Below are 46,356 nucleotides of genomic sequence, written 5' to 3'. Positions count from 1 at the left end.
GTTGAGGCAGTTGAGGCAGTTGAGGCAGTATCAAAATCTCTTAAAAGAAAAGCCGGGACAAGCCCGGCTTTTTCTTTATCACTCAGCAGCTGCTTCAGCAGCGGCCGGGCGGTCTACCAGCTCAATGTAAGCCATAGGGGCGTTGTCGCCTGCACGGAAACCGCATTTCAGAATGCGAGTATAACCGCCGGCGCGCTCCAGGTAGCGCGGGCCCAGTTCATTGAACAGCTTAGCCACGATCGCGTTATCGCGAGTGCGGGCAAATGCCAGACGACGATTAGCAACGCTATCAGTCTTGGCAAGGGTGATCAGCGGTTCAACTACACGACGCAGCTCTTTTGCCTTAGGCAGAGTCGTCTTGATGATCTCATGACGAACCAGGGAGCTGGCCATGTTGCGGAACATAGCCTGACGATGGCTGCTGTTCCGGTTCAGTTGACGACCACTCAAACGATGGCGCATGACCTTATCCTTCTAACTAAATCTGTGAAACCCGTAATCTGGATTACTCGTCAGCGATGCTGGCGGGCGGCCAGTTCTCAAGGCGCATGCCAAGAGACAGACCACGGGAGGCCAACACGTCCTTGATCTCAGTCAGGGACTTCTTACCGAGGTTAGGAGTCTTAAGCAACTCAACTTCGGTACGCTGTACCAGATCACCAATATAGTGGATAGCTTCTGCCTTCAGACAGTTCGCAGAACGAACTGTCAGCTCCAAATCATCGACAGGACGCAGCAGAATCGGATCAAACTCGGGTTTCTCTTCTTTCTTCTCGGGCACGCTGACATCGCGCAGATCCACGAAGGCTTCCAGTTGCTCAGCCAAGATAGTGGCAGAACGACGGATGGCTTCTTCAGGATCCAGAGTACCATTGGTCTCCATGTCGATAACCAGCTTGTCCAAGTCGGTACGCTGTTCCACACGTGCTGCCTCAACATTGTAGGCAATACGAACGATGGGGCTGAACGCGGAGTCCAGCAGCAGGCGACCAATCGGACGCTCTTCGTCATCGTTGTGAACACGAGCAGAAGCAGGCACATAACCACGACCACGCTGAACTTTCAGGCGCATGCTGATTTCAGCATTGGCACCAGTCAGGTGGCAGATTACGTGCTCCGGGTTTACGATCTCGACTTCATCACCGTGAGTGATATCACCTGCGGTAACGGGGCCTGTTCCAGACTTGGTCAGGGACAGAGTTACCTCGTCCTTGCCTTCCAGCTTCACAGCGATACCTTTCAGGTTGAGCAGGATTTCAAGAATGTCTTCCTGTACACCTTCTTTGCTGCTGTACTCATGCAGTACACCGTCAATTTCGACTTCAGTAACTGCACAACCGGGCATAGAAGACAGCAAAATACGACGCAGGGCGTTACCCAGCGTGTGACCAAAGCCACGCTCAAGTGGCTCAAGAGTCACTTTCGCATGAGTCGGGCTAACTTGCTCGATGTCAACTAGCCGCGGTTTAAGAAAATCTGTTACAGAACCCAGCATTGTGTCCTCTCTTTAGAAGCTAGCTTTACTTGGAGTAAAGCTCGACGATCAGCTGTTCGTTAATGTCGGCAGACAGGTCGGAACGCTCCGGCAGGCGCTTGAAGGCACCTTCCATTTTAGCGGCATCAACCTCTACCCAAGTCGGCTTCTCGCGCTGACCAGCAACCTCAAGGGCAGCTTTGATACGCGCTTGCTTCTTAGCCTTCTCACGAACGCAGATCACGTCCTCAGGGGAAACCTGGAAAGAAGGAATGTTCACAACGCGGCCGTTTACCATGATGGCCTTGTGGCTCACCAGCTGACGAGATTCAGCGCGGGTAGCACCGAAGCCCATGCGGTATACGACGTTGTCCAGACGACCTTCCAGCAGCTGCAACAGGTTTTCACCGGTGTTACCCTTTTGACGGGCAGCGTCGCGGTAGTAGTTGCGGAACTGTTTTTCCAATACGCCGTAGATACGACGAACTTTTTGTTTCTCGCGCAGTTGCACACCGTAGTCGGACAGACGCGGCTTACGAGCGCCGTGCTGACCAGGAGCGGTGTCAATCTTGCACTTAGAATCAATCGCGCGAACACCAGACTTCAGGAAGAGGTCTGTGCCCTCACGACGGCTAAGCTTAAGCTTAGGACCGATATATCTTGCCATCTTCTTTCTCCAACAATCCTAGACCAAGTAGCTACCAGCGTTACACGCGGCGCTTCTTGGGAGGACGACAACCGTTGTGCGGGATCGGAGTCACATCAGTAATGTTAGTGATGCGGAAACCAGCCGCGTTCAGGGCGCGGATGGAAGACTCACGACCGGGACCCGGACCTTTGACCATGACTTCCAGGTTCTTGACGCCATATTCTTTGGCCATCTCACCAGCGCGTTCAGCAGCTACCTGAGCAGCGAACGGGGTGGACTTACGAGAACCACGGAAACCGGAACCACCAGAAGTAGCCCAAGACAGAGCGTTGCCCTGACGGTCAGTAATGGTCACGATTGTGTTGTTGAAAGATGCATGAACGTGCGCAATACCGTCGCTCACTTGCTTTTTAACGCGCTTGCGAGCACGAGTCGGAGTTTTAGCCATTTTCTACCTTCCCGTTACTTCTTGATAGCCTTGCGCGGACCCTTACGGGTACGAGCGTTGGTCTTGGTACGTTGACCACGAACAGGCAGGCTACGACGGTGACGCAAACCACGGTAGCAACCCAGATCCATCAAACGCTTGATGTTCATGGAAATCTGACGACGCAGGTCACCTTCAACGGTGAATTTACCTACTTGTTCACGCAGACTCTCGATCTGAGCTTCGTCCAGGTCTTTAATTTTCACATTCTCAGCGATACCGGCTGCGGCACAGATGGCCTTGGAGCGGGTACGACCGACGCCATAAATAGCAGTCAAAGCGATGACTGCATGCTTATGGTCAGGAATGTTAATGCCAGCGATACGGGCCACTATTCACTCCTACATATAGTAGATTACGACCACCACAAAGCCCGTGAGCGGATACGTGGCGGTCAACCAATACACAACAAAAGTTGGCTGGCTATATTAGCCAGCACAACTATTTGTTGCAAGTACTAACCGTAAAAAATTAGCCTTGACGCTGTTTATGCTTAGGCTCGCTGCAAATCACACGCACCACACCGTGACGCTTGATGATTTTGCAGTTACGGCAGATTGCCTTAACGGAAGCACGAACTTTCATTGCTTAACTCCGTAACTACGCCGACCTTTAGCGGCCGTAGCCCTTCAGGTTGGCCTTCCTCAGGACATCACCATATTGATGAGACATCATATGGGTCTGAACCTGAGCCATGAAGTCCATGATAACCACCACGATAATCAGCAGCGAGGTGCCACCGAAGTAGAACTGTACGTTCCAGGCAGTCATCAAGAACTGGGGTACCAGACAGATAAAGGTTATATAGAGAGCACCTGCCAATGTCAGGCGAGTCATAACCTTATCGATATAACGTGCTGTCTGCTCGCCCGGGCGAATCCCCGGGATAAAGGCTCCACTCTTCTTCAGGTTATCTGCTGTCTCGCGGGGGTTGAACACCAGCGCGGTATAGAAGAAGCAGAAGAAGATAATGGCTGCTGCATAGAGCATCTCGTAAAGCGGCTGACCCGGCTGCAGGACCATAGAGACCTGTTGCAGGATGTCGGCTACTTTACCCTCGCCCTGACCAAACCAAGAGGTAATGGTCCCCGGGAAGAGGATGATGCTGGATGCGAAAATCGCAGGAATCACACCGGCCATGTTGACTTTCAACGGCAGGTGCGTGCTTTGCGCGGCGAATACCTGGCGGCCTTGTTGACGCTTGGCATAGTTAACGACGATACGACGCTGACCACGCTCCACGAACACCACAAAGTAAGTCACTGCGAAAACAATCAAGCCCAGCAACAACAACAGCAGGATGTGCAATTCCCCTTGACGTGCCTGTTCGGCCGTAGCGCCAATGGCATGCGGCAGACCGGCAACGATACCTGTGAAAATAATCAACGAGATACCATTACCAATCCCACGCTCGGTAATCTGCTCACCCAACCACATCAAGAACATGGTACCGGTGACCAGACTCACAACCGCTGTGAAATAGAAGCCCAGACCCGGATTAGTCACGAGTCCATGCATCATATTCGGCAGACCGGTTGCAATACCAATGGCCTGGAAAGTTCCCAAAACCAGCGTGCCCCAACGGGTATATTGGCTAATCTTGCGACGGCCGGATTCACCCTCTTTCTTGAGTTCAGCAAGAGCGGGATGAACCACAGTCAGCAGCTGGATAATGATCGACGCCGAAATGTACGGCATGATCCCCAACGCAAGAATAGAAGCACGCGAGAGTGCACCACCACTGAACATGTTGAACATCTCAATGATGGTGCCCTTCTGTTGCTGGAACAACTCGGCCAGTACGGCGGCGTCAATACCAGGAATCGGCACATAAGAGCCTGCACGGAAAACGATAATCGCCCCGAGAACGAAGAGCAGACGGCTCTTCAGTTCACTCAGACCACCCTGTGCTTTAACATCCAATCCTGGTTTCTTAGCCATTGTACTGATTATTCCTCGATTTTACCGCCAGCGGCCTCGATGGCTGCGCGTGCACCTTTGGTGACGGACAGACCACGAACGGTCACAGCACGGTCAATGTTGCCAGACAGAACAACTTTAGCGAACACGATGTTTTTAGTAATAACACCGGCTTGCTTCAGAGTGCTCACGTCGACCACATCACCTTCTACCAGGGCGATTTCGTTCAGGCGCACTTCGGCAGAAACCAAAGATTTGCGAGAGAAGAAACCGAACTTCGGCAGACGGATTTTCAAAGGCATCTGGCCGCCTTCGAAACCGTTGCGAACTTTGCCGCCACCGGAACGAGAGGTTTGGCCTTTAACACCACGACCACCAGTCTTGCCCAGGCCGGAGCCGATACCACGGCCACGACGATGTTTTTCAGGCTTGGAACCAGCGGCCGGAGACAGAGTGTTCAGACGCATGCTTAGCCCTCCACCTTAACCATGTAATAAACCTGGTTGATCATACCGCGTACGCAGGGAGTATCTTCCAGCTCAACGGTGTGACCAATGCGACGCAGACCCAGACCACGCAGAGTCGCCTTGTGCTTGGGCAGACGGCCGATAGAGCTGCGAGTTTGAGTTACTTTTACAGTGTTAGCCATGTCGCATTACCCCAGAATTTCTTCAACGCGCAGACCACGCTTGGCAGCGATCTGTTCCGGTGATTGACCGTGAACCAGAGCGTCTACAGTTGCGCGAACAACGTTGATTGGGTTGGTGGAACCGTAGGTCTTAGCCAGCACGTTGTGGATACCAGCAACTTCCAGAACAGCACGCATAGCGCCGCCTGCGATGATACCAGTACCTTGAGAGGCCGGCTTCATGAACACGGTGGAACCAGAGTGAACACCTTTCACCGGGTGGTGCAGGGTGCCGTTGTTCAGCTCAACCTTGTTCAGGTTACGCTTGGCCTGTTCCATTGCTTTTTGAATAGCAGCCGGAACTTCACGGGCTTTACCGTAACCGTAACCTACACGGCCGTTACCATCACCCACCACGGTCAACGCGGTGAAGGACATGATACGACCACCTTTAACAGTTTTCGAAACACGGTTTACTGCAATCAGCTTTTCTTGCAGTTCGCCGGCTTGAGATTCGACTTTAGCCATCTTCGACTCCTAGCTTAGAACTGAAGACCAGCGTCACGTGCAGCAGCTGCCAGAGCAGCGATACGGCCGTGATACTTGAAACCGGAACGATCGAAAGATACGTTCTGAACGCCTTTGGCAATAGCACGCTCAGCGATAGCTTTACCTACAGCGGTAGCAGCATCTGCGTTACCGGTGTATTTCAGAGCTTCACTGATGGCTTTCTCTACTGTGGAAGCAGAGGCCAGAACTTCGGAACCGTTGGCTGCAATAACCTGCGCATAGATATGACGCGGGGTACGGTGAACAACCAGACGGGTAGCTCCCAGTTCCTGCATCTTTTTCCGAGCACGAGTAGCACGACGGAGACGAGCTGCTTTCTTGTCCATAGTGTTACCTTACTTCTTCTTAGCTTCTTTAGTACGCACTTGCTCGTTGGCATAGCGTACACCCTTGCCCTTGTAGGGCTCCGGAGCGCGGTAAGCACGGATATCGGCGGCGACTTGGCCAACCAGCTGCTTGTCAACGCCACGCAGAACGATTTCGGTCTGGGACGGGCACTCAGCGGTTACACCAGCCGGCAGCTCATGCTCTACCGGGTGAGAGAAGCCCAGAGCCAGAGCGACAGCATTGCCCTTGATGGAGGCTTTGTAACCTACACCAACCAGCTGCAGCTTGCGCTCGAAGCCTTGGGTAACACCGATTACCATGTTGTTGACCAATGCACGGGCAGTACCGGCCTGAGCGTCAGCACCAGCGATGCCGTCGCGCGGGGCGAACTTCAGTACATTGTCTTCTTTGGTCACTTCTACACCGGCGTGAATAGAACGAACCAGGGAACCTTTACCACCTTTGATGGACAGTTCCTGACCGTTCAGAGTCACTTCTACGCCAGCAGGAATAGTGACGGGTGCCTTAGCAACGCGAGACATTTCCGACCTCCTATTAAGCGACGTAGCAGATGATCTCACCACCCATGCTTGCTTTGCGAGCAGCACGGTCGGTCATCACACCTTTAGACGTGGACACGATAGCAACACCGAGACCGCCCATAACTTTCGGCAGATCAGTAGTGCGCTTGTAAATACGCAGGCCGGGACGGCTCACGCGTTGGATCAGTTCTACAACCGGCTTGCCCTGGAAATATTTCAGTTCAATTTCCAGTTCCGGCTTCACGTCACCAGCTACGGTGTAGCCAGCGATGTAACCTTCTTCTTTCAGCACTTTGGCAATAGCCACTTTCAGCTTGGAAGAAGGCATGGAAACCGCAACTTTGCTCGCCGCCTGACCGTTACGGATGCGGGTCAGCATATCCGCGATCGGATCTTGCATGCTCATAGTCTAACTCCCGAGATTCTTTACCAAGAGGCCTTTTTCAGGCCCGGAATTTCGCCCTTCATGGCATGCTCACGCACCTTGATGCGAGACAGGCCAAACTTGCGCAGGAAACCGTGCGGACGACCAGTAATGTTGCAACGGTTACGCTGACGGGACGGACTGGAATCACGGGGCAGCTGTTGCAGTTGCAGAACAGCATCCCAACGCGCTTCTTCAGAAGCGTTCATATCAACGATGATAGCTTTGAGCTCGGCACGCTTGGTCGCGTACTTGGCTACCAGCTTGGCACGCTTTGCTTCGCGCGCTTTCATGGATGTTTTAGCCATAACCCTAACCTTACTTGCGGAATGGGAAGTTAAAGGCAGCCAGCAGAGCACGGCCTTCTTCATCGGTATTCGCGGAAGTGGTGATGGTGATATCCAGACCACGGACGCGATCGACTTTGTCATAGTCGATTTCCGGGAAGATGATCTGCTCACGCACGCCCATGGAGTAGTTACCACGACCGTCGAACGCTTTAGCGTTCAGGCCACGGAAGTCACGGATACGCGGTACGGAGATGCAGATCAGCCGTTCCAGGAACTCCCACATACGCTCGCCACGCAGGGTTACTTTACAACCTATCGGGTAGCCTTCACGAATCTTGAAGCCCGCAACAGATTTGCGAGCTTTGGTGATCAGCGGCTTCTGACCGGAAATGGCAGCCATATCGGCAGCAGCATTTTCCAGCAATTTCTTGTCAGAGATCGCTTCACCAACACCCATGTTCAGGGTGATTTTCTCGATCCGAGGGACTTGCATGATAGTCTTGTAACCGAACTGCTTGGTCAGTTCACTTACTACATCGGATTTGTAGTAATCATGCAGTTTCGCCATCGTTAAACTCCAATTACTTCACAAGTTCGCCGGTGGATTTGAAGAAACGAACTTTTTTGCCGTCTTCAATCCGGAAACCAACGCGGTCAGCTTTGCCAGTGGCAGAGTTGAACAGCGCTACGTTAGATACATCGATGGGGGCTTCTTTGGTGACGATACCGCCAGCCTGACCCAGTGCGGGTACCGGCTTCTGGTGTTTCTTCACCTGGTTGATGCCTTCCACGATTACCTTACCTTTAGCAATCAGAACTTGAGTGACTTTGCCACGCTTGCCCTTGTCTTTGCCGGTAAGAACAATCACTTCGTCTTCGCGACGGATTTTAGCTGCCATCGTTCGACTCCTTACAGTACTTCGGGTGCCAGGGACACAATCTTCATGAACTTCTCATTACGCAGTTCACGGGTCACCGGGCCAAAAATACGAGTACCGATCGGCTGTTGGTTGTTGTTAAGCAACACAGCCGCATTGTTGTCGAAACGGATGACTGAGCCGTCCGGACGACGAACGCCTTTACGGGTGCGTACGACCACCGCGTTATACACATCACCTTTCTTCACTTTACCGCGAGGAATAGCTTCCTTGATGGAAACTTTGATGATGTCGCCGATGCCGGCGTAACGGCGGTGCGAACCACCCAGAACCTTAATACACATTACACTGCGAGCGCCGGAGTTGTCGGCAACACCCAGCATACTTTGCATCTGGATCATCTTAGTGCTCCGCTTTGTTTACTTCTTATCCCTTTCGGGATCTGGCTGCCTTCAAAAGGCGCGAAACTATAACACAGGATTTTTAGAAAAGGTAGCCTAAAAAACAAACGGCCCCTGAAAGGGGCCGTTTGGGCTAAAAAGTACCGATTAGGCCTTTTCTACAACGGCAACCAGGGTCCAGGACTTGGTCTTGGACAGCGGGCGGCACTCGCGGATTTCCACGAGGTCACCAGCTTTGCACTCGTTGTTTTCATCATGTACGTGCAGCTTGGTAGTGCGCTTGATGATCTTACCGTAGATCGGGTGCTTTACCTTGCGCTCGATGGCAACAGTGATGGACTTGTCCATCTTGTCGCTGATTACACGACCCTGCAGAGTACGGATTTTGTCAGTCATTACGCACCTGCCTTCTCAGTCAGTACAGTCTTGATACGTGCGACGTCACGACGCACTTGTTTCAGAGTGTGAGTCTGAGCCAGTTGGCCGGTGGAAGCTTGCATGCGCATGTTGAATTGCTCACGCAGCAGGCCCAGCAGCTCCTGGTTCAGTTCTTCGACGCTCTTTTGACGCAGATCTTGGGCTTTCATCACATCACCGTCTTAATTACGAAAGTGGTCTGAACAGACAGCTTGGCTGCGGCCAGGGCGAACGCTTCACGCGCCAGAGCCTCAGGTACACCGTCCATCTCGTACAGAACCTTGCCAGGCTGGATCGGGCAAACCCAGTATTCCACGTTACCCTTACCTTTACCCATACGAACTTCGAGGGGCTTTTCGGTAATCGGCTTGTCCGGGAACACACGGATCCAGATCTTACCCTGACGCTTAACGTGACGGGTCATGGCACGACGGGCTGCTTCGATTTGACGAGCAGTCAGCTGACCACGAGATGTCGCCTTCAGGCCAAAGGTACCGAAGGATACTTCGTTACCAGAGGTGGCCAGACCGCGGTTACGACCTTTGTGGGTCTTGCGGAATTTAGTACGCTTTGGTTGCAACATTTACCGAATCTCCTTACTTGGCAGCGCGGCGCTTGTTGTCACGCTTGGGCTTCGCAGGAGCTTGCTCTTGAGCAGCGGCAGCGTTGACAGCAGCCAGACCGCCCAGAACTTCGCCCTTGAAGATCCAAACTTTAACGCCGATCACACCGTAAGTGGTGTGGGCTTCAGAAGTTGCGTAGTCGATGTCGGCACGCAGGGTGTGCAACGGCACACGACCTTCACGGTACCATTCGGTACGCGCGATTTCAGCGCCGCCCAGACGACCGGAAACTTCCACTTTGATGCCCTTGGCACCCAGGCGCATTGCGTTCTGTACGGCGCGCTTCATAGCACGACGGAACATTACACGACGCTCCAGCTGGGAAGTGATGCTGTCGGCAACCAGTTTGCCATCCAGCTCCGGCTTGCGGACTTCGGAAATGTTGATCTGAGCAGGCACGCCAGCAATAGTGGCTACAGCTTTGCGCAGCTTCTCAACGTCTTCGCCTTTCTTACCGATCACAACACCCGGACGAGCGGTGTGAATGGTCACACGGATGCTCTTGGCCGGACGCTCGATGGTGATCTTGGACAAGGACGCGTTTTTCAGTTCCTTGGTCAGGAACTGGCGTACTTGAAAATCGCTGTACAGGTTGTCAGCGAAGTCTTTGGTGTTCGCGAACCAGGTAGAATTCCAAGGCTTGGTAATACCCAGGCGAATGCCATTAGGATGTACTTTCTGACCCATTGCTTATCTCCCAGCCTTAGCGTCGGATACCACTACGGTGATGTGAGCGGTACGCTTGAGGATACGATCCGCGCGACCTTTGGCACGAGGACGGATGCGCTTCATGGAGGGACCTTCGTCGACCATGATAGTAGCAACACGCAGGGCGTCGATGTCGGCGCCTTCGTTGTGCTCAGCGTTTGCAATGGCAGATTCCAGCACTTTCTTCACCAGAACAGCAGCCTTTTTCGGGCTGAAGGTCAGGATGTTCAGAGCCTTGTCTACGGACAGACCACGTACTTGATCGGCTACCAGACGAGCTTTCTGGGCAGAAGTACGGGCATAACGGTGTTTAGCGATAGCTTCCATCATTTATCCCTTAGCGCTTCTTAGCCTTCTTATCAGCAGCATGGCCGCGATAAGTACGAGTCGGTGCGAATTCACCCAGTTTGTGACCGATCATTTCTTCGGTAACGAAAACCGGAACGTGCTGACGACCATTATGGACAGCGATGGTCAAACCGATCATGTTCGGGATGATCATTGAACGACGGGACCAGGTTTTAACCGGCTTTTTATCCCCGCTTTCCACCGCTTTCTCTACCTTCTTCAGCAAGTGCAGGTCAATAAATGGACCCTTCTTGAGAGAACGTGGCATGGTGATTCCTCTATGTTAACAATTACTTGTTACGACGACGTACGATGTACTTGTCGGTACGCTTGTTCTTACGGGTCTTGAAGCCTTTAGCCTTCTGGCCCCATGGGGACACAGGCTGCATGCCCTTGTTACGACCCTCACCACCACCGTGCGGGTGGTCAACCGGGTTCATCGCCATACCGCGAACGGTCGGACGAATACCACGCCAGCGGTTTGCACCGGCTTTACCCAGTTGACGCAGCATGTGCTCGGAGTTACCGACTTCGCCGATGGTAGCGCGGCATTCGGCCAGAACTTTACGTACTTCGCCGGAACGCAGACGCAGAGTTACATAGTTACCTTCACGAGCCAGGATCTGGATGAAAGTACCAGCGGAACGAGCCAGCTGGGCACCTTTACCAGGCTTCATCTCAACAGCGTGAACGGTAGAACCGACCGGGATGTTGCGCATCGGCAGGGTGTTACCTACCTTGATTGCGGCATCAGCACCAGAAGCGATTGCATCACCAGCTTTCAGGCCTTTCGGAGCCAGGATGTAACGACGCTCACCGTCTGCATACAGCACCAGGGCGATGTTTGCGGTACGGTTCGGATCGTATTCCAGGCGCTCAACTTTAGCCGGGATACCGTCTTTGTCGCGCTTGAAGTCGATCAGACGGTAGTGCTGCTTGTGACCACCGCCGATGTGGCGAGTGGTGATGCGGCCGTTGTTGTTACGACCACCGGTTTTGTCTTTCTTGTCCAGCAGAGCTGCAAAGGGCTTACCCTTGTACAGTTCCTGGTTGACGATCTTGACGACGTGGCGGCGGCCCGGAGAAGTAGGCTTGCACTTAACGATTGCCATTTTTCAGAACTCCTCTTACTCGGCTGCGCCCATGAAGTCGATGTCCTGACCAGCTTTCAGGGTCACATAAGCCTTTTTCCAATCGGAACGACGGCCTACGCGTGCACCTGCGCGCTTGGTCTTACCCTTCATGTTCAGGGTACGGACGGTCTCAACTTCGACCTCGAACAGTTTCGCAACTGCAGCTTTGACTTCCGCCTTGGTGGCATCAACAGCAACTTTGAACACGATAGTGTTCTGCTTTTCTGCAACCATGGTGCTCTTTTCAGAGATGTGCGGAGCCTTCAGAACTTTCAGCAGACGCTCTTCACGGATCATGCCAGCATCTCCTCGATTTGCTTAACTGCGTCAGCAGTCATCAGAACCTTGTCGAAAGCGATCAGGCTGACCGGGTCGATACCGGCAACGTCACGCACGTCAACTTTGTACAGGTTGCGAGCAGCCAGGAACAGGTTCTCATCGACTTCAGCAGTCACGATCAGAACGTCAGTCAGTTCCATTTCTTTCAGCTTGGCGATCAGTTCTTTGGTCTTCGGAGCTTCGATGCCGAACTTCTCAACAACGATCAGGCGCTCTTGACGTACCAGCTCGGACAGAATGCTACGGATAGCGCCGCGGTACATCTTCTTGTTTACTTTCTGGCTGTGATCTTGCGGCTTAGCAGCAAAAGTCACACCACCGGAACGCCAAATGGGCGAACGGATGGAGCCAGCACGGGCACGACCAGTACCCTTCTGACGCCACGGCTTTTTGCCGCCACCAGACACTTCAGAGCGAGTCAGCTGCGCACGAGTACCCTGACGGGCACCAGCGGCATAAGCAACGACAACCTGGTGAACCAGAGCTTCGTTGAATTCGCGCCCGAAGGTAGTCTCGGAAACTTCAAGAGCGCTCTTGGCGTCTTTCATTACCAATTCCATTACTATCTCCTCAGACGTTACGCTTTGACGGCAGGTTTAACGATCACGTTGCCGTTGGTTGCACCCGGTACTGCACCTTTGATGAGCAGCAGGTTGCGTTCAGCGTCAACACGAACCAGTTCCAGGTTCTGAGTCGTTACACGCTCAGCACCCATGTGACCAGCCATCTTTTTGCCCTTGAATACACGGCCCGGGGTCTGGTTTTGACCGATGGAGCCAGGTACACGGTGGGACAGAGAGTTACCGTGGGTCATATCCTGGGTACGGAAGTTCCAGCGCTTAACAGTACCGGCAAAACCTTTACCCTTGGATGTGCCGGTAACGTCTACCAGCTTAACGTCAGCGAGAAGATCTACTTTCAGCTCGCTACCAACAGTGAAAGTTTCACCGTTGTTCAGGCGGAATTCCCACAGACCGCGACCGGCTTCTACACCAGCTTTGGCGAAGTGGCCAGCTTCCGGCTTGGTTACGCGGCTAGCTTTCTTGGAGCCAGTGGTAACCTGAATAGCGTTGTAGCCGTCGGTTTCTACAGATTTGACCTGAGTTACACGGTTAGCTTCAACTTCGATAACAGTCACCGGGATAGAAACGCCATCTTCAGTGAAGATGCGAGTCATACCCACTTTGCGACCTACAAGACCGATTGTCATTGTTATCAACCTCTTTCCGTAATTAACCCAGGCTGATCTGGACGTCTACACCAGCTGCCAGATCCAGACGCATCAGGGCGTCTACGGTCTTGTCAGTCGGCTCAACGATGTCTACCAGACGCTTGTGAGTGCGGATCTCGTACTGATCACGCGCGTCTTTGTTGACGTGCGGGGAGATCAGAACGGTGAAACGCTCTTTGCGAGTCGGCAGCGGGATAGGACCGCGAACCTGCGCGCCAGTGCGCTTAGCAGTTTCAACGATTTCCGCAGTGGACTGATCAATCAGACGATGATCAAAAGCCTTCAGGCGGATACGGATTCTTTGGTTCTGCATTGACAGAGCTCCAATAGATAAAAGAACATAAATCAACACCGCCCGACCGAGATTTCTCCCGCCAGAGGTGTGATTTTTCACGTTTCTCCCCATATCGGGGAGACTGTATGGCTGGTTCCCACAAAGGGGACACTCAGCAAGCAGACATATCGTCTGGCTGGCCTCATGGGCAAGCGGAGGGGATTATACGGATTTTTCAAATTTGCGCAAGTGAAGGCGAACAGATTGTGCGCAATTTTATGTGACAGATGGATCTCGCACTCACCACCTCTCCTCCCCTGCCGGCAGCACTGACGACAAGCCGGCAAGCAGACTGATAGACTGGGCTCCGCCTTCGTCAATGGAACGACTTCCACATGCTCAAAGATCAAAAGAAAGCCTATCAATATGGCCTTTGTGCCGTTGCGCTCTGGTCGACGGTCGCCAGTGCCTTCAAGATATCGCTCACCTACTTTGAACCGGTGCAACTACTGCTGGTCGCGGCGTTTACCTCGACACTGACACTGACAGCCATCGTGGCCAAGCAGGGTAAACTGGGTCTGCTGGGCAGCTACATCAAGGCACGCCCGCTTTACTATCTGGCGCTGGGTGTACTCAATCCCTTCCTCTATTACCTGCTGCTGTTCAAGGCCTATGACCTGCTGCCTGCCCAGCAGGCGCAGACCCTCAACTACACCTGGGCCATCACCCTCAGTCTGCTGGCCGTTCCCTTCCTCGGTCAGAAACTGCGTCGTCGCGATGGCGTCGCCATCGTGCTTGGCTACTTTGGCGCGTTGGTGATCGCCACCAAGGGGGATATATTCGGCCTGCAGTTCGACAGCCCGCTCGGCGTAACGCTGGCACTGGTGTCGACTCTGATCTGGGCCAGCTACTGGATCCTCAATACCCGCAATCAGGGGGATCCCGTTGTCAGCTTGCTGCTTGGTTTCATCATCAGCCTACCCTTTATCGTCGTTGCGACCTGGCTGCTTTCCGATTTTGCCATGACAGCCTGGCAGGGATGGGCAGGTGCCATCTATGTAGGGCTGTTCGAGATGGGTTTCGGTTTCGTGCTCTGGTTGATGGCGCTGCGCCACGCTACCAACACAGCCCCCATCAGCAACCTTATCTTCATCTCGCCGTTTGCCTCGCTGGTGCTGCTCAACTTGCTGATCGGCGAAACCATTCACCCCGCCACCCCGATCGGGCTGGCCCTGATCGTCGCGGCCCTGCTTATCCAGCAGCTGAAATATGGCAAGCGCTATCGCAATACCGCCAAGCCACAAGCCTGACCAAGCAGAAGGGGCGTATCTCTCGATACGCCCCTTCTCTCAATCCATCCACTCCTGCGGCTGGTTCTTGGGTAACCGCAGCTCGACCAGCAAGCCACCCAGCTCGGATCGTCCCAACCTGATGGTGCCGTGATGCTGGGCCATGATCTTGGCTACGATGGCCAGTCCCAAGCCGCTCCCTCCCACGGTGCGAGCCACATTCCCCTGAGTAAAGGGCTTGAGTACCCGGGTGTAGTCCTGCTCCGGGATACCCGGGCCATCATCGGACAAGCGCAGGCGAACCCAGTGACCATCGTCTTTCAGCTCGGCATGCAGACTGCCTGCCCCATAGCGTAACGAGTTGCCAGCCAGATTGGTCAGCACCCGCCGCATGCTGATCGGGTTGCAGACGACTCGCACCGCATCCTTCGGCAGGGCGAGGTCAACTTCGAGCCCCTGCTCGGTGTGCATCAGCAAGGTGTCGTGCACCAGCTGGGTCAAATCGGCCGCTGAAAACTGCTGACCTTCATCGGGACGGATGTAGTCGATGAACTGGTCAATGATGGCATTCGATTCATCGATATCGGAGTTGATACTCTCCTTGAGGTACTCGTCCCCCGACGACATCATCTCGGTCGCGAGGCGAATGCGGGTCAGCGGGGTGCGCAGATCGTGGGAAACCCCCGCCATCATCATGTTGCGCTCCTCGATCAGGCTCTTGATGGAGTGCGACATATGGTTGAAGGTGCGGGTCAGACGGCGTACTTCACGGGACCCCTGCTCGCCCAGCGCCTCGGGGAACTCCCCTTTGGCCACCGCAACGGCCCCCTCCTCCAGATCCTCCAGCGGACGAACCAGCTGACGGGCAAAACGCCAGGCGGCAAAGAGGGTGATCACCAGCAGCACGCTCATATAGAGGATAAGCGGCTCGATATCGTCATCTTCAATCTCGGTCAGCGGGATCCTGACCCAGGTCTTGTTGGCCTGGGGAGGCTGGATCCAGATGATGTAGTGATCCTGGATCTCGACCCGCACCTTGGTCTTGCCACCAAGCTCGCGACTGATGTTCTCTTCCAGATAGGCATAGGGCTTGGAGTCGTTGAGTCCATGCTGCTCCGCTTCGCTCTGGGTGTAGATATCGCTGCCGGTCGCCACATAGACCAGCGCCTCGGCGTCATCGCTCAGCGCCAGCTGATTGCTCTCGACCGGAAAGATGAGTTTGACCTGATTGGCCAGCAGGTGACTGATCTGCTTGACCGTCGGGGCCAGCAGATAGTTGTAGAAGGTAACGTAGGAGACTGCTTGATAGACGATCAGCACGGCCGCCAAAAACCAGAGCATGCGTGAAAACATGCTCCCGACTTTTTTCATGCTCTTTCACCATCAGGCACAAAGACGTAGCCCAGACCCCAGACAGTCTGCAGATAACGCGGCTGGGTCGGATCCTGCTCCAGCAGACGGCGCAGGCGCGACACCTGCACATCGATGCTGCGCTCGGTGGCGGTGTATTCGCGGCCTCGGGCCAGATTCATCAGCTTGTCGCGGGAGAGCGGCTCGCGCGGGTGGCTCACCAGCACCTTGAGCACGGCAAATTCACCACTGGTCAGCGCCATCGGCTCGCCATCGCGGCTCAGCTCGCGGGTCGCGAGATTGAGCTGATAAACCCCGAAGTTGACCACCTTCTCGGCGGCGGAAGGAGCACCGGGCAACTCGACGGTATGACGGCGCAGCACGGCACGGATCCGGGCCAGCAGCTCGCGCGGATTGAACGGCTTGGGCAGGTAATCATCCGCCCCCATCTCGAGCCCGACGATGCGATCGACATCATCCCCTTTGGCAGTCAACATCAAGACTGGGATCTGGTTGCCCCCTTCGCGCAGACGACGGCAGATGGAGAGACCATCTTCGCCGGGCAACATCAGGTCGAGCACCATCAGGCTGAAGTTTTCACGGGTCAGCAGACGATCGGCCTGCTCGCCGTTGGCAACGCCACGCACCACGAACCCCTGTTCGGTGAGGTAGCGCTCCAGCAGGGAGCGTAATTTCAGATCGTCGTCCACCACCAGGACCTTGTATTGCTGCTGACTCATTGGATTGCCTCATCGCCTTAATCTGCCTCCAATACTAGGGCGGGGCACTGCGGGAGCAAAGCATAAATATGTTACCGGTTATTGCTTGATGGTTGCGGAAGCGGAAGTCAATCGAACGAAAATCGTATTGGCCATATCTTGTCGCAGCCACCCGGATACCATGATTTCACTCGACAGCAGAGGGACAAAAGCTAATATTCCCGTGCAGTTAGCACCACCTCTCTATCAGACCAGGTCAGAGATCATCATGAAGACAAAGCTGATCACCCGCGAAGGTTACAACAAACTGAAGGAAGAGCTCGATTTCCTGTGGCGTCAGGAGCGACCCGAGACCACCCGCAAGGTAGCTTGGGCGGCCAGCCTCGGTGATCGCAGCGAGAATGCCGACTACCAGTACAACAAGAAGCGGTTGCGGGAGATCGACCGGCGGGTTCGTTACCTGCGCAAGTGTCTGGAAGAGCTGGGGATTGTCGATTACGCCCCCGCTCAGGAGGGCAAGGTCTTCTTCGGTGCCTGGGTCGAGGTGGAGAACGACGAGGGCGAGACCAAGCGCTTTCGCATCGTCGGCTATGACGAGATCTTCGAGCGCAAGGATTACATCTCCATCGACTCCCCCATGGCCCGCGCCCTGCTCAAGAAAGAGGTGGGCGACGAAGCCATCGTGCGCACGCCAGTCGGTGACGTCTGCTGGTATGTCAACGACATCAGTTACCCGCGCTAGCCCGTCTCCGATGCCAGCCATGTGGTTGGCATCCCCTCCTGCGCGCCCTATAGTGCTGGCACTTGGCGCCATTGAGCCAGACCCGACCACAGAGGTTCTTAACAGAAACCATGACACAGACTATCGAACATCTGATCGCAGCCGAGCTCAATGCTCGCCCGCAACAAGTCGAAGCCGCTGTACGCCTGCTGGATGAAGGCGCGACCGTGCCCTTCATCGCCCGTTACCGCAAAGAGGTGACCGGCGGTCTGGACGACAGCCAGCTGCGTACCTTGGAGAGCCGCCTCGGCTACCTGCGCGAACTGGCGGATCGCCGCCAGGTGATCCTGCGCTCCATCGAGGAGCAGGGCAAACTGACCCCCGAGCTGACCCGCGAGCTGAACGAAGCCGACAGCAAGACCCGGCTGGAAGACCTCTATCTCCCCTACAAACCCAAACGCCGCACCAAGGGGCAGATGGCCATCGAGGCGGGGCTGGAACCGCTGGCAGACCTGCTGCTGAGCGATCCGATGAAAGAGCCCGAGCAGGAGGCGGTTCGCTTCCTCAACGCCGAGCAGGGGATCACCGACAGTAAAGCGGCTCTCGATGGCGCACGCTACATCCTGATGGAGCGCTTTGCCGAGCAGGCCGACCTGCTGGAGAAGCTGCGCGACTACCTGTGGCAAAACGCTACCCTGCGCGCCCGCGTGGTGGCTGGCAAGGAGCAGGAAGGGGCCAAGTTCAAGGACTACTTCGAGCACGACGAACCGCTGCACAAGGCCCCCTCCCACCGGGTGCTGGCCATGCTGCGCGGTCGCAACGAGGGTGTGCTCAATCTGGCGCTGGTCGCGGGTGACGATGAGGGTGCCAGCCCCTGCGAGGGGATTATTGCCCATCACCTCAAGCTCAACCTGCAAAATCGCCCGGCCGACAAGTGGCTGCAAGGGGTGGTGAGCTGGACCTGGAAGATCAAGCTATCTCTCCAGATGGAGACCGAACTGATCGGTCGCATCCGCGAGTCAGCAGAGGACGAGGCGATCAAGGTATTCGCCATGAACCTCAAGGATCTGCTGATGGCGGCTCCGGCCGGCATGCGTTGCACCATGGGGCTGGATCCCGGCATCCGTACCGGCGTCAAGGTGGCCGTGGTCGATGCTACCGGCAAGCTGGTCGACACCGCGACCATCTATCCGTTCGAACCCAAACGCCAGATCGACCAGAGCCTCAAGACCCTGAGCGAGCTGTGCCAGAAGCACAAGGTCGAACTCATCAGCATTGGCAACGGCACCGCCTCTCGGGAGACCGACCGCCTGGTAAGCGATCTGTTCGAACGCTATCCGGCCGCCAAGGCTCAGAAAATTGTAGTAAGCGAAGCGGGAGCCTCGGTCTATTCCGCCTCCGAACTAGCCTCTCTGGAGTTCCCGGATCTCGACGTCTCACTGCGCGGCGCCGTCTCCATCGCCCGCCGTCTGCAGGATCCGCTGGCCGAGCTGGTCAAGATCGATCCCAAGAGCATAGGTGTGGGTCAGTACCAGCACGATGTCGGTCAGAGCCAGTTAGCCCGCCGGCTCGATGCCGTGGTCGAGGATTGCGTAAACGCGGTCGGGGTGGATGTGAACACCGCTTCGGTCGCCCTGCTCAACCGGGTTTCCGGCCTCTCCCAGACCCTGGCCCAGAACATCGTCGCCTACCGCGACGAACACGGCGCCTTCCAGAATCGTCAGCAACTGCTGAAAGTGAGCCGGCTCGGCCCCAAGGCATTCGAACAGTGTGCCGGCTTCCTGCGCATTCGTGGCGGCAGCAACCCGCTGGACGGCTCGGCGGTACACCCGGAATCCTACCCTGTGGTAGAGCGGATCCTCGCCAGGCTGGAACAGACCGTGGATAGCCTGCTCGGTAACAGCAGCCTGCTGCGTACCCTCAAGCCTGCCGACTATACCGACGAGCAGTTCGGTGTGCCCACCGTCACCGACATCATAGGTGAACTGGACAAGCCGGGCCGCGACCCGCGACCTGAGTTCAAAACCGCGACCTTCAAGGAAGGGGTGGAGAAAATCAGCGATCTGGTGCCCGAGATGGTGCTGGAGGGGGTGGTCACCAACGTCACCAACTTTGGCGCCTTCGTCGATATCGGCGTCCATCAGGACGGCCTGGTGCACATCTCCTCTCTCACCGACCGCTTCGTCAAGGATCCCCGCGAGGTAGTCAAGGCCGGTGACATAGTGAGAGTGAAGGTGCTGGAGGTGGACGTGCCGCGCAAGCGGATCAGCCTGACCATGCGCCTTGACGAAAAGGCAGGTCAGCCGGCACGCAAACCGGCCGAGCCGCGCCACTCCGGCAACGCCAAGCCGAAACCGGCTCCCCGGCAGAGTGCTCCGACCGAGGGAGCCATGGGCAACGCCTTCGCGGCGGCCCTCTCCAAGCTGAAGAAATAAGCTCCCCAGAAATGCAAAAAGCCCCGCCAGGGGCTTTTTTGTCACTGTTACTCGGCGTTATTGGGCCAGTGCGGCAAGAATGGCGTCAGCCTCCTGATGGGCTGCCAATACCTCCCGCAGCCGGTTGAAGGCCTTGCAGGCCTCCTGCGGGTATTTGCCGTAGGAGACCACACCTGTGTGGCTCCAGCCTGCAGCAAGCATCACTTTCTTCTTGAAACTGGTGCCCTCGGTGCCACCACCACCCAGCTGCATCAGAAATTGCTCCATCTGCAGATGGGCCGGCGGTACACGGGAGAAGGTAGTGAAATCTTCCGGTTTGACTTCATCGAAATGCATGACAGCTCCTGTAAAAATAGGATGGGCCTGATCTTCAGGTTAGTTGCAAAAATGGGGTGTGCTGCCGAAAGTTGCTGGCACTGCGTCAGATGCGCAGACTAAGTGACTGGTTTGCAGCCGGGCTCACAGACTGCTGATAGCGGTTGGCGATCACCTGATTGCGCTTGTCCATGTAAGCGCTCAGCACCCCGTCCGCACTATTGCTGCGTTCGGCTATCAGCTCTTTGCGCGCTTTGGCTTCACTGGCAGCCGCACTGCGCGCAACCGACAGATCCTGAGCTGATGGCTCGGCAGGAGCCAGCGCTGCCGAACGGATTTGCTGCATCTTGGTGATGGTAGCGGCAGGATCACCGGGCACTGCGCTGGTATCGATCTCGACTTCACCACCGGTCGCATAGCGCTTGCCATCCGGCCCCTGAGTAAACTGGAAGGTTGGCATTCCCGCATAGCTACCGCCGGCAGAGTGGTGCGCCTGTTCATGGGTGCGCACCTCCTGATCCCGATCGGCCAGATCCTGAACCTGTTGCTCGTGCCGCCTTTGCTGTTCCTGCTCTTTATTATTTGGATTATTTGGGTCTTGTTGCTTGCGCTGACCGTCCTCCCCCGTCGCTTCGACAAAACGGTGGTCGAGGGGATTCTGCACGGTGGATTGATTGCCTTCCCGGCTGCTCTGGGTGGCAGGGTTGGTGTTGGTCGCCTGACCGGCTTTGGATTTTTCTTTCTGGGAGCCGACTTCAGATTCGGCAACGGAAGCCTGGCTCGAGCGAGCCTGCGGGATCAGTTCTGCCCGGCGATTATCCGTCCGAGCCGCTTCCACCTGAGGTTGCAGCTGCGTCGGAATAAGGGGGGGTAGACTGACATTGATGTTCATCTCACACCCGGATGTCGATCAGGGTTCCCATCATGTCGCTGGCAGTTTTCATCACCTTGGCGGAGGCCCCGGCTTGCAGCTCGGCAGACTTGAGGTTTATGAGCTCGTCCGGCACTTGCACCTGATCCCCGCTTGGCGTGTTGAGACGGGCAAGCTGGCCGGATGCCCGATCGGCAACCTGCTCGGCTCGCTGGAATCCCTGCAGGCCACTGTTAAAGGCGGATTCAATACGCATGGCGTTACTCCTCTGATCACAGCTTAATTATCCGCCAGACCAGAGGATTAATGAAGCTTTGCGGCTATTTTTTAGCCAACAAAATCTCGAAGGATTTCAATGAATTCGTCAGGATGAGAAATAAAAGGTGCATGTGAGGCCTTGCTGAAGGTGACACTTCGACTAGCAGGATAGCGTTCATCCAGCAGAGGAATGGCTGCTTTGGGCACAAGTGAATCCAGCCGACCATAGATGCGCAGCCAGGGCAACGCCAGGGATACCAGGTCATCGCGCAGATCAATATCAGCCAGCAAACCGAGCCCCGCCTCCAGTGCTGCGAACTCGGGAGCAGGTCGTTCCGCAAGCCAGTGCCGCAGCTGGCGGATATCATCCCGGGCATGTTCGCTGCCCATCGCCTGGATCGCCAGAAAGCGCTCTATGGTCTGGCGAAAATCCCCCGCCAGCATCTGGTTGAAACCGGTCAGCACCTTGGGGGCAATTCCGGGCCACTCGTCCCGTGCCATAAAGCAGGGAGAGCTGGCTACCGTGATCAGGGAGTGCAACCGCTCGGGATGAGTCAGCGCCAGCTGGCTCGCCACCAGACCTCCGAGTGACCACCCCACCAGATGACACTTCTCTGGCAACACGGTGGCGACCTGCTCCGCCAGCCATGGCAGGTTATAGTCGACCCCCTCGGCCAACGGGCTGTTGCCAAAGCCGGGCAGATCCACCAGATGAACCCGGTAATGTACCGCCAGCTGCTGGGCGATGCCGTGCCACACTGCGCCGTTCATACCCCATCCGTGCAACAGCACCAGATCGGGTCCCTGACCAAACTGCTCTACCGATACGCTCATCTAGACTCAAGATCCCTGTTCATGCTCTTGGGGTCAGCATGTTAAAGCGCCTGCTTGCCAAAGCAAGTCCACTGTTCGGCAGCCACGCCGACTGGCAGGGAAGCTGCCTGCTCTGTCGGCAGCCTTGTGATGAAGAACCTTTGCTATGCAGCTGGTGTCGGAACGCCCTGCACCAACCGCGACAGCGCTGTCGACTCTGCGCCGCCCCGCTGCCGGAAGAGATACAGACCGGGGTAGTATGCGGCCGCTGCCAGCGCAGGCCACCGCCGTGGGAGCGACTCCAGGTGATCGGTGACTATCAGCCACCCTACCCGGCCCTGATCCCGCGCCTGAAGTATTCGGGACAAATCCTGCTGGCCCCCCTGTTGGCCCGTTTGCTGGCAGATCATCTCGATTGCGATGACCTGCCGGAGGCGATTATTCCCGTCCCTCTACACTGGTGGCGTCAGTGGTGGCGCGGCTTCAACCAGGCGGAGGAGATCGCCAGTCACCTGAGCCAGCTAACCGGAATTCCTTGCGATAACCGGCTGCTGCGCAGGATCAGAGCGACGCCACAGCAGACCAAGCTCAGCGCAGGGCAGAGACGGCGCAATCTGCGCGGCGCATTTCACATTGCGCCACACCACTATCGCCATATCGCCCTGCTCGATGACGTGGTTACCACCGGCGCCACCGCCGGCCAGCTCACCCGCCTGCTTCATGAGAGCGGGGTCACAAAGGTGGAGGTCTGGGCCATCTGCCGCACCCAGAGGCATCTCAAGTAGCCATCGGCATGCTACCCAAGCCTTGCTAACCGCGTTATCATGAATACCCTAGTCGTACACTCAGGTTTATGAGGATAGTGATGATCAGCATTTCCGACGCCGCCCAGGCCCATTTCCGTAAACTGCTGGAAAAACAGCCTGATGGCACCAATATCCGGGTGTTTGTGGTCAATCCGGGAACCCAGAATGCCGAGTGTGGCGTATCGTATTGCCCACCCGATGCCGTGGATCCGGAAGATCAGCACCTGCCTTTCAGCGGTTTCGACTGCATGGTCGATCCCCTGAGCGCCCCCTTCCTGGTGGATGCCACCATCGATTTCGTGACCGATCAGATGGGCTCCCAGCTCACCCTGAAGGCGCCGAACGCCAAGATGCGCAAGGTTGCCGACGATGCACCGCTGATCGAGCGCATCGAGTACACTCTCATCTCCGAGGTGAACCCCATGCTGGCCGGTCACGGCGGCAAGGTGACCCTGACCGAGCTGACTGAAGATGGCTACGCCATTCTGCAGTTTGGCGGCGGTTGCAACGGCTGCTCCATGGTCGATTACACCCTGAAAGAGGGTATCGAGAAGCAGCTGCTGGAGAAATTCCCGGGCGAACTCAAGGGTGTCAAAGACGCCACCGAGCACCAGCGCGGCGACCACTCCTACTACTGATTTGTTGCCCTTGCGGCGCAAAGAAAAGGCCCCGCCATCCGGCGGGGCCTTTTGCATGGGCAATCGGCAGATTACTCGTCCTTCTTGTCGCGCGACAGCAGGGCGATGGCGGCCTCTTTCGGGTTTTTCCCCTCGTAGAGCACCTTGAAGATCTGTTCGCAGATGGGCATCTCGACGCCGCAGCGCGCCGCCAGCAGATGCACCTCCTTGGTGTTGCGATACCCTTCCACCACCTGACCGATCTCGGTCATGGCGGTATCGACATCTTTACCGGCGCCAAGCGCCAGTCCGAAGCGACGGTTGCGCGACTGGTTATCGGTACAGGTGAGCACCAGATCCCCGAGCCCGGCCATCCCCATAAAGGTTTTGGCATCGGCGCCGAGCGCGGCGCCCAGACGTTGCATCTCCACCAGACCCCGGGTGATGAGCGCGGTTCTGGCATTGGCGCCAAAACCCAACCCGTCGGAGAGACCGGCACCGATAGCGATGACGTTCTTCACTGCCCCACCCAGTTGCAGACCGACGAAATCCGGATTGGTATAGACCCGGAACGAGCGGCCACAGTGCAGCAGATGGGAGAGATCATCGGCGAAATCATCGTGAGTCGAGGCGACCGAGATGGCGGTCGGCATACCGGCAGCCAGCTCCTTGGCGAAGGTGGGGCCGGAGATGACCGCCAGCGGCATCTCGTCACCCAGCACCTCGCGGGCCACATCCTGCAGCAGGCGGCCGCTGTCAGGCTCCAGCCCCTTGGTGGCCCAGGCGATACGGGTATCGGGGCGCAGGAAGGGTTTTACCTGAGTCAGCACCTGGCCGAATACGTGGCTCGGCACAACCAGCAGCAGTACGGGGGCAGCCTGTACCGCACGTTGCAGATCCGCAGTCAGCTGCAGATCAGCAGGAAAAGGGACATCCGGCAAAAATGCCTTGTTGCAACGATCCTGTTCCAGCTCGGCGACATGGGCGGGGTCATGACCCCACAGCAGGGTCGGATGACCGTTGCGCGCCAGAGAAATGGCAAGGGCGGAGCCGTAAGACCCCGCCCCCAGGACCGAGATAGCGATCTGGTCAGCCATTATCAGGCTTCCGCAGTCGCCTGCTGGGCCTGAGCTTGCGCCATGTGCTGGGCAAACAGGGCATCGAAGTTGACCGGTGCCAGGTTCAGCTGCGGGAAGGAACCCTTGCTCACCATGTTGGCCACGGCTTCGCGGGCATACGGGAACAGGATGTTCGGGCAGAAGGCAGCCAGGCAGTGGGCCAGTTGCGGCTCCGGCAGGTTGCCGATGGTGAAGATACCGGCTTGCTGAACTTCGCACAGGAAGGCAGTTTCGGTTTCCAGCTTGCAGGTGACGGTCAGGGTCAGCACCACTTCGTAGACGCTGTCAGCCAGGATGTTGGTCTTGGTGTCCATATCCAGCTTGACGTCCGGCTGCCACTCTTTCTGGAAGATGTGCGGGGTGTTGGGCGCTTCGAAAGAGACATCCTTGGTGTAGACACGCTGGATGTGGAATTCCGGTTGTACTTCCTGGTTGTTGATCTCGTCAGCCATTTCGTTTGCTTCCTTTTATATGGATAAGTGGGCACAGGCCCTGCTTGAATCAGCGTTAATCAGCGCTTCTTGGTGACCGGCAGATTTTCTGCACGCCACTGGGCCATGCCACCGCCGAGCACATATACCTGCTGGAATCCGGCCTTGCTCAGTTGACGACCTGCGCCGCCCGCAGTCATTCCCGACTCGCACACCACTATGATGGGGGCATCTTTATGCTTTTCAACCGGGCCCAGGTTATTGCTCTGGATCTGGGTGAGGGGCAGGTGCTGGGCACCGGCCAGATGGCCCTTGGCGTACTCTTCCTGACTGCGAATATCCACCACGGTGGCGTTTTCACGGTTGATCAGCAGGGTCGCGGTGTGGTTGTTGACGGTTTTTACCGGAGAGAAACGGGCACGCACAGTGGTGTAAACCAGAGTGCCTGCCAGGCCGAACCAGGCTGCGGTCAGCAGCGGGTTGCGAGCCGCGAAATCCAAATACTCTTGCATCTTCTACTATCCAGGGATCAAGACAAGGGCCCGAGTATACATGGGGGAATAGCCAAGATCAGCCATCTTGGCGGGAAAGCGCGAGCAGGCTCCCATCACGATTCGGTATGTTGCGCCCCTGAAACGGCGCTGTGCGGAGCCGAGGGGGTCGCCCTTGGCTATCAGGTGACTATTTCGGCAGATGTAGTAATATTACGCTAGTTTCATTTCCCGCATTTTTTCCAATCCGAGAGGACATAGTCTTATGTCAACAGCTAAGAAACCTTTGGTTCTGGTCATCATGGACGGTTGGGGCTACAGCACCAAGCAGGAGTTCAACGCCGTCGCTGCCGCCAAGACTCCCAACCTCGATCGTCTGGCCCGTGACTACACCAGCACCCTGATCTCCGGCTCCGGCCTGGACGTAGGTCTGCCGGATGGCCAGATGGGCAACTCCGAAGTGGGCCACGTCAACATCGGTGCCGGTCGCATCGTCTATCAGGAGCTGACCCGCATCTCCAAAGACATTCAGGACGGCCCCTTCTTCGAGAACGTGGAGCTGGCCAAGGCTGTTGACGCTGCCGTGAGCAACGGCAAAGCCGTCCACATCATGGGTCTGATGTCTCCGGGTGGCGTACACAGCCACGAAGAGCACATCATGGGCATGATCGAGATGGCCGCCAAGCGTGGCGCCGAGAAGATCTACTTCCACGCCTTCCTGGATGGTCGTGACGTACCGCCGCGCTCCGCCCAGTCCTCCATCGAGCTGTTCGACGCCCTGTTTGCCAAGCTGGGCAAGGGCCGTTTCGCCTCCATGATCGGCCGTTACTACGCCATGGACCGCGACAACCGCTGGGATCGCGTGCAGCAAGCCTATGACCTGATGACCCAGGGCAAGGGCGAGTTCACCGCCGAAAGCGCCACCGAAGCACTGGCTGCCGCCTATGCTCGCGACGAGAACGACGAGTTCGTCAAAGCCACCCGTATCGGTGAAGCTGCCCCGATGGTTGACGGCGATGCGCTGATTTTCATGAACTTCCGTGCCGACCGCGCTCGTGAAATCACCCGTGCCTTCGTTGACACCGACTTCACCGGTTTCGCCCGTGCTGCCCAGCCGAAGCTGAACTTCGTGATGCTGACCGAATACGCGGCCGACATCAAAACCGCCTGCGCCTACCCGCCGACCGCTCTGGTCAACACCCTGGGTGAGTGGCTGGCCAAGCAGGGCAAGACACAGCTGCGCATCTCCGAAACCGAGAAGTACGCTCACGTCACCTTCTTCTTCAACGGTGGCGAAGAGGCCTGCTTCACTGGCGAAGATCGCGAAATCGTCGCCAGCCCGAAAGTGGCTACCTATGACCTGCAGCCAGAAATGAGCTCCGAAGAGCTGACCGACAAGCTGGTTGCTGCCATCAAGAGCGGCAAGTACGACGTCATCATCTGTAACTACCCGAATGGCGACATGGTTGGTCACACCGGTGTGTTCGATGCCGCAGTCAAAGCCTGTGAAGCCGTTGACCACTGCATCGGTCGCGTCACTGACGCCCTGGCCGAAGTGGGTGGCGAGTGCCTGATCACTGCCGACCACGGCAACGCCGAGAAGATGATGGACGAAGAGACTGGTCAGGCTCACACCGCCCACACCAATCTGCCAGTTCCGCTCATCTACTTCGGTCGTAAAGCCGAGGTTGCCGAGGGTGGCAAACTGTCCGATCTGGCCCCCACCATGCTGACCCTGATGGGTCTGCCGGTGCCGCCGGAAATGACTGGCAAGCCCCTGATGATTCTGAAATAATCCTTCCCCATGCGGGGATGCGAAGTTATTTCACCAAAAACCAGTCGCGTCGGCCTGTTGGCCGGCGCGCTGTTTTTTTGCCTGTCGTTTGGCGCCAGCAAACCGGTTTTGGCCGCCAATCAGCAGCTGGGCGCCATGCAGTCCCAGATCAAGGAACAACAGCAGACCATCAAGCTCAGCAAACAGGAGCTGGCCAAGCTCAACGCCCAGCTCAAAGCTGACGAGCAGGCCATCTCGGCCGCTGCCGCCAAGCTCGATGAAACCAGACAGCAACTCAAGCAAAACCAGCAGAAGCTGGCCAATCTGCAAAAAGACAAGCTGGCGCTGGAGCAACAAGCCAAACATCAGAAGCAGCTGCTGGCCAAGCAGGCGGAAAGCGCCTTCACCGCCGGCAGTCACGATTACCTCAAACTGCTGCTCAATCAGCAGGATCCGGCCAAACTGAGCCGCTCCCTCGACTACTACGACTACCTCAACAAGGCGCGCATCGAAGCCATCGAGGCGCTGCGTGCCACCCGTGACAAGCTGGCGAAAAACCAGCAAGCCACCAAAGAGACCGAAAGCAAGCTGCAAGCCCTGCTGAGTGAACAGCAGGAGCACCACCAGACCCTGCTGGCCAGCCAGCAGAGCCGGGCCAAGGTGCGCAACCAGCTGCAGCAGTCGGTCGAGGATGACGAACAGAAGCTGACCCAGCTGGTCAAGGCGGAGAAAGCGCTGAAGGCCCGACTGGAAGAGCTGCGTCGCAAACGGGAAGAGCAGGAGCGCCGCGAACGGGCCGAACGGGAGCGGCTGGCCAAGCTGAAGGCGGAACAGGAGCGTCAGCGCCGTCTGGCGGAACAGCGCCGTGCCGAACAGCAGCGTCAGGATCAGGCGAGCCAGCAGGAGGTCGCCAGCACCAAGCCGGAGCGCGGTTCCGGCATCAGCAGCGCCGGCCACTACACCGGGCTCAAAACCAACGGCAGCCTGCGCTGGCCGGTACAGGGGCCGATCCTCATCGCCTACGGCTCGCCGCGCACCGCCGAACTGAAGTGGAAAGGCACCCTGATCGGCGCCAGCGAAGGAACCCAGGTCAAGGCGGTCGCCCCGGGTCAGGTGGTTTACGCCGACTGGCTCGACGGCTTCGGTATGCTGCTGGTGATCGACCACGGCAGCGGCTACATGAGCCTCTACGGTCACAACCAGTCGCTGCTGCGTCAGGTGGGCCAGAATGTGGAACAGGGCGAACCGGTGGCGCTGGTCGGCGACAGCGGCGGACAGGACAGGCCCGGCCTCTACTTCGAGATCCGCTATCAGGGCGAGGCGATCAACCCGACCAAGTGGCTGGGCAAGCGCTCGTAACGCCGCGCACCAGCCCACATCAGCCAAAAGCCTGCCCTGCGCAGGCTTTTGTCAATCAAGGGGAAAAAGCTCCTCCCCTCTTTGGTGAAAAATTACATATTTTTCAGTCAGCTCAGGGGAAGACGATCAAACCGACCTGCTCCAGCAGTGTCTGCTGCTGATCCTCGTTAATCATCACCCCCTGCAGATCGATCCGGCGCAGATCCAGCCCCGGCAGATCGCACTGGCGCAGGTCGCAACCCTGCAGGCTGAAGCTGCTCCAGTCGATCTGGCCAAACTCGGAACCACTGAGGTCAGACCCTGCCAGCGAGGCGCCGAACAGGTTGGCCCCCTGCCAGCGGTTGCCACTGAGCTCGCACTTCTCCAGCAGGCAGCCTTCGAAACTGGCATAGCTGAAGTTGTTACCGGTCAGGTGCGCCTCGCAGAAGTAGCTTTTGGCGGTGATCCGGTTGGCAAAGCTGGCGTGGGCAAAGTTGATGCCTACCGCCTGACAGTCGCGCAGCTCCAGCCCCAGACACTGGCTGCGACTGCAATCGACCATGGTGAGATCGCAGCGCAGAAAGCTCGCCTCACGCAGATCGCAACCCTGCATCAGACAGCTCTGCTCGCTCTCCCGATCGTAGAAGCTGCAATCGACGAAGCGGCTCTCGCCAAGATCGAGCCAGGAGAAGTCACAGCCGATAAAACGACACTCCGAGAAGTGCTCCCCCTCCACCTCCTCCTGCGTGAAACGCACCTGTGCGAACTGCTTGCCTTTTACCATCGGAAATCTGCCTCTTTACGGTTTCATATGCTGACTTTCGCCGCCAAAAACGGTAATGTTACAAGTAACATTCATCCTGGATACCGTCATGAGCCCCACTCGCAAGCGCCGCCCCACCCTGCAGGATATCGCCGACCTGACCGGGGTCACCAAGATGACCGTCAGCCGCTATCTGCGCGATCCGCAGACCGTAGCCGAGGGCACCCGCGAGCGGATCGCCGCGGCGGTGGAGGAGCTGGGCTATATCCCCAACCGGGCGCCGGACATTCTCTCCAACGCGACCAGCAGGGCGATCGGTATCCTGATCCCTTCCCTCTCCAACCAGGTCTTCTCGGCGGTGATCCACGGCATCGAAGCGGTGACCCGACCGGCGGGCTACCAGACCCTGCTCGCCCACTACGGCTACAGCCCGGAGCGGGAGGAGGAGCAGATCGCCTCGCTGCTCTCCTACAACGTGGATGGCCTGATCCTCTCCGACAGCCGCCACACCGAGCGCACCCGCAAGATGATCGCCACTGCCGGCATTCCGGTGGTGGAGACCATGGATCTCCCCCCCGACCCCATCGACATGGTGGTCGGCATGGATCACAAGGCGGCCGCCCGGGCCATGGTATCAGAGATGCTGCGCCGGGGCCGACGTCAGGTGGTCTATCTCGGCGCCCGTCTCGACGTGCGGACCCAGCTGCGGATGGAGGGCTACTATCAGGCGATGCAGGACTTCGGCCTCACCGGCCAGCACCTGCTGACCGAGCAATCCTCCACCTTTACCCTCGGCGGAGAACTGCTCGATCAGGCGCTGGCGCGCTACCCCGACCTCGACGGCATCTTCTGCACCAACGATGACCTGGCCGTCGGCGCCCTGCTGCAGTGTCAGAGCCGCTGGATCCCGGTGCCGCAACAGATTGCCATCGCCGGTAGCAACGCCCTCGACATCGGTCATGCAATGACCCCCAAGCTGGCCAGTATCGTCACCCCCCGCGAAGAGATCGGCCGCGAAGCGGCCACCATGCTGCTCGCCCGCCTCGGCGGCAAACCGCCAGCCGAGAGCCGCAAGGATATGGGCTTCACCCTCTATGAGGGGGAAAGCCTCGGCTGATCCCTTGCCATCATGGCGCGTTGGCCCGTCATGATGGCGCATCCTGCCACCACTTCTCACCATCCTCTGCTCTATGCTGGCCCGGCATTCCAGCCACATGTCAGGAGCAGAAGATGAACAACACCGAACGATTGCAAGCCTGCCTGCAGCGCGTTGTCTGCGATCCCCGCTTTACCCTGGCCGAGCTCGACCAGTGGTTCACCCCGGATTACTGCCAGCAGGTGAACGGCGAGCAACTCGACTACGCCGCCTTTCGCCAGCACATTGCGACGCTCAGAGATCATCTGGCCGAAGCCACCATCGAGTTTGTCGCCACCATCGCGCAAGGGGACAGGGTGCACTCGACCCATGTGGTACGAGCCACCCGCCACGATGGCGCCCCGCTGGTCTGCAAGGTGAGCGGTCTCTTCACCTTTCGCGACGGCAAGATCTGCCAGACCGACGAGGTGACCTGCCTGCTGAGCGGCTGCGAGCAGGATGCCGACATAGGTTCACGACGCTGAGTCGCGCCCGGCGAAACGCTGGAGCGCGCGGGAGAAGGCGGCGGGGTCTTCGTAACCGAGCAGGTCGGCGATCTGCACCGATGTGACCCCCTGATACTGCAACTGGCGGGCCCGCCCCATCACCACCTGCTCGCGCCACTGGCGGAAGGTACAACCCAGCTGCTGGAAGAAAAGCCGGTTGAGAGTGCGCAGCGAAGCGCCGCAATCCACGGCCAGCTCGGCAAGCGTGGTGTTGATGGAGGGAGCCTGACAGAAGCGCTCCAGCACCCGCAGCAGGCGCGGGTCGAGGTTGGCCGCCAGCGCAGGCTGGGCCGCTTGCGGGGCAGCTCGCGCCAACTCGTGGCCAATCACCGTCAGATAGGCCTCCCGCTCGGCCCCCTCCTCCAGCTCGCTGAGGCGGGCAAAGAGGCCGGCCAGCAGCGGTGTCACCTGGCGCAGGCCAAAAGGGGCTGATGCGGACGATAGGGTGTAGATAAGCGAGAGGCGAGAGTGGCGCAGTACGCGAAACTCGTGCTCCCAGCCCGCCGGAATAAAGCAGAGCTGGCCGGCAACCAGCAGCTCGCTGGCAGCACCGCCGGTGATAACGCCGCCACCGTCGTGCATGTAGCAATACTGGGCCTGCGGATGGCAGTGCAGCGGAGTGAAGTGCCCTTGCGGGCAGGAGCGATGGAGAAAAGACATGTCGGCCAGCCGGATAAGAAACCGACCACGACCATAAGGGAGCAGACGGCACCCTGTAAATGGCTTTTCCGCCGTCAGAATGGCCAAAAGAAGCAGGCCACCCGAGGGTGACCTGCTCGATTTATCTACACGACTTGCGCTTAGCGTTTAACCAATTCAACCGCTTCGCGGGAGAGGCGAGTCACCTCTTCCCAGTTACCGCTCTTGACCGCATCGGCCGGCAGCATCCAGGAGCCGCCGACGGTGGCCACGCACTTGAGTGCCAGATAGTCGGCCACGTTTTTCGGGCCGATACCGCCGGTCGGGCAGAACTTCACCTGGGGCAGCGGCGCGGCAATGGCAGAGAGCGCCTTGGTGCCGCCGTTCGCTTCGGCCGGGAAGAACTTCAGATGGTCGTAGCCCGCTTCCAGCGCCTGCATCACTTCAGACGGAGTAGCCACACCCGGGATCAGCGGTGCGGTGCTCTTGGCCGCGTGGGCCAGCAGGGCCGGGGTCATCCCCGGGGAGATGACGAAGCGGGCACCGGCGGCAACGGCGGCGTCAAACTGCTCGCAGTTGAGCACGGTACCGGCACCGACCATGGCATCCGGCATCGCCTTGGCGATAAGGGCAATGGCATCGAGCGCCACCGGGGTGCGCAGGGTGATTTCGAAGACAGAGATGCCGCCATCGAGCAGCGCCTTGGCCATCGGCAGGGCCTGATCCAGCTCGTTGATAACCATCACGGGTACCAGCGGGGAGGCGGCAAACACCTCGGCCGGGGTCACTTTCCAGTTCTGCATAGCTCTTCCTTAGTCAAAGATGGTGGCGCCACACTCGGCGCTCGATACCGCGCGACGCATCACGCTGAACAGTTCACGGCCCCACCCCTCTTGTTCCGGAGTGAGGTCAATCTCGGCCTGGGTACGGCCACTCAAATCGGTCAGGCAGTCGAGGCTGCCGTTTACCGCGTCAACCCGCAGCAGATCGCCATCGGCAAGCAGGCCAATGGCCCCGCCGTGCAGCGCTTCCGGGGTGACGTGGATGGCGGCCGGGATCTTGCCGGAGGCACCGGAGAGACGGCCATCGGTGACCAGCGCCACCTTGTAACCCGCCTTCTGCAGGTTGCCGAGCACCGGCATCAGCTTGTGCAGCTCCGGCATGCCGTTGGCGGCCGGGCCATTGTGGCGCACCACGATCACGGCGTCCTGATTGAGATCGCCCGCCTTGTAGGCCGCTTCCACCGCATGCTGGGAGGAGAAGACCCGCGCTGGCGCCTCGATGACGCGATACTCGGGAGCCACGGCGGAGACCTTGACCACGGCGCGGCCCAGATTGCCTGCCAGCAGCTTGGTGCCGCCGGTGGCCTGGAATACGCTGCCGGAAGGCGACAGCACGCTCGCATCGCCGCTCTCACCGACCGGCTGCCATACCAGCTGGCCATCAACCAGTGCCGGACGGCTGAGGTAATCCTGCATCTCGCCAAAGACCGGAGTGGCATCCATGTGGATCAGCCCCTCTTCGGCCAGACGGCGCATCAGGCCGGGCACGCCGCCCGCCTGTTCGAAGGCGTTGACGTCGGCCGGGCCGTTCGGGTACATGCGAACCAAGAGCGGCACCACGTCGGAGAGATCGCTGATGTCATCCCAGGTCAGTACCAGACCGGCTGCGCGGGCCAGCGCCACCATATGGATGCTGTGGTTGGTGCTGCCGCCGGAGGCGAGCAGGGCCACCAGACCGTTGACCAGCGAGCGCTCATCCAGCACTTCGCTCAGCGAGCGATAGGCGGGGGAGCCCGGGATCATGGCGCTGATGCGGCGTGCCGCCTCAACGGTCAGGGCATGGCGCAGCTCGCTGTGCGGGTGGACAAAGGCGGAGCCCGGCAGCATCAGGCCCATGGCCTCAAACACCAGCTGATTGGTGTTGGCGGTACCGTAGAAGGTGCAGGTGCCCGCCGCATGGTAGGCGCCGCACTCCATCTGCAGCAGGGCGTCGCGGCCCACTTCACCGGCGGCGTACTGCTGGCGAACCTTCACCTTCTCGTCGTTGCTGATACCGCTCGCCATCGGGCCGGCAGGAACAAACGCCGTCGGCAGGTGGGCGTGGGAGAGGGCCCCCATGATCTGGCCCGGGGCGATCTTGTCGCAGATGCCGAGCAGCAGGGTAGCATCGAAAGTGTTGTGAGAGAGCGACAGCGCGGTTGCCTGAGCGATCAGGTCGCGGGAGAAGAGGGACATGTCCATCCCCGGCTGACCCTGAGTCACGCCGTCGCACATGGCGGGCACGCCGCCAGCAACCTGAGCACTGTGGCCAAGTTCGGCCAGCGCGCCCTTGATGATGTCCGGATAGCCCTGATAGGGCTGATGGGCACTCAGCATGTCGTTGTAGGCGGTGACGATGCCGACGTTGGCACGGGTCATGTCGAGGATGCGACCCTTCTCGTCACTGCTGCAGGCGGCCACGGCGTGGGCCAGGTTGCCGCAGGCCAGTGCGGCGCGGGTCTTGCCCTGCTCGGCCTGACGCTGGATGCGGGCCATAAAGGCCTGACGGCGGGTGGCACTGCGCTCGCGGATGCGGGCAGTGACGTCGGAAATTACCTTATGAATCATTGGGCTTGCTCCAATGCTGTGACGGCGCGGTCAACCACCTGTTCGAAGGTGCCGTCTATATCGATGTGGAATACACCAGCTTCGCCATCCGGGCGCTCCAGAGTATCGAACTGACTTTGTACCATGCTTTCACGCATGAAATGGCCCTTGCGGGCACGCATCCGCTCGAGGATCAGCGGCTGGCTGCCATCGAGGAAGATGAAGCTGACCGACTCGTTGCCTTCGCGGATCTGGTCGCGGTACTTCTTTTTGAGGGCGGAACAGACGATGATACCGGTCTCGTTCTTCTGCTCGAGACTGTAGGCGGCGTCGCGGATCCGCTCCAGCCAGGGGGCGCGATCCTCATCGTTGAGGGGGTTGCCGCCAGCCATCTTCTGAATGTTGGCCTTGGGGTGGAGATCATCACCATCGATGAACTTGGCGCCCAGCGCTTCTGCCACCTTGAGGCCCACGCTGGATTTACCGCTGCCACATACACCCATCACGATAATGCACTTACCCGCCATAATTTGACCTCTGTCCCACTTTTCAAAAAACCAGCTGTTGATGGGTTCTAATCTAGCACGTTACCGGTAACATGTTACCGGTAACGATTAAAAATGTGAAGTCTGCCACAGACTGAGCAAACCCATAGTCACCTGGGCATATGATGTTGAGCCCTTGCCATAAATCTAAATAAATCATAAAGATATGGTTTGTCGACGGATCGACAGGGTGTCACTACCGTACTTGGATTAAGGAACGCATAACAATGTCTGACCTCTCCCTGATCATGACGGCCGCCGGCTCGATTGTGCTGCTGCTCTTCCTGGTGATGAAGGCTCGTCTGCACGCCGTCGTCTCCCTCATTCTGGTCTCCATGGTGGCCGGTCTTGCCGCCGGCATGAACCCGGCCGACATCGCCGCCACCATCCAGAAAGGGATGGGCGGCACCCTCGGCTTCGTTGCCGTGGTGGTGGCGCTGGGTGCCATGTTTGGCAAGGTGATGGAAGTGACCGGCGCTCTCGACCGGGTGGCTCACACCCTGCTCGGCAAGTTCGGCGTCAAGCGCGCCAACTGGGCCATGGCCCTGACCGGCTTTGTCTGCGCCCTGCCGCTCTTCTTTGACGTGGCCGTGGTGCTGCTGATCGGTGTCGCCTTCGCCATCGTCCGTCGTGGCGGCGGCAGTGTGGTGAAGATCGGTATCGCCCTGCTGGCGGGTATCGCCACCTGTCAGGCCTTCCTTATTCCGGCGCCGGGCCCGATCCTGGTCGCTTCCCAGCTGGGTGCCGACTTCGGCTACATGATCCTGTTCGGCCTGATCGCCGCCGTACCGGCGCTGATCCTGGCTGGCCCGCTGTTCGGTGACTTCATCAGCAAGATCGTCGATGTGCCGCTGCCCGCCGATGCCCAGAACAGCGTCCACGATGACAGCAAATCTCTGCCCTCCTTCGGGCTGGCCATGGGCCTCATCGGCCTGCCGCTGCTGCTGATCGGCCTCAAGACCATCGTCGGTCGCTTCGTCGAGGCGGGCTCCACCCTGCACAACTGGCTGGAGTTCATCGGTCACCCCTTCACCGCCATCATGGTCGCCTGTCTGGCCGCCTTCTATCTGCTGGGTATTCGCCGCGGCATGTCCCGTGACGAGGTGATGAGCGTCTGCAACAGCGCCATCCAGCCGGCCGGCGTCATCATTCTGGTTACCGGTGCCGGTGGCGTGTTCAAGCAGGTGCTGGTTGATTCCGGCGTGGGTGCCGCCCTTGGCAACATGCTGGCCGACTCCGGTCTGCCCATCGTCGCACTGGCCTTCATTCTGGCCGCCGCGGTACGGGTGATTCAGGGCTCCGCCACCGTCGCCATGCTGACCGCCTGCGGTCTGGTGCTGCCGATGCTGGAGCCGCTCGGCCTGAACGGTGCCCAGCTGGCTGCCGTCACCATCGCCATCGGCGGCGGTGCCATCGTGCTCTCCCACGTCAACGACTCCGGTTTCTGGCTGGCCAACCGCTACCTCGGCCTCTCCGAGAAGCAGACCCTGCAGACCTGGACCGTGATGGAGACCATCATCGGCACCACCGGCGGCGTGATGGCGATGATCATTTACAGCTTCCTCTGATCACCGTCGATACGCACAAAAAAGGCCTCACTTGTGAGGCCTTTTTCATCTTTCTGACGATTCTTTCTTTGGCTGAGAGGGCGAGATTGCTAGAATCGCCTATTCATCGCTCCGAGTGGAACGCTTAACCCCGTGATTTCAGGTCTCTCTATGCATTCATCGGCCCATTATCGACAACTGCTGACACGCCTGCCCCAGATCGCCGTCGCGGCAGACCAGTTTGAAGTGCTCTACAGCGCCAAGGATTTCAAGCGCCGCATTCTTGCACTCATCGCCAGTGCTACCCAGCGCATCTATCTGGTCGCGCTCTATCTGCAGGATGACGACGCGGGTCGCGAGATCCTCACCGCCCTCTACGAGGCCAAGCAGCGCAACCCGGCTCTCGACGTCAAGGTGTTCGTCGACTTCCACCGTGCCCAGCGCGGCCTGATTGGCAAGGGCAAGCAGGGTGGCAACCACCTGATGTATCAGGAGATGGCTGCCCGCTACGAGCACAAGATCGAAATCTACGGCGTACCGGTGAAGGGGCGCGAGCTGCTCGGCGTGCTGCACCTCAAGGGCTTCATCTTTGACGATGCGGTGCTCTACTCCGGTGCCAGCCTCAACGACATCTACCTGCACCAGCAGGATCGCTACCGCTTCGACCGCTATCACCAGATCATCAGCCCGGAGCTGGCCCGCAGCATGGTCAACTACGTGGATGACCTGTTCGTGAAGAGCGACGCCGTGCAGCGGCTGGATCGCAGCGACGTGCCCAGCGCCAAACAGCTGAAAGGGCCGATCCGCCGCTTCAAGCTGAGCCTGCGTCAGGGGCAGTACCGCTTCGCCACCATGCCGGTCAACACCCAGGAGGTGGCCATTACCCCGATGGCGGGTCTGGGCAAGCGCAACAACCAGCTCAACCAGATGATCCGCAATCTGGTGCGCTCCACCGAGCGGGAGATCTTCATCTGTACCCCTTACTTCAACCCGCCCAAGGAGTTGAGCAAGGATATCGAGGATCTGCTGCAGCGCGGCTGCAAGGTAACGATTGTGGTGGGCGACAAGACCGCCAACGACTTCTTCATCCCGCCGGAGGAGAAGTTCTCCACCATCGGCGGCCTGCCCTATCTCTACGAGACCAACCTGCGCAAGTTTGCCGAGCGCAACCAGCATCACATCGATGATGGCCGCCTCAACCTGATGCTCTGGTGTTGCGAGCGCAACTCCTACCATCTCAAGGGGATCTTCGTGGATGACGAGTGGGCCCTGCTCACCGGCAACAACCTCAACCCGCGCGCCTGGGCGCTGGATCTGGAGAACGGCCTGCTGGTGCACGATCGTCGCCACCACCTGCGTCCCCAGTTCAATGCCGAGCGGGAGAACATTCTGGCCAACACCAAGCGGATCAGCCACTTCGATCAGGTAGAGCAGATCCACGACTACCCGGAGCAGGTGCGCAAGCTGCTGGGACGGATCCACCGGGTCAAGGCCCATCTGCTGCTCAAGCGGATCATCTGACCCAGGGGCGCGCAGCGCCCACCCAGCCCAACGGCAATCAGACCAAGGCCTCCCGTTTTCGGCAGGCCTTTGTTATATCCGCCATCTCCCCCGCGTTGGCGACCCAGCCAGCAGCAACTCGGCTTGCATCGGCCCCTCAACAACCCCTATCATCTGGACATATTTACAGTGTTTTCGGGCATCTAATTGATGAAATTGGATAAAATTCCTCTCGACAGCCTCAAGGGTGTCGGCAGCAAGATGCAGGAGAAGCTCGAGCGGCTGGGTCTGGCCACGGTACAGGACCTGCTGTTCCACCTCCCCCTGCGCTACGAGGACCGCACCCAGGTGTGGCCCATCGGCGATCTGCCGCCCGGCCTGCACGGCGCCGTTGAGGGGGAGATCCAGGACACTCAGCTGGTGATGGGGCGCCGTCGCATGCTGGTCTGCCGTATCAGCGATGGCACCGGCACCCTCACCCTGCGCTTCTTCAACTTCACCGCCGCCCAGAAGAACAGTCTGGCGACGGGCCGCCTGATCCGCTGCTTTGGCGAGGTGCGCCCCGGCAAATACGGGCTGGAGATGGCCCACCCCGAGTACAAGCTGCTCGGCGAGGAGCAAGCCGGCCAGACCGAAGAGGCGCTCACCCCCGTCTACCCGACTACCGAAGGGCTGCGCCAGCTCACCCTGCGCAACCTCACCGATCAGGCGCTGGCCCAGCTCGACCTTTATGGCGTCGAGGAGCTGCTGCCCGCCGGCCTCTATCCCCACCAGATTGAGCTGGCCGCTGCTCTGAAGCTGCTGCATCGTCCACCCCCCTCGGTGGCGCTGCCGCTGCTCGAAAGCGGTCAACATCCGGCCCAGCAGCGGCTGGTGCTGGAGGAGCTGCTGGCTCACAACCTCTCGGTACTCAAGGTGCGCGCTCAGGCACAAACCCAGCTGGCCCGCGCCCTCAAACCGGCTCCCGAGCTGGTTGAACAGCTGCTCGGCGCCCTGCCGTTCAAGCCCACCGGCGCCCAGAGCCGGGTGGTGGCCGAGATAAGCAAGGATCTGCAACAGAGTCACCCCATGATGCGGCTGGTGCAGGGTGACGTAGGCTCCGGCAAGACCCTGGTCGCAGCGCTGGCCGCCCTGCAGGCCATCGGCAACGGCTGTCAGGTGGGCTTGATGGCGCCGACCGAGCTGCTGGCGGAACAGCACGCCATCAACTTCGCCAAGTGGCTGGAGCCGCTCGGCATCGGAGTCGGCTGGCTGGCCGGCAAGCAGAAAGGCAAGGCGCGGGAAGAGGCGCTGGCCGCCATCGCCGATGGCAGCGTCAAGATGGTGGTGGGCACCCACGCCATCTTTCAGGAGCAGGTGGTGTTCCAGCGTCTGGCGCTGGTCATCATCGATGAACAGCACAGATTCGGGGTTCATCAGCGCCTCGCCCTGCGCGAGAAAGGGGAGCGGGAGGGGGTGCATCCCCATCAGCTCATCATGACCGCTACCCCCATCCCCCGCACCCTGGCGATGACCGCCTATGCCGACCTCGACACCTCGGTCATCGACGAGCTGCCGCCAGGCCGAACCCCCATCACCACGGTAGCGCTGCCCGACAGCCGTCGCGGCGACGTGATCGAGCGGGTCAAACTCGCCTGCACCGAGGGCAAGCAGGCCTACTGGGTATGCACCCTGATCGAGGAGTCGGAGGTGCTGGAGTGTCAGGCCGCCGAGGATACCGCCGCCGAGCTGCAGAACCTGCTGCCCGGCCTGCACATCGGGCTGGTACATGGCCGGATGCGCCCGGTCGAGAAACAGCGGGTGATGGAGGAGTTCAAGGCAGGCATACTGCAACTGCTGGTCGCCACCACCGTCATCGAGGTGGGGGTGGATGTGCCCAACGCCAGCCTGATGATCATCGAGAACCCGGAACGGCTCGGGCTGGCGCAGCTGCACCAGCTGCGCGGCCGGGTCGGACGCGGAGCGGTAGCCTCGCACTGCGTGCTGCTCTATCATGCCCCCTTGTCCAAAACGGCCCAGAGCCGGCTCGGGGTGCTGCGTGAGACCAACGATGGCTTCCTCATCGCTCAGCGCGATCTGGAACTGCGCGGCCCGGGGGAACTGCTCGGCACCCGCCAGACCGGTCTGGCCGATCTCAAGATCGCCGATCTGGTGCGGGATCAGCCGCTTATTCCACAGGTACAGAAGATGGCGCGCTTCCTCATGGATAGGCATCCGAGTCATGTCGAACCCTTGATACGGCGCTGGCTTGGCTTACGGGATCACTATTCCAATGCCTGACCTGCGGAATCACGCTGCCAACACCTGATCACTCAACCAATACAGGAGGAAAGCACTTATGAATTCCTGGCTACGCGGCCTGCTCTACACCTTTGCCTTCCTGCTGCTCTTTGTCTGGGTTGCCCTCGGTCTGTTCGACGCCGAGCGAGCCAAAGGCCCCATCGCCAGCTGGATCAGCCAGCAGACCGGCGTACCGGTCACCATAGGGCGACTGGTATTCAACCCGCTCCACCCCTACACCCTGCTGGCGGATCAGGTGCGCTACGGCGATGCCGTCTCCCTCGACAAGATCTATCTGGAGATAGAGAGCATCGACTGGCTGAGCCGCGATGTGCGGATCGCCCATCTCGACCTCATTCGCCCCGCCATCAAGCTGCCGCTGCCCAACCAGCTGCCCAGCCTGCCGGTGCACTCCCTCTCCATCGGTGACAGCACCATAGACAGGCTAAGCCTTGAGAGCGACGGGCTGACCCTGCGCGGCCTCAACGCCACCCTGAGCGACTGGGATCTGATCGATCCGAAACGCCAGCCACAAGCCAACCTGACCCTCAACATCGGCCAGCTGGAGACACCACAGTTCACCTTCGCCCGTCTCAGCCTGAAAGGGCGGCTGGAGGGAGAGGTACTGCGCAGCGACAAGCTGGTGACCAACCTGTTTGACGGCCTGCTGGAGAGCGGCATGGTGCTCGACTGGCCGGCACGAACCCTAGAACTGCACGATCTCAAGGCGCGCGGCATGCGGGTCGAGCTGGGGGATCTGGCACAGCACCAATTCCCGCTGCGGCAGGTGTCGCTGGATCGCGGCCAGTTCGACCAGGTGAGCATCAACTCCATCGAGCAGGAGCTCTCCTTCAACAACTTCAGTGGCCAGCTCACCGCCTTCAACTGGCAGGCGGGCAACCAGCCCACCGGCTATCTGAGCGGCACCCTGGGCGACATGGGCCGCGGCCTGTTCCAGCTGGAGGGGATCAAGGGCAAGCTCGCCTTCTCACCCCAGCAGCTCGACGGCGAACTGCAGGGCAAAGCCTATGAAGGGGAGTTCAATGTCGAGCTCTCCCTCGATACCCAGCAGCAGAAGCTGACCCTGAAAGACGTGGCGCTGAGCGGCATGGATATCAGCCTGCCGCAGGGTTGGTGGCAGGATTGGCAGGGCTGGCGCCCGCAGCAGGTGGATATCCGCAAGCTGGCGTTCGACAAGCTCAAGGTGCTCTCCTTCGACGATTCAATCCCTCTGTCGCTGACCGGCTGGCAGCTCTACCTGAGCGATCTCGCCCTGCGTGGCAATCAGCCCGGCCCGCTGCTGGGCCGTGCCCGTATCGAGAGCAAGTGGTTCGAGCTGGTATGGGATGGCCTCAGCGCCCGCAACGGTGAACTGGATGGCGAGCTGACCCCCAGCTCCTGGCAACTGGGCAAGCTCACCAGCTCGCTGCCGGATGAGGGCAGCCTCAGCATGAGTGGCCAATGGGCGCGCGAACCGGGCCAGAGCAGCACCCTGCAGTTGAAGGCGACCAAGCTCGATCTGGAGCAGTGGGGCAAGATGTTCGGCTCTCCTGTCTCCTTCTCCGGCAAGGCAGATCTGAGTGCCGACCTGCAGGCGGAGCACGGCAGCGCACCGGGTGAGTGGCGCAGCACCCTGCAGGGCAGTTTCGCCCTCGACGCCAACGAGCCCTTCTGGGACAAGGTGAAGATAGACCCGCTGCTGGATCAGTGGTTCAAGCAGGCAACGGCGCCGGCGCTCAATCCGGATCAGCTGTGGCAGGCGATGCAGGGTGGCGATACCCCCTTCTACCGCGTCAGGGTGCAGGGCAAGATCGACAAGGGACAGCTGCAGCTCGACCAAGCTGGCGCCTCCACCATCACTCACCTGCTGGGTGCACAGGGCGGCATCGATCTGGTCAAGGAGCAGTGGCAACTCGATCTGGGAGTGCTCAACGGCAACCGCTGCGCCGAGCTTATCGGCCAGTGGCGCGGCCCGCTCACCGCGCCCACTCTGAGCTGGGACTTCAAACAGAAGCCGGATGGCTGCGGCTGGGAGACCGGGGTGCGCTACCCGCCGCAGGGTAACAGTGCGCCACTCTGGCGACCGGCTCCGGCGCCAAAAGCCCAAGCCCAAGCCCAAGCCCAAACCGAGCAGACGACCAACAGTCAGCAAGAGTAAAAACAGACAAGGCCTCATAATGAGGCCTTGTTTGTTTTGTGGCGGAGCGCGCTGCCGTTAATGGCCCGGCCGCTTGACCGGCTGCACCACGTAATGACCGAGGAACTCCGCCGCCAGCTTGCTGCCACTGAACAGCTGGATCTTGAGGCTGAAAGTCGCAGGCTCGCCCCGTTTGAGCGGCTGCAGCACGGCAGGCATCCCCTCGCGGGCAACCCGCGCCTCCGGCTCCTCATCGACCGAGCCATGATATTTGATGGTGCTCTCGGCCAGCACCGGTTCGCCCACCAGCCCCTCTTCTTTAAGTTGCAGCCAGATCAGCCCCCAACCCGCCAGCACACACTGGCTGTAGACACTGCCGGCAAACATGCTGCCGTGCACGTTGAGGTTGGCCGCCAGATTGGCCTTGAGGTGGAAGGTCTGGCCATCGTAGTGGCTGATGTGCATTCCCATCTTCTCGCTGATGGGCACCCCGCGCGACCAGCGGGTGGTGAGATCCTGACACCACTCCGGCCGATACTGGATAGTCTGCAACGGGCTCAGGGATTTGATCATCTGGCGATGGGGAATGCGGCCAAAGGAGACGGGGCCGCCCCCCACTTCGAGAAAACCGCACTTGCGATAGAACTCCACCGCCTCCTGACGGGCGTTCATCACCAGCCGTTTCACCTTCTCGCTGCGGGCCAGCTGCTCGAGATCCTCCACCATCTTGGCGCCCAGCCCCTGGCCGCGATATTCGGGACGCAGCGCCATAAAGCGGATCTGCGCCTCGTCACCGCCGATAAAGAGGCGCCCCACTGCGATGGGGGTGCCGTCGGGCGCCAGCATCAGCCGGTGAATGGCAACGGTGTCGTATTCGTCCCGCTCGGAACCGACGGGCAGATTGAAGGGTTTACGCAGAAGTTCCCAGCGCAACTGGTAATAGGCATCCAGCTCGGCGGCTGTCTGAGGGGTGACTACCCGATACATAGTTTCATCCTTGAGTTTGCGCCGACTGGCAGATGGAAGGGCTTACACAGACGTTTCCAGCGCAGCTTGCAGTAAGTACCCGGCTCGGCTGCCGTTTGGGGGGTGACCACCCGGTACATAGATCGATCCTTGAGTTACACTGGTCGGAAACCATCTTGCCGTGCAAATTCATGGACTTCAATCTGCAAGCGTACCAAGCCGATCACTTGTTGCACCTCAGCGTCAAACCCCAGCGCCGCCTCACCGTGCAGGAGAATGACCAGCACCGCTGGCTGGAGATAGACGGTGTGGTGCAATCCGCCATGTCGCTCGCCGACCCCGCAGCCCTCTGTCTGCCCCATCAGCGGGTCATCGCCTGCCTGCTGCCGGAACAGGCCGGGCAGATCCTCGAACTGGGGTTGGGTGGCGGTGATCTCACCCGCCATCTGAGTCAACGCTGGCCCTCGGCTCACCACGAATGCGTCGATCTCGACGAAGAGGTGCTGACCGTTTATCAGCAGTTTTTCCAGCATCAGGAGAGCGATGAACGCGCCGCTCCGGCACTCCATCAGGCCGATGCCCTCGCCTTTCTGGAGCAGAGCGAGCAGCAGTACGACCTCATCCTGCTCGATCTCTTCAGTCAGGATGGCAACCCGCTGCTGCTGTTTCAGGAGCGGCTCTACCGGGCGCTGGCTCCCCGCCTCTGCGGCACTCTGGTCATCAACCTGTTGCCGCGCACCGAACTGGAGCTAACCCACGCCCTGACGCTGATCGAGCAGTGGATTGGCCCGGCTACCCCCTATCCGGTCGCAGGGCTCATCAACGTGATCGTCCACGTCATACCGCGGGATCAGGCATCCTCAGACCTGTAGCCAGAAGGTAACCGGGCCGTCGTTGACCAGCGCCACCTTCATGTCGGCGGCAAAACGCCCGGTTTCGGTCGGGATGCCGCTGGCAGCAGCCTTCGCCACGAAGTAGTCATAGAGGCGTTCGGCCTCGCTCGGGTGGGCACCGCAGGAGAAGCTGGGGCGCATCCCGCTCTTGGTATCGGCCGCCAGGGTAAACTGGGAGACCACCAGCAGGCGGCCACCGATCTGGCTGACATTGAGGTTCATCTTGCCATTCTCGTCGGAGAAGACCCGATAGCCGCTCACCTTGTGCAGCAGTTTGTCGGCCTTGGCCTCGTCATCCCCCTGCTCCACCCCGAGCAGCACCAACAACCCCTGACCGATGGCGCCGGTCACCTCCCCCTCGACAGTCACGCTGGCCTCGGAGACCCGCTGAATCAGTGCAATCACATCCCTCTCCTCTCAAAACAGAACGACCGCCCCGGCTCGATTGCAGGGGCGGTCGTCGATGCTACCAATAAACCGGTGGCCAAGGCGATGGCTTAGCCAAGCTCCTCGCTCGCCGGTTTCTCGTACTCGCCGAGGCAGGCGGTGGTCTCCGCACCAAGCAGCACCACCAGCCAACTCAAATAGACCCAGACAAACAGGATCGGGATGGTGGCCAGCGCGCCGTAGATGGCCTGATAGGAGGGGAAGCTGGTGATGTAGATGGCAAAACCGCGCTTGGCCAGCTCGAACAGGGTCGCCGCCACCAGCGCGCCGATAAAGGCGTGGGCCAGCCGCACCTTGCAGTTCGGCACCACGGTATAGACCAGCAGGAAGGTGAGCACCGAGAAGAGGAACGGCAAGCCTCGCAGCAGCAGATAGCCGATGCCGAACAGGCTCTCGGCGCCAAACAGCCGCAGCGAGAAGATGTAGGAGGAGATGGCGATACTGGCCCCGATAAGCACGGGCCCCAGGGTGAGGATCATCCAGTACATGGCGAAGGCCTGCGCCAGCGGGCGGCCCTGGGTCGAACGCCAGATGTAGTTGAGGTTCTTGTCGATGGCGGAGATCAGCATCAGCGCCACCACCACCAGCGCCCCGATCCCCACCGCAGTGGTGTTGGTGGCATTGGCGACGAAGCCGTCGATGTACTCCTTGAGCACCTCTCCCGCCGTCGGCACGAAGTTGTGGTAGACGAACTGCTCCATCGCCTGTTTGAGGCTCTGGAACACCGGGAAGGCGGACATCATGCCAAAGACCACGGCGATCATCGGCACCAGCGAAAGCAGGGTGACATAGGCCAGATAGCCGGCGGTCACCGTCAATCTGTCCTGCTGGAAACGGCCCCAGACAAACTGGGCAAAGTGGCGACCATCATGGCGCAAGAAGGAGAGGGCGTGGGCCAAACGGCCGCTGACAGGCTGCTGCATCTTGATTCTCGTTAGCGTCATAGTGGCAATATTGTGTCAGAGGAGAGCGCTGTTTGACCACCTTTGAACCCGATTTGCCCCCATCTCCCCCAACCTGTCACCCGTATGGCGTCTCTGGCTGTCGCCAGAAGCAGAGATAAAAACGGCCCCGCCATGGGGGCCGTTTGCAACGCCGGATTACAGCATGTAGTCCGCAGGCAGCTCGATGCGGGCGACGCCGGAGGCCACCGCCGCCAGCGCCACGGCGCGGGCAACCCGCGGCAGCAGACGGGCATCCATCGGCTTGGGAATGACGTAATCCTTGCCGAAGGCGAGCTCGCTCACCCCGGCGGCGGTCAGCACCTCGGCCGGCACCGGCTCCTTGGCCAGCGCACGGATCGCCTCGACCGCGGCAATCTTCATGGCATCGTTGATACGGCTGGCACGGGCATCGAGGGCGCCGCGGAAGATGAAGGGGAAGCAGAGCACGTTGTTGATC

The 46,356-nt window shown here is 59.1% G+C and carries 60 protein-coding genes (1 of these 60 cut by a window edge); 14 read left to right on the top strand and 46 right to left on the bottom strand.

The features are described from left to right. Positions 1–78 precede the first annotated feature (78 nt). The 28 genes from rplQ to rpsJ all read right to left on the bottom strand — a co-directional run bounded on the left by rplQ (position 79) and on the right by rpsJ (position 13,702). Entirely contained in the window at positions 79–462 is a 384-nt protein-coding gene (gene rplQ / locus BS300_RS16485; protein WP_005307999.1) for a 50S ribosomal protein L17, read from the bottom strand. A gap of 43 nt (positions 463–505) precedes the next feature. After that, entirely contained in the window at positions 506–1,495 is a 990-nt protein-coding gene (rpoA, locus tag BS300_RS16480; RefSeq protein WP_005307997.1) for a DNA-directed RNA polymerase subunit alpha, read from the bottom strand. A 25-nt stretch (positions 1,496–1,520) separates the two neighbouring features. Then, the gene (gene rpsD / locus BS300_RS16475; RefSeq protein ID WP_005342696.1) at positions 1,521–2,141 is read right to left on the bottom strand and encodes a 30S ribosomal protein S4; all 621 of its coding nucleotides are present in this window, start codon (positions 2,139–2,141) and stop codon (positions 1,521–1,523) included. Positions 2,142–2,181: 40 nt separating this feature from the next. Next, positions 2,182–2,571 carry a 30S ribosomal protein S11 gene (gene rpsK, locus BS300_RS16470; RefSeq protein WP_005307993.1) on the bottom strand — a complete coding sequence of 130 codons (390 nt, stop codon included), beginning with the start codon at positions 2,569–2,571 and terminating at the stop codon, positions 2,182–2,184. A gap of 14 nt (positions 2,572–2,585) precedes the next feature. Beyond that, a complete protein-coding gene (gene rpsM, locus BS300_RS16465; RefSeq protein ID WP_005307991.1) occupies positions 2,586–2,942 on the bottom strand; it encodes a 30S ribosomal protein S13 in 357 nt (118 codons plus the stop codon). A gap of 139 nt (positions 2,943–3,081) precedes the next feature. After that, entirely contained in the window at positions 3,082–3,195 is a 114-nt protein-coding gene (gene rpmJ, locus BS300_RS16460; RefSeq protein ID WP_005319705.1) for a 50S ribosomal protein L36, read from the bottom strand. A 27-nt stretch (positions 3,196–3,222) separates the two neighbouring features. Next, entirely contained in the window at positions 3,223–4,551 is a 1,329-nt protein-coding gene (secY, locus tag BS300_RS16455; protein ID WP_005340602.1) for a preprotein translocase subunit SecY, read from the bottom strand. 8 nt (positions 4,552–4,559) lie between these two features. Then, positions 4,560–4,997 carry a 50S ribosomal protein L15 gene (gene rplO / locus BS300_RS16450; RefSeq protein ID WP_033115582.1) on the bottom strand — a complete coding sequence of 146 codons (438 nt, stop codon included), beginning with the start codon at positions 4,995–4,997 and terminating at the stop codon, positions 4,560–4,562. Between the two features lie 2 nt (positions 4,998–4,999). Further along, positions 5,000–5,179 (bottom strand): 50S ribosomal protein L30, encoded by a 180-nt coding sequence (gene rpmD / locus BS300_RS16445; protein WP_005307985.1) that lies wholly within the window; start codon positions 5,177–5,179, stop codon positions 5,000–5,002. 6 nt (positions 5,180–5,185) lie between these two features. Next, positions 5,186–5,686, bottom strand: coding sequence for a 30S ribosomal protein S5 (rpsE, locus tag BS300_RS16440; RefSeq protein WP_005342686.1), 501 nt, complete (start codon positions 5,684–5,686; stop codon positions 5,186–5,188). 14 nt (positions 5,687–5,700) lie between these two features. Then, a complete protein-coding gene (gene rplR / locus BS300_RS16435) occupies positions 5,701–6,054 on the bottom strand; it encodes a 50S ribosomal protein L18 (RefSeq protein WP_005340606.1) in 354 nt (117 codons plus the stop codon). Positions 6,055–6,063: 9 nt separating this feature from the next. Beyond that, the gene (gene rplF / locus BS300_RS16430; protein WP_033115583.1) at positions 6,064–6,597 is read right to left on the bottom strand and encodes a 50S ribosomal protein L6; all 534 of its coding nucleotides are present in this window, start codon (positions 6,595–6,597) and stop codon (positions 6,064–6,066) included. 13 nt (positions 6,598–6,610) lie between these two features. After that, complete coding sequence (rpsH, locus tag BS300_RS16425; RefSeq protein WP_033115584.1) at positions 6,611–7,003, bottom strand: 30S ribosomal protein S8; 393 nt, start codon at positions 7,001–7,003, stop codon at positions 6,611–6,613. Positions 7,004–7,023: 20 nt separating this feature from the next. Then, entirely contained in the window at positions 7,024–7,329 is a 306-nt protein-coding gene (gene rpsN / locus BS300_RS16420; RefSeq protein WP_005340609.1) for a 30S ribosomal protein S14, read from the bottom strand. Between the two features lie 10 nt (positions 7,330–7,339). Continuing rightward, entirely contained in the window at positions 7,340–7,879 is a 540-nt protein-coding gene (rplE, locus tag BS300_RS16415) for a 50S ribosomal protein L5 (RefSeq protein ID WP_033115585.1), read from the bottom strand. 13 nt (positions 7,880–7,892) lie between these two features. Beyond that, on the bottom strand, positions 7,893–8,210 hold the full coding sequence (gene rplX, locus BS300_RS16410) for a 50S ribosomal protein L24 (RefSeq protein WP_005307977.1): 318 nt from the start codon (positions 8,208–8,210) through the stop codon (positions 7,893–7,895). 11 nt (positions 8,211–8,221) lie between these two features. Beyond that, complete coding sequence (gene rplN / locus BS300_RS16405) at positions 8,222–8,590, bottom strand: 50S ribosomal protein L14 (RefSeq protein WP_005307975.1); 369 nt, start codon at positions 8,588–8,590, stop codon at positions 8,222–8,224. Between the two features lie 147 nt (positions 8,591–8,737). Next, the gene (gene rpsQ, locus BS300_RS16400) at positions 8,738–8,986 is read right to left on the bottom strand and encodes a 30S ribosomal protein S17 (protein ID WP_005307966.1); all 249 of its coding nucleotides are present in this window, start codon (positions 8,984–8,986) and stop codon (positions 8,738–8,740) included. Beyond that, positions 8,986–9,177: a 50S ribosomal protein L29 gene (gene rpmC / locus BS300_RS16395; RefSeq protein WP_005307965.1), complete on the bottom strand. Its 192-nt coding sequence runs from the start codon at positions 9,175–9,177 to the stop codon at positions 8,986–8,988. The genes rpsQ and rpmC overlap by 1 nt, the downstream gene beginning before the upstream one ends. Further along, positions 9,177–9,590, bottom strand: coding sequence for a 50S ribosomal protein L16 (rplP, locus tag BS300_RS16390; protein ID WP_005340612.1), 414 nt, complete (start codon positions 9,588–9,590; stop codon positions 9,177–9,179). The genes rpmC and rplP overlap by 1 nt, the downstream gene beginning before the upstream one ends. A gap of 13 nt (positions 9,591–9,603) precedes the next feature. Further along, positions 9,604–10,317 carry a 30S ribosomal protein S3 gene (gene rpsC, locus BS300_RS16385; RefSeq protein WP_005307962.1) on the bottom strand — a complete coding sequence of 238 codons (714 nt, stop codon included), beginning with the start codon at positions 10,315–10,317 and terminating at the stop codon, positions 9,604–9,606. A gap of 3 nt (positions 10,318–10,320) precedes the next feature. Continuing rightward, positions 10,321–10,665 carry a 50S ribosomal protein L22 gene (gene rplV, locus BS300_RS16380; RefSeq protein WP_005319741.1) on the bottom strand — a complete coding sequence of 115 codons (345 nt, stop codon included), beginning with the start codon at positions 10,663–10,665 and terminating at the stop codon, positions 10,321–10,323. Positions 10,666–10,675: 10 nt separating this feature from the next. Beyond that, positions 10,676–10,954 (bottom strand): 30S ribosomal protein S19, encoded by a 279-nt coding sequence (rpsS, locus tag BS300_RS16375; protein ID WP_005307960.1) that lies wholly within the window; start codon positions 10,952–10,954, stop codon positions 10,676–10,678. 22 nt (positions 10,955–10,976) lie between these two features. Continuing rightward, entirely contained in the window at positions 10,977–11,798 is an 822-nt protein-coding gene (gene rplB / locus BS300_RS16370; protein ID WP_041209710.1) for a 50S ribosomal protein L2, read from the bottom strand. 15 nt (positions 11,799–11,813) lie between these two features. Continuing rightward, positions 11,814–12,113, bottom strand: a complete 300-nt coding sequence (gene rplW / locus BS300_RS16365) for a 50S ribosomal protein L23 (RefSeq protein WP_342690021.1) — start codon at positions 12,111–12,113, stop codon at positions 11,814–11,816. After that, positions 12,113–12,718, bottom strand: coding sequence for a 50S ribosomal protein L4 (gene rplD, locus BS300_RS16360; RefSeq protein ID WP_005340616.1), 606 nt, complete (start codon positions 12,716–12,718; stop codon positions 12,113–12,115). The genes rplW and rplD overlap by 1 nt, the downstream gene beginning before the upstream one ends. A 17-nt stretch (positions 12,719–12,735) precedes the next feature. After that, positions 12,736–13,368, bottom strand: coding sequence for a 50S ribosomal protein L3 (gene rplC, locus BS300_RS16355; protein ID WP_005307947.1), 633 nt, complete (start codon positions 13,366–13,368; stop codon positions 12,736–12,738). Between the two features lie 22 nt (positions 13,369–13,390). Then, the gene (gene rpsJ, locus BS300_RS16350; RefSeq protein WP_005307944.1) at positions 13,391–13,702 is read right to left on the bottom strand and encodes a 30S ribosomal protein S10; all 312 of its coding nucleotides are present in this window, start codon (positions 13,700–13,702) and stop codon (positions 13,391–13,393) included. A 356-nt stretch (positions 13,703–14,058) separates the two neighbouring features. Between rpsJ and BS300_RS16345 the strand changes: the two genes are divergently transcribed. Next, entirely contained in the window at positions 14,059–14,973 is a 915-nt protein-coding gene (locus BS300_RS16345) for a DMT family transporter (protein WP_071914031.1), read from the top strand. Positions 14,974–15,012: 39 nt separating this feature from the next. Here BS300_RS16345 and envZ read toward each other — a convergent pair whose 3' ends face one another. Continuing rightward, a complete protein-coding gene (gene envZ / locus BS300_RS16340; protein WP_071914029.1) occupies positions 15,013–16,323 on the bottom strand; it encodes a two-component system sensor histidine kinase EnvZ in 1,311 nt (436 codons plus the stop codon). Then, positions 16,320–17,042: a two-component system response regulator OmpR gene (ompR, locus tag BS300_RS16335; RefSeq protein WP_033115589.1), complete on the bottom strand. Its 723-nt coding sequence runs from the start codon at positions 17,040–17,042 to the stop codon at positions 16,320–16,322. Before ompR ends, envZ begins: the two co-directional genes overlap by 4 nt. A gap of 247 nt (positions 17,043–17,289) precedes the next feature. Here ompR and greB point away from each other — a divergent pair, with 247 nt between their 5' ends. Together greB and BS300_RS16325 are read left to right on the top strand one after the other, a co-directional pair. Beyond that, positions 17,290–17,763, top strand: coding sequence for a transcription elongation factor GreB (gene greB / locus BS300_RS16330; RefSeq protein ID WP_033115590.1), 474 nt, complete (start codon positions 17,290–17,292; stop codon positions 17,761–17,763). A gap of 110 nt (positions 17,764–17,873) precedes the next feature. After that, complete coding sequence (locus tag BS300_RS16325; RefSeq protein ID WP_071914027.1) at positions 17,874–20,177, top strand: Tex family protein; 2,304 nt, start codon at positions 17,874–17,876, stop codon at positions 20,175–20,177. Positions 20,178–20,234: 57 nt separating this feature from the next. Here BS300_RS16325 and BS300_RS16320 read toward each other — a convergent pair whose 3' ends face one another. The 4 genes from BS300_RS16320 to bioH all read right to left on the bottom strand — a co-directional run bounded on the left by BS300_RS16320 (position 20,235) and on the right by bioH (position 22,455). Beyond that, complete coding sequence (locus BS300_RS16320; protein WP_033115592.1) at positions 20,235–20,513, bottom strand: hypothetical protein; 279 nt, start codon at positions 20,511–20,513, stop codon at positions 20,235–20,237. A gap of 85 nt (positions 20,514–20,598) precedes the next feature. Continuing rightward, complete coding sequence (locus BS300_RS16315; protein ID WP_071914025.1) at positions 20,599–21,384, bottom strand: putative metalloprotease CJM1_0395 family protein; 786 nt, start codon at positions 21,382–21,384, stop codon at positions 20,599–20,601. Between the two features lies 1 nt (position 21,385). Next, complete coding sequence (locus tag BS300_RS16310) at positions 21,386–21,619, bottom strand: flagellar hook protein FlgE (protein WP_041209715.1); 234 nt, start codon at positions 21,617–21,619, stop codon at positions 21,386–21,388. A gap of 71 nt (positions 21,620–21,690) precedes the next feature. Then, positions 21,691–22,455, bottom strand: a complete 765-nt coding sequence (gene bioH / locus BS300_RS16305; protein ID WP_071914023.1) for a pimeloyl-ACP methyl ester esterase BioH — start codon at positions 22,453–22,455, stop codon at positions 21,691–21,693. 38 nt (positions 22,456–22,493) lie between these two features. On the opposite strand from bioH, the gene BS300_RS16300 reads away from it, so the two are divergent. Both BS300_RS16300 and nfuA read left to right on the top strand, forming a co-directional pair. Then, on the top strand, positions 22,494–23,219 hold the full coding sequence (locus tag BS300_RS16300; RefSeq protein ID WP_071914021.1) for a ComF family protein: 726 nt from the start codon (positions 22,494–22,496) through the stop codon (positions 23,217–23,219). Positions 23,220–23,299: 80 nt separating this feature from the next. Beyond that, on the top strand, positions 23,300–23,878 hold the full coding sequence (nfuA, locus tag BS300_RS16295) for a Fe-S biogenesis protein NfuA (RefSeq protein ID WP_033115597.1): 579 nt from the start codon (positions 23,300–23,302) through the stop codon (positions 23,876–23,878). A gap of 71 nt (positions 23,879–23,949) precedes the next feature. Here the strand turns inward: nfuA and gpsA are convergent, their stop codons facing one another. The 3 genes from gpsA to BS300_RS16280 are packed head-to-tail and all read right to left on the bottom strand — an operon-like array spanning position 23,950 to position 25,918. Next, entirely contained in the window at positions 23,950–24,954 is a 1,005-nt protein-coding gene (gpsA, locus tag BS300_RS16290) for an NAD(P)H-dependent glycerol-3-phosphate dehydrogenase (RefSeq protein ID WP_042029482.1), read from the bottom strand. 2 nt (positions 24,955–24,956) lie between these two features. Continuing rightward, the gene (gene secB, locus BS300_RS16285; protein WP_033115599.1) at positions 24,957–25,427 is read right to left on the bottom strand and encodes a protein-export chaperone SecB; all 471 of its coding nucleotides are present in this window, start codon (positions 25,425–25,427) and stop codon (positions 24,957–24,959) included. A gap of 59 nt (positions 25,428–25,486) precedes the next feature. Continuing rightward, positions 25,487–25,918, bottom strand: a complete 432-nt coding sequence (locus tag BS300_RS16280; protein ID WP_033115600.1) for a rhodanese-like domain-containing protein — start codon at positions 25,916–25,918, stop codon at positions 25,487–25,489. 244 nt (positions 25,919–26,162) lie between these two features. Here BS300_RS16280 and gpmM point away from each other — a divergent pair, with 244 nt between their 5' ends. Beyond that, positions 26,163–27,692, top strand: a complete 1,530-nt coding sequence (gene gpmM, locus BS300_RS16275) for a 2,3-bisphosphoglycerate-independent phosphoglycerate mutase (RefSeq protein WP_071914019.1) — start codon at positions 26,163–26,165, stop codon at positions 27,690–27,692. 9 nt (positions 27,693–27,701) lie between these two features. Further along, a complete protein-coding gene (envC, locus tag BS300_RS16270) occupies positions 27,702–29,030 on the top strand; it encodes a murein hydrolase activator EnvC (RefSeq protein ID WP_041209720.1) in 1,329 nt (442 codons plus the stop codon). A gap of 112 nt (positions 29,031–29,142) precedes the next feature. Here the strand turns inward: envC and BS300_RS16265 are convergent, their stop codons facing one another. Next, positions 29,143–29,793 carry a Qnr family pentapeptide repeat protein gene (locus BS300_RS16265; RefSeq protein ID WP_071914016.1) on the bottom strand — a complete coding sequence of 217 codons (651 nt, stop codon included), beginning with the start codon at positions 29,791–29,793 and terminating at the stop codon, positions 29,143–29,145. An 88-nt stretch (positions 29,794–29,881) separates the two neighbouring features. On the opposite strand from BS300_RS16265, the gene BS300_RS16260 reads away from it, so the two are divergent. Beyond that, complete coding sequence (locus tag BS300_RS16260; protein ID WP_033115604.1) at positions 29,882–30,889, top strand: substrate-binding domain-containing protein; 1,008 nt, start codon at positions 29,882–29,884, stop codon at positions 30,887–30,889. Positions 30,890–31,002: 113 nt separating this feature from the next. Continuing rightward, on the top strand, positions 31,003–31,392 hold the full coding sequence (locus BS300_RS16255) for a nuclear transport factor 2 family protein (protein WP_071914014.1): 390 nt from the start codon (positions 31,003–31,005) through the stop codon (positions 31,390–31,392). Here the strand turns inward: BS300_RS16255 and BS300_RS16250 are convergent. The 4 genes from BS300_RS16250 to BS300_RS16235 all read right to left on the bottom strand — a co-directional run bounded on the left by BS300_RS16250 (position 31,381) and on the right by BS300_RS16235 (position 35,167). Next, positions 31,381–32,073, bottom strand: a complete 693-nt coding sequence (locus tag BS300_RS16250; RefSeq protein WP_071914012.1) for an AraC family transcriptional regulator — start codon at positions 32,071–32,073, stop codon at positions 31,381–31,383. The genes BS300_RS16255 and BS300_RS16250 overlap by 12 nt on opposite strands. A gap of 140 nt (positions 32,074–32,213) precedes the next feature. Then, positions 32,214–32,855, bottom strand: coding sequence for a bifunctional 4-hydroxy-2-oxoglutarate aldolase/2-dehydro-3-deoxy-phosphogluconate aldolase (locus tag BS300_RS16245; protein ID WP_005342660.1), 642 nt, complete (start codon positions 32,853–32,855; stop codon positions 32,214–32,216). Between the two features lie 9 nt (positions 32,856–32,864). Next, on the bottom strand, positions 32,865–34,661 hold the full coding sequence (gene edd, locus BS300_RS16240; protein ID WP_071914010.1) for a phosphogluconate dehydratase: 1,797 nt from the start codon (positions 34,659–34,661) through the stop codon (positions 32,865–32,867). Continuing rightward, positions 34,658–35,167 (bottom strand): gluconokinase, encoded by a 510-nt coding sequence (locus BS300_RS16235; protein ID WP_005340649.1) that lies wholly within the window; start codon positions 35,165–35,167, stop codon positions 34,658–34,660. Before BS300_RS16235 ends, edd begins: the two co-directional genes overlap by 4 nt. A 245-nt stretch (positions 35,168–35,412) precedes the next feature. Between BS300_RS16235 and gntU the strand changes: the two genes are divergently transcribed. The 4 genes from gntU to BS300_RS16215 all read left to right on the top strand — a co-directional run bounded on the left by gntU (position 35,413) and on the right by BS300_RS16215 (position 42,670). Beyond that, positions 35,413–36,753 carry a gluconate transporter gene (gntU, locus tag BS300_RS16230; protein ID WP_041209725.1) on the top strand — a complete coding sequence of 447 codons (1,341 nt, stop codon included), beginning with the start codon at positions 35,413–35,415 and terminating at the stop codon, positions 36,751–36,753. A 150-nt stretch (positions 36,754–36,903) separates the two neighbouring features. Further along, positions 36,904–38,253 carry a CDP-diacylglycerol--serine O-phosphatidyltransferase gene (gene pssA / locus BS300_RS16225; RefSeq protein WP_019445053.1) on the top strand — a complete coding sequence of 450 codons (1,350 nt, stop codon included), beginning with the start codon at positions 36,904–36,906 and terminating at the stop codon, positions 38,251–38,253. 189 nt (positions 38,254–38,442) lie between these two features. Then, positions 38,443–40,512 carry an ATP-dependent DNA helicase RecG gene (gene recG, locus BS300_RS16220; RefSeq protein WP_071914008.1) on the top strand — a complete coding sequence of 690 codons (2,070 nt, stop codon included), beginning with the start codon at positions 38,443–38,445 and terminating at the stop codon, positions 40,510–40,512. Between the two features lie 58 nt (positions 40,513–40,570). Next, positions 40,571–42,670, top strand: coding sequence for an AsmA family protein (locus tag BS300_RS16215; RefSeq protein ID WP_071914006.1), 2,100 nt, complete (start codon positions 40,571–40,573; stop codon positions 42,668–42,670). Between the two features lie 57 nt (positions 42,671–42,727). On the opposite strand, the gene BS300_RS16210 is transcribed toward BS300_RS16215, so the two are convergent. Next, positions 42,728–43,636 carry a bifunctional GNAT family N-acetyltransferase/hotdog fold thioesterase gene (locus BS300_RS16210; protein WP_071914004.1) on the bottom strand — a complete coding sequence of 303 codons (909 nt, stop codon included), beginning with the start codon at positions 43,634–43,636 and terminating at the stop codon, positions 42,728–42,730. A 170-nt stretch (positions 43,637–43,806) separates the two neighbouring features. Here BS300_RS16210 and BS300_RS16205 point away from each other — a divergent pair, with 170 nt between their 5' ends. After that, entirely contained in the window at positions 43,807–44,487 is a 681-nt protein-coding gene (locus BS300_RS16205; protein WP_071914002.1) for a methyltransferase domain-containing protein, read from the top strand. Here BS300_RS16205 and dtd read toward each other — a convergent pair. The 3 genes from dtd to BS300_RS16190 form a co-directional block, all read right to left on the bottom strand. After that, a complete protein-coding gene (gene dtd, locus BS300_RS16200) occupies positions 44,476–44,913 on the bottom strand; it encodes a D-aminoacyl-tRNA deacylase (RefSeq protein WP_071914000.1) in 438 nt (145 codons plus the stop codon). The genes BS300_RS16205 and dtd overlap by 12 nt on opposite strands. Positions 44,914–45,005: 92 nt before the next feature. Then, positions 45,006–45,878: a virulence factor BrkB family protein gene (locus BS300_RS16195; protein WP_041209731.1), complete on the bottom strand. Its 873-nt coding sequence runs from the start codon at positions 45,876–45,878 to the stop codon at positions 45,006–45,008. 177 nt (positions 45,879–46,055) lie between these two features. Next, positions 46,056–46,356, bottom strand: the final stretch of a protein-coding gene (locus tag BS300_RS16190) for a malic enzyme-like NAD(P)-binding protein (protein WP_071913998.1). Its footprint extends 941 nt past the window's final position; only the last 301 of its 1,242 coding nucleotides appear in the window; the start codon falls outside the window, past its right edge — the gene reads right to left on this strand; its stop codon occupies positions 46,056–46,058.

Origin of the sequence: Aeromonas sp. SCS5, assembly GCF_001887375.1 — a bacterium.
Taxonomy (GTDB): domain Bacteria; phylum Pseudomonadota; class Gammaproteobacteria; order Enterobacterales; family Aeromonadaceae; genus Aeromonas; species Aeromonas jandaei.
This window is presented reverse-complemented; position numbering and strand designations above follow the sequence as displayed.

Excerpts from the sequence above, each read along its gene's own strand:
- rplQ (WP_005307999.1), bottom strand. The coding sequence starts at position 462 with ATGCGCCATCGTTTGAGTGGTCGTCAACTGAACCGGAACAGCAGCCAT.
- rpoA (WP_005307997.1), bottom strand. The coding sequence starts at position 1,495 with ATGCTGGGTTCTGTAACAGATTTTCTTAAACCGCGGCTAGTTGACATC.
- rpsD (WP_005342696.1), bottom strand. The coding sequence starts at position 2,141 with ATGGCAAGATATATCGGTCCTAAGCTTAAGCTTAGCCGTCGTGAGGGC.
- rpsK (WP_005307993.1), bottom strand. The coding sequence starts at position 2,571 with ATGGCTAAAACTCCGACTCGTGCTCGCAAGCGCGTTAAAAAGCAAGTG.
- rpmJ (WP_005319705.1), bottom strand. The coding sequence starts at position 3,195 with ATGAAAGTTCGTGCTTCCGTTAAGGCAATCTGCCGTAACTGCAAAATC.
- secY (WP_005340602.1), bottom strand. The coding sequence starts at position 4,551 with ATGGCTAAGAAACCAGGATTGGATGTTAAAGCACAGGGTGGTCTGAGT.
- rplO (WP_033115582.1), bottom strand. The coding sequence starts at position 4,997 with ATGCGTCTGAACACTCTGTCTCCGGCCGCTGGTTCCAAGCCTGAAAAA.
- rpmD (WP_005307985.1), bottom strand. The coding sequence starts at position 5,179 with ATGGCTAACACTGTAAAAGTAACTCAAACTCGCAGCTCTATCGGCCGT.
- rpsE (WP_005342686.1), bottom strand. The coding sequence starts at position 5,686 with ATGGCTAAAGTCGAATCTCAAGCCGGCGAACTGCAAGAAAAGCTGATT.
- rplR (WP_005340606.1), bottom strand. The coding sequence starts at position 6,054 with ATGGACAAGAAAGCAGCTCGTCTCCGTCGTGCTACTCGTGCTCGGAAA.
- rplF (WP_033115583.1), bottom strand. The coding sequence starts at position 6,597 with ATGTCTCGCGTTGCTAAGGCACCCGTCACTATTCCTGCTGGCGTAGAA.
- rpsH (WP_033115584.1), bottom strand. The coding sequence starts at position 7,003 with ATGAGCATGCAAGATCCGATCGCGGATATGCTGACCCGCATCCGTAAC.
- rpsN (WP_005340609.1), bottom strand. The coding sequence starts at position 7,329 with ATGGCTAAAACATCCATGAAAGCGCGCGAAGCAAAGCGTGCCAAGCTG.
- rplE (WP_033115585.1), bottom strand. The coding sequence starts at position 7,879 with ATGGCGAAACTGCATGATTACTACAAATCCGATGTAGTAAGTGAACTG.
- rplX (WP_005307977.1), bottom strand. The coding sequence starts at position 8,210 with ATGGCAGCTAAAATCCGTCGCGAAGACGAAGTGATTGTTCTTACCGGC.
- rplN (WP_005307975.1), bottom strand. The coding sequence starts at position 8,590 with ATGATCCAGATGCAAAGTATGCTGGGTGTTGCCGACAACTCCGGCGCT.
- rpsQ (WP_005307966.1), bottom strand. The coding sequence starts at position 8,986 with ATGACTGACAAAATCCGTACTCTGCAGGGTCGTGTAATCAGCGACAAG.
- rpmC (WP_005307965.1), bottom strand. The coding sequence starts at position 9,177 with ATGAAAGCCCAAGATCTGCGTCAAAAGAGCGTCGAAGAACTGAACCAG.
- rplP (WP_005340612.1), bottom strand. The coding sequence starts at position 9,590 with ATGTTGCAACCAAAGCGTACTAAATTCCGCAAGACCCACAAAGGTCGT.
- rpsC (WP_005307962.1), bottom strand. The coding sequence starts at position 10,317 with ATGGGTCAGAAAGTACATCCTAATGGCATTCGCCTGGGTATTACCAAG.
- rplV (WP_005319741.1), bottom strand. The coding sequence starts at position 10,665 with ATGGAAGCTATCGCTAAACACCGTTATGCCCGTACTTCTGCCCAGAAA.
- rpsS (WP_005307960.1), bottom strand. The coding sequence starts at position 10,954 with ATGCCACGTTCTCTCAAGAAGGGTCCATTTATTGACCTGCACTTGCTG.
- rplB (WP_041209710.1), bottom strand. The coding sequence starts at position 11,798 with ATGGCAATCGTTAAGTGCAAGCCTACTTCTCCGGGCCGCCGCCACGTC.
- rplD (WP_005340616.1), bottom strand. The coding sequence starts at position 12,718 with ATGGAATTGGTAATGAAAGACGCCAAGAGCGCTCTTGAAGTTTCCGAG.
- rplC (WP_005307947.1), bottom strand. The coding sequence starts at position 13,368 with ATGACAATCGGTCTTGTAGGTCGCAAAGTGGGTATGACTCGCATCTTC.
- rpsJ (WP_005307944.1), bottom strand. The coding sequence starts at position 13,702 with ATGCAGAACCAAAGAATCCGTATCCGCCTGAAGGCTTTTGATCATCGT.
- BS300_RS16345 (WP_071914031.1), top strand. The coding sequence starts at position 14,059 with ATGCTCAAAGATCAAAAGAAAGCCTATCAATATGGCCTTTGTGCCGTT.
- envZ (WP_071914029.1), bottom strand. The coding sequence starts at position 16,323 with ATGAAAAAAGTCGGGAGCATGTTTTCACGCATGCTCTGGTTTTTGGCG.
- ompR (WP_033115589.1), bottom strand. The coding sequence starts at position 17,042 with ATGAGTCAGCAGCAATACAAGGTCCTGGTGGTGGACGACGATCTGAAA.
- greB (WP_033115590.1), top strand. The coding sequence starts at position 17,290 with ATGAAGACAAAGCTGATCACCCGCGAAGGTTACAACAAACTGAAGGAA.
- BS300_RS16325 (WP_071914027.1), top strand. The coding sequence starts at position 17,874 with ATGACACAGACTATCGAACATCTGATCGCAGCCGAGCTCAATGCTCGC.
- BS300_RS16320 (WP_033115592.1), bottom strand. The coding sequence starts at position 20,513 with ATGCATTTCGATGAAGTCAAACCGGAAGATTTCACTACCTTCTCCCGT.
- BS300_RS16315 (WP_071914025.1), bottom strand. The coding sequence starts at position 21,384 with ATGAACATCAATGTCAGTCTACCCCCCCTTATTCCGACGCAGCTGCAA.
- BS300_RS16310 (WP_041209715.1), bottom strand. The coding sequence starts at position 21,619 with ATGCGTATTGAATCCGCCTTTAACAGTGGCCTGCAGGGATTCCAGCGA.
- bioH (WP_071914023.1), bottom strand. The coding sequence starts at position 22,455 with ATGAGCGTATCGGTAGAGCAGTTTGGTCAGGGACCCGATCTGGTGCTG.
- BS300_RS16300 (WP_071914021.1), top strand. The coding sequence starts at position 22,494 with ATGTTAAAGCGCCTGCTTGCCAAAGCAAGTCCACTGTTCGGCAGCCAC.
- nfuA (WP_033115597.1), top strand. The coding sequence starts at position 23,300 with ATGATCAGCATTTCCGACGCCGCCCAGGCCCATTTCCGTAAACTGCTG.
- gpsA (WP_042029482.1), bottom strand. The coding sequence starts at position 24,954 with ATGGCTGACCAGATCGCTATCTCGGTCCTGGGGGCGGGGTCTTACGGC.
- secB (WP_033115599.1), bottom strand. The coding sequence starts at position 25,427 with ATGGCTGACGAGATCAACAACCAGGAAGTACAACCGGAATTCCACATC.
- BS300_RS16280 (WP_033115600.1), bottom strand. The coding sequence starts at position 25,918 with ATGCAAGAGTATTTGGATTTCGCGGCTCGCAACCCGCTGCTGACCGCA.
- gpmM (WP_071914019.1), top strand. The coding sequence starts at position 26,163 with ATGTCAACAGCTAAGAAACCTTTGGTTCTGGTCATCATGGACGGTTGG.
- envC (WP_041209720.1), top strand. The coding sequence starts at position 27,702 with ATGCGGGGATGCGAAGTTATTTCACCAAAAACCAGTCGCGTCGGCCTG.
- BS300_RS16265 (WP_071914016.1), bottom strand. The coding sequence starts at position 29,793 with ATGGTAAAAGGCAAGCAGTTCGCACAGGTGCGTTTCACGCAGGAGGAG.
- BS300_RS16260 (WP_033115604.1), top strand. The coding sequence starts at position 29,882 with ATGAGCCCCACTCGCAAGCGCCGCCCCACCCTGCAGGATATCGCCGAC.
- BS300_RS16255 (WP_071914014.1), top strand. The coding sequence starts at position 31,003 with ATGAACAACACCGAACGATTGCAAGCCTGCCTGCAGCGCGTTGTCTGC.
- BS300_RS16250 (WP_071914012.1), bottom strand. The coding sequence starts at position 32,073 with ATGTCTTTTCTCCATCGCTCCTGCCCGCAAGGGCACTTCACTCCGCTG.
- BS300_RS16245 (WP_005342660.1), bottom strand. The coding sequence starts at position 32,855 with ATGCAGAACTGGAAAGTGACCCCGGCCGAGGTGTTTGCCGCCTCCCCG.
- edd (WP_071914010.1), bottom strand. The coding sequence starts at position 34,661 with ATGATTCATAAGGTAATTTCCGACGTCACTGCCCGCATCCGCGAGCGC.
- BS300_RS16235 (WP_005340649.1), bottom strand. The coding sequence starts at position 35,167 with ATGGCGGGTAAGTGCATTATCGTGATGGGTGTATGTGGCAGCGGTAAA.
- gntU (WP_041209725.1), top strand. The coding sequence starts at position 35,413 with ATGTCTGACCTCTCCCTGATCATGACGGCCGCCGGCTCGATTGTGCTG.
- pssA (WP_019445053.1), top strand. The coding sequence starts at position 36,904 with ATGCATTCATCGGCCCATTATCGACAACTGCTGACACGCCTGCCCCAG.
- recG (WP_071914008.1), top strand. The coding sequence starts at position 38,443 with ATGAAATTGGATAAAATTCCTCTCGACAGCCTCAAGGGTGTCGGCAGC.
- BS300_RS16215 (WP_071914006.1), top strand. The coding sequence starts at position 40,571 with ATGAATTCCTGGCTACGCGGCCTGCTCTACACCTTTGCCTTCCTGCTG.
- BS300_RS16210 (WP_071914004.1), bottom strand. The coding sequence starts at position 43,636 with ATGTATCGGGTAGTCACCCCTCAGACAGCCGCCGAGCTGGATGCCTAT.
- BS300_RS16205 (WP_071914002.1), top strand. The coding sequence starts at position 43,807 with ATGGACTTCAATCTGCAAGCGTACCAAGCCGATCACTTGTTGCACCTC.
- BS300_RS16195 (WP_041209731.1), bottom strand. The coding sequence starts at position 45,878 with ATGCAGCAGCCTGTCAGCGGCCGTTTGGCCCACGCCCTCTCCTTCTTG.